The organism is Salmonella sp. SA14318 (assembly GCF_029866905.1).
Classification (GTDB): Bacteria; Pseudomonadota; Gammaproteobacteria; order Enterobacterales; family Enterobacteriaceae; genus Salmonella; species Salmonella enterica.
This window is the reverse complement of the sequence record NZ_CP123282.1, coordinates 3,100,514-3,158,184: the sequence shown is the minus strand read 5'-3', so window position 1 is coordinate 3,158,184 and position 57,671 is coordinate 3,100,514. Positions and strand designations below refer to the sequence as shown.

The following is a 57,671-nucleotide window of genomic DNA, read 5'->3' as shown; positions in this document are numbered from 1 at the left end:
GTCACCGTGGTCTTTCGCGCTAATAATACGCATCCCCATCTTTTGCTCTTCGTTAAGCTTATGCAGCAGAATTTCAGAGGTCGTCCCGGAGGTGACGACGACCGCTTTGCCTTTCAGATCCGGGAAATCTTTAATATCGCCGCCTTTTTTAGTCAGCAGTCGCGTCCCGACGACGAAAATCGTATCGGAGAAGGCGGCCTGTTTCTGGCGCTCAAGGTTGTTAGTCGTTGAACCACATTCAAAATCGAAGGTTCCGTTTTGCAACAGCGGAATACGGTTTTGCGAGGTGATCGGGATCAGCTTCACCTGCAGATCGGGCTTGTTAAGTTTCTTTTTTACCGCTTCCACAATGGCGTTGGAGTAGTCCTGGGAATAGCCGACCACTTTCTGCTGGTTGTCGTAATAAGAAAAGGGCACAGAAGATTCGCGATGCCCGACGACGATCACGCCATTTTTAGCGATCTTGTCCAGGGTGCTACCAGCGGCAGGCGCGCCATCTTCTGCGTGCGCGAGGCCCGCAGACAGTCCCATGACCAGCATTGCTGTGGTTAGCTTACGTAATTGCATATCCAACTCCTTTATCATCTGCGCCGTCGACGCATTGATAGCTATTGTGATGTTGTTATTGCCTGCAACTTGCGCGTGCAGTGTTATGTGTGTTTGTTAACATTTAGTGTGGCTTGTTGTAAATATTTTGCTGCGATATTGTTTATTTTTGCGAAGTGCGCCGCACCGTTTAGAGGCAAAAATCCTACATTGCACCGTTCAGGTGCTACCGATGATCGATTTTGGTGCGACCAGGTTGCACAAGCAGCCAGAACAGGTTTGCCATGTTTAACAAAGCAATAGACGTGCCAGAATGAGGGAAAAAGGAGGATTTTCAGGCCGGATAAATGAAGCGCTATCCGGCCTGGGGAGAGATTATTTCCGTCGTTGTCGCAGACTCATCACTACCGCGCCAAAAGCAAACAGCGCGGTCAGTACCCATAGCGGCCAGTTGCCGGTACGGGCATAGGGAGTTAACCCCGTGGTTGGCGTGACATTGGTGGTCAGTACCTGGCGTGTGAACTGCGGGATCATCGCCTGAATTTCGCCCTGCGGGCCAATCACCGCCGTAATACCGTTATTAGTACTGCGCAGCAACGGACGCGCCAGCTCCAGCGAACGCATCCGCGCCATCTGGAAATGTTGCCACGGGCCAATGGACTTACCAAACCAGGCGTCGTTAGAAATCGTCAGCAGATAGTCGGTGTCCGGGCGGAAGTTATCCCGCACCTGTTCGCCAAGAATAATTTCATAACAGATTGCCGCCGTCAGCTTATAGTCGTGCGCATGTAACTGCGGCTGGATATAAGGGCCGCGGCTAAAGGAGGACATGGGCAGATCGAAGAACGGCGCCAGCGGACGCAGGATAGACTCCAGCGGAACGAACTCGCCAAAGGGTACAAGGTGATTTTTATTGTAGCGATTGGGCGAGTCATAACTGTATGGATTATCCTTGCCCAACGTAATAATCGTATTGTAGGTGTCGTATCGATTCTGTTTATTGAGACGCGCATCGACAATACCGGTGATCAGCGTGCTATTTTTTTCGCGTAACATCTCGTCCAGCGAACGAAGGAAAGGCTGCTGATTGATTTCGAGATCCGGAATCGCCGACTCAGGCCAGATAATAATCTGTGATTTGCCTAACTCTGGGCGGGTTTCGTTGAGATAAATTTTTAGCGTATTCAGTAGCTGGTTTTCGTCCCACTTCAGCGACTGCGGAATATCGCCCTGCACCAGCGATACCTGGGTCGCTTTGGCCGGTTCCAGCGTAAACCACTGGATATAACGTAGCGGAAAGGGCAAAGCAAACAGAATCACGGCGACAGCCAGCGGACGCCAGTTCCGCGTCGCCAGTGCCAGCGCTAACAGGCCGCTGACCATCATCAGCAGGAAGTTGATCGCTTCGACGCCCATTACCGGCGCCAGGCCTTTTAGCGGGCCGTCGACCTGACTATAGCCAAATTGCAGCCAGGGGAAGCCGGTCAGCACCCAGCCGCGTAAAAATTCGGTGATTTGCCATATTGCAGGCGCGGCGATAGCGACGCGCAGCCAGTTGGTTTTTGGCCACAGACGCGACAAAATCCCGGCAAACAGTCCGGTATACAGCGAGAGATAAGCTGCAAGCAGCACCACCAGAAAAACGTTAACCGGGCCCGGCATGCCGCCAAACTGCGCGATACTGACATAAACCCAGTTAATCCCGCTACCGAAAAGTCCGAGTCCCCAGCAATAGCCGATGGCGGCAGACTGGAGCGGGCGGCGATTAAACGTTAAGGCCTGCAGCCCGATAAGCGACACTATCGCTGCGGGCCAGACGTCATACGGAGAGAAAGCCAGTGTTCCGCAGGCGCCGAATAATAACGCCAGCAGCAGGCGAATACGCTGGCGTTCAATTAACGAGGCAAATGCCATTTTTAGTCCACTATTGCTGTTATTCGTCCAGTTTTGGCTGGGGCGAGTCATCCGGGATCCTGACATGCACCTGAATAATACGACGACTATCGGCCATCGCCACTTTGAACTGGTAACCATCAATGTCAATGGTTTCGCCGCGGGCCGGTAAATGGCCGAACGCCTGCATCACCAGCCCGCCGATGGTATCGACTTCTTCATCGCTGAAGTGGGTGCCGAAAGCGTCATTGAAGTCTTCAATCGACGCCAGCGCGCGAATCGTCCAGGTATGGCGGCTAAGCTGACGGAAGTCGATATCGTCTTCTTCGTCATACTCATCTTCAATTTCACCGACAATCAGTTCGAGGATGTCTTCGATAGTCACAAGGCCGGAAACGCCGCCAAACTCATCGATAACGATGGCCATATGGTAACGCTGGGAGCGGAACTCCTTGAGCATACGGTCAACCCGTTTGCTTTCCGGTACGACAACCGCGGTGCGTAACACTTTGTCCATGCTGAAGGCTTCGGCATCGCTGCGCATAAACGGCAGCAAATCTTTGGCCATCAGAATCCCTTCAATGTGATCTTTATCTTCGCTGATCACCGGAAAACGCGAGTGGGCGGACTCGATGATAACATCGAGACATTCGTCCAGCGTCTGGTTGCGTTTCAGGGTAATCATCTGGGAGCGCGGGATCATAATATCGCGAACGCGCTGGTCGGCGATGTCCATTACGCCTTCGAGCATATCGCGCGTATCTTCATCGATAAGCTCGTTCTGCCCGGAATCACGGATCAGCGCCAGCAACTCATCACGGTTTTTAGGTTCACCGTGGAAAAGCTGGCTGAGTAGCAGGGAAAAAAATCCCTTTTTACTGTTTACTGTGTCACTACTGTGTGAATTGTCGTCGCTCATGGCGTCGTATGGGTTCTCATGTTAGTTAATACAAAGCTCGTCATGCGTATACTCAGCTGTGACGGCATGTTTTGCCTGATGGCGCTACGCTTATCAGGCCTACAAAAGGCATGAATGTAGGCCGGATAAGGCGCAAGCGCCGCCATCCGGCAAGCTACTATTCTGCAATCTTCTCGGCAATGTACGGATCCTCATAGCCCATAGCAAGCATAATCTCCGTTTCGAGAGACTCCATCTCTTCCGCTTCGTCATCGTCGATATGGTCGTAACCCAGCAAATGCAGGCTACCGTGCACGACCATGTGCGCCCAGTGCGCCTCCAGCGGCTTGCTCTGTTCCTGCGCTTCCTGCTCCACGACCTGACGGCAAATAATCAGATCGCCCAGTAGCGGCATTTCAATGCCGGGGGGCGCTTCAAACGGGAAGGAGAGAACATTAGTGGGTTTATCTTTCCCGCGGTACGTCAAATTAAGGTTGTGGCTTTCGGCCTCATCCACCAGACGGATTGTGACTTCCGCCTCTTCCTGAAACTGCGGAATAACGCCGTCCAGCCAGCGTTGAAACTGAGCTTCATCCGGCAGGCCCGCGTGGTTTTCACAGGCCAACTGTAAATCGAGGATCACCTGGCTCATTTCTGTTCCTGCTCCTGGGCTTCACGCTTACGCTCTGCCGCCAACGCCGCTTTGCGTTTTTGTTCGGCCTCTTCCCAGGCTTCATAGGCGTTCACAATGCGGGCAACGACCGGATGGCGCACCACGTCTTCGCTGTGGAAGAAGTTAAAGCTGATTTCATCGACTTCCGCCAGCACTTCAATGGCATGACGCAAGCCGGATTTGGTGTTGCGTGGCAGGTCAATCTGCGTCACGTCGCCGGTGATCACCGCTTTCGAGTTAAAGCCGATACGCGTCAGGAACATCTTCATCTGTTCGATAGTGGTGTTCTGGCTTTCATCCAGAATGATAAAGGCGTCGTTTAACGTGCGTCCGCGCATATAGGCCAGCGGCGCGACTTCAATCACATTGCGTTCAATCAGCTTCTCGACTTTTTCAAAGCCGAGCATTTCGAACAGCGCGTCATACAGCGGACGCAGGTATGGGTCCACCTTCTGACTTAAATCGCCTGGCAGAAAGCCGAGTTTTTCGCCCGCTTCCACCGCCGGACGGGTCAGTAGAATACGGCGAATCTCCTGGCGCTCCAGGGCGTCTACCGCAGCGGCGACCGCAAGATAAGTTTTACCGGTACCCGCCGGGCCGACGCCAAAGGTAATATCGTGATCGAGAATATTGGCGATGTACTGCGCCTGGTTCGGGGTACGCGGTTTAATCACGCCGCGCTTGGTTTTGATATTAATAGCTTTGCCATAGTCAGGCACGCTTTCCGCGCTCTGTTCCAGCACCCGCGCTTCTTTGATCGCCAGATGAATTTGTTCCGGTTCGATATCCTGAGTCTGGCCGCGCATCGGTGCGGTATCGACATACAGACTTCGCAAAATATCTGTCGCCGCGGTCACGCAAATCGGACGACCGGTCAGTTTAAAGTGATTGTCACGGCGGTTGATTTCAATACCGAGACGACGTTCGAGCTGTTTAATATTGTCATCAAACGGCCCGCAAAGGCTCAACAGACGGGCGTTGTCTGCGGGCTCAAGGGTAATTTCGCGAGTGTCTATATTCAAACTGTTCCTCTTGTATCTGTATCGCCGGACGCTGAACATTTACCGGCATCTAAGGAAATTATTCACGCCATAGGGAAAAGGCGCAAGCATTGCAATGAAGATGGGGATGAAGAGAGAAAATTGCAAGGCCCGTCGGGCGACAGGCCATGAACAGGAGGCCCGACAGGCGCAGCGCCATCGGGCATTATTGCCTTTCCTGCAGGATTAAGGCTGGTAGAATCCTACGCCCAGCTCATTTTCTTTACGGGTACGGGCAATGACGGACTCCGGCGTTTCGGCGACGCGCAGACCCATTTTATCTTCGGTACGCACCACTTTTCCGCGCAGGGAGTTCGGATAGACGTCAGTAATTTCCACATCGACAAACTTACCAATCATCTCCGGCGTGCCTTCAAAGTTCACCACCCGATTGTTTTCGGTACGGCCAGACAGTTCCATAATGTTTTTACGTGACGTGCCTTCCACCAGAATGCGCTGTGTCGTGCCGAGCATACGGCGGCTCCATGCCATCGCCTGCTGATTGATACGCTCTTGCAGAATATACAGACGCTGCTTCTTCTCTTCTTCCGGTACGTCATCAACCATATCGGCAGCCGGCGTTCCCGGACGCGCAGAGAAGATAAAGCTGTAGCTCATATCAAAGTTGACGTCAGCGATAAGCTTCATGGTTTTTTCGAAATCATCGGTAGTTTCGCCAGGGAAACCGACGATAAAGTCAGAGCTTATCTGAATGTCCGGCCGCGCCGCGCGCAGTTTACGGATGATTGCTTTATATTCCAGCGCAGTGTGGGTGCGCCCCATCAGATTCAACACGCGATCGGAACCGCTCTGTACCGGCAGATGCAGGAAACTGACCAGTTCCGGCGTATCGCGGTACACCTCGATAATATCGTCGGTGAACTCAATCGGATGGCTGGTGGTAAAGCGAATACGGTCAATGCCGTCGATGGCGGCAACCAGACGCAGCAGATCGGCAAAGGTGCCGGTGGTGCCGTCGTAGTTTTCTCCGCGCCAGGCGTTAACGTTCTGGCCCAGCAGGTTGACCTCACGCACGCCCTGCGCCGCTAACTGGGCGATTTCGAACAGGATATCGTCTGAGGGACGGCTGACTTCTTCACCGCGGGTATACGGTACCACGCAGTAAGTACAATATTTATTGCAGCCTTCCATGATAGAAACGAAAGCGGTCGGGCCTTCGGCGCGCGGTTCCGGCAAACGATCGAACTTCTCGATTTCCGGGAAGCTGATATCGACCACCGGGCTGCGGTCGCCACGCACGGAGTTAATCATCTCCGGCAGGCGGTGTAAGGTTTGCGGACCAAAAATAATGTCGACGTAATGGGCGCGTTGACGAATGTGCTCGCCTTCCTGGGAAGCCACGCAGCCGCCGACGCCGATAATCAGATCGGGATTTTTCTCTTTTAACAGTCTCCAGCGACCTAATTGATGGAAGACTTTTTCCTGAGCCTTCTCGCGGATTGAGCAGGTATTCAACAGCAGCACATCCGCCTCTTCCGCCACGTCGGTCAGTTGATAGCCGTGGGTGGCGTCCAGCAGATCGGCCATCTTCGATGAATCGTACTCGTTCATCTGACAGCCCCAGGTTTTAATATGGAGTTTTTTAGTCATCGACTTGCTCTTGCGAAATAGTGGCTGAAAAGCAGGGCGCATAGTGTAATGCTTTGGCGCGGTTGTGACCAGTATGACTGACGTCAGCCCTAATGGGTAAAAAATCCTGTAAACTTGTCTAAAACGTAACAGGATGAATGACCATGACAAATCAACCAACGGAAATTGCCATTGTCGGCGGGGGAATGGTCGGCGGCGCGCTGGCGCTGGGTCTGGCGCAGCAAGGGTTTACGGTGATGGTAATAGAACATGCCGCGCCTGCGCCGTTTGTGGCTGACAGCCAGCCTGACGTGCGGATTTCGGCCATTAGCGCGGCATCCGTGGCGCTGCTCAAGGGACTGGGCGTTTGGGAGGCGGTGCAGGGGATGCGTAGCCATCCTTATCGGCGACTGGAGACCTGGGAGTGGGAAAACGCCCATGTGGTGTTCGACGCCGCTGAACTCAAGCTGCCGCTGTTAGGCTATATGGTAGAGAACAACGTCCTGCAACAGGCGCTGTGGCAGGCGCTGGAAGCGCACCCCGGCGTGACGCTGCGCGTTCCGGCTTCACTGGCGGCATTGCACCGCCGCCACGATGGTTATGCGCTGGAACTGGCCGACGGCGAATGGGTAACGCCGAAGTTAGTGATTGGCGCCGACGGCGCGAATTCGCAGGTTCGGCAAATGGCGGGAATTGGCATTCATGCCTGGCAATATGCGCAGTCGTGTATGCTTATCACCGTCAAGTGTGAAAATGCGCCAGGCGACAGCACCTGGCAGCAGTTTACGCCAACGGGGCCGCGCGCCTTTTTGCCGCTGTTCGACGATTGGGCGTCGCTGGTGTGGTATGACGCTCCGGCACGTATTCGCCAGCTACAGAGTTTATCGATGACGCAATTGCAGGTGGAAATTAACCAGCACTTTCCGGCGCGTCTGGGGGCGGTGATGCCTGTCGCGGCGGGCGCGTTTCCGCTAACCCGTCGTCACGCGTTGCAGTATGCGCAACCGGGGCTGGCGCTGGTAGGCGACGCGGCGCATACCATTCATCCGCTGGCCGGGCAGGGCGTCAACCTGGGGTATCGGGATGTTGATGCGTTGATTGATGTGCTGGCGAGTGCCCGTAGCTATGGCGAGTCCTGGGCCAGCCATTCGGTGTTGAAACGCTATCAGACGCGGCGCATGGCAGATAATTTTATGATGCAAAGTGGAATGGATCTGTTTTATGCCGGGTTCAGCAATGAATTGCCGCCGCTGCGTATTTTACGCAATATGGGGCTGATGGCGGCGCAGCGCGCAGGCGTGCTAAAACGTCAGGCGCTGAAATATGCGTTGGGGTTGTAACCCGTTGAATGCCTTACCCGGCTTGTAAAAACGCTCAATTGCAGGTCGGGTAAGCGTATTGACATCTTACTTTACTGCAAATAAAGCACATAAACCTAATTTCCCTTTGAAATCAAACTCATACCAAGGTGATGCCATTTCAATTGTGCATACGTTGTATTGGCAACGTACTACTTTATGTAGCATCAGTAATGTGGAACTCATTGATTTTACAAGAATCGCCAGGGTGATTAATGCGGCGATAATCCGATACCACGTCAGTGTTGCATGTTGGACATCAAACCACAGAATATAAAAAGTGATGATGTGAAGAATGACTTTGCTGGACAGGGCGCGAATATAGAATCCACGCAGCGCCGTTTTCGAGGAAAACGCGACATTAATCAGCGCGCTTTGTTTTTCTTGCACAGGGATCCCTGGCAGATACACTATCCATTCCGCACTATTCTGGCGCAACATGACGGCCTTTTTCTGGTGCAGTATATGTAGCCTCATTGACACTGCCACGGGGTAAACCAGACCCAAAATAATCAACCAGGCGGCGCTGGCCGTGATATCAATGAAGGTGAAAGCGCAGAGCAAGACGACCATAAAAAATGTTAATGGCTGCAAAAAGAGATACCAACAAAACTGGTAATTCATTGTGAGGTTACCGAACGATCCCTGTAAGGCTTTATCATAGCGTTTTACTGATAGCAGGGCATTGAGGGGGAAACCTCTTTCGGAATTTATAAACGCAGAAAAGCAAAAAGCTCGCCGAAGCGAGCTTTTTAAAAGTGGCTGGGGTACGAGGATTCGAACCTCGGAATGCCGGAATCAGAATCCGGTGCCTTACCGCTTGGCGATACCCCAATTGTCGTACTTCTTGCGCTCATTAGCAGAGCGTCTTTAAAACTGGCTGGGGTACGAGGATTCGAACCTCGGAATGCCGGAATCAGAATCCGGTGCCTTACCGCTTGGCGATACCCCAACAAATTATTTTCGAACCGGTCGAATACCTCGACGCGTTCTGAATATGGTGGCTACGACGGGATTCGAACCTGTGACCCCATCATTATGAGTGATGTGCTCTAACCAACTGAGCTACGTAGCCAGATGATTTCTTCGATGGCTGGGGTACCTGGATTCGAACCAGGGAATGCCGGTATCAAAAACCGGTGCCTTACCGCTTGGCGATACCCCAATACCGTCGCGGTGAACCGCAAACTCGAAGAAATATGGCTGGGGTACCTGGATTCGAACCAGGGAATGCCGGTATCAAAAACCGGTGCCTTACCGCTTGGCGATACCCCATCCGTACAACGCTTATCGGTGAATGGTGCGGGAGGCGAGACTTGAACTCGCACACCTTGCGGCGCCAGAACCTAAATCTGGTGCGTCTACCAATTTCGCCACTCCCGCAAAAAAGATGGTGGCTACGACGGGATTCGAACCTGTGACCCCATCATTATGAGTGATGTGCTCTAACCAACTGAGCTACGTAGCCATCTTTTTTCGCGTTACCTTATCGGCGTTGCGGGGCGCATTATGCGTATTGAGCCTTGAAGCGTCAACCTCTTTTTCATCGAAAAACGTCGGAAAGTGTCTGTTTGGTTAGGTTGCGAACAGCGTGGCGCAATATTCGGCAATTATTGGTTATTAATCGTTTTTCCGAAAGTGGTTTGCTATAAAAAAAGAGCCCCTAAGGACTCTTTCGTCATCGTTAATTTACTGGTACGCCGACTGATGCACGCCGACCGCGCGGCCTGACGGGTCATCCATCGTTTTGAATGCTTCATCCCACTCAATGGCTTTGGCGGAAGAACAGGCCACGGACGGGCCGCCGGGTACGCATTCCGCCGCGCTCGGCACCGGGAACAGCTCTTCAAAAATTTCCCGGTACAAGTACGCCTCTTTAGACGACGGCGTGTTGTATGGAAAGCGGAAGCGGGCGGTTTCCAGTTGTTGATCGGAAATCTGTTTCGCCGCCACCTCTTTTAGCGTATCGATCCAGCTGTAGCCTACGCCGTCAGAGAACTGCTCTTTCTGACGCCACGCGACGCTTGCTGGCAGATAAGACTCGAAGCACTCGCGCAGCACGTGTTTTTCCATCTTGCCGTTGCCGCACATTTTATCCTGTGGGTTGATACGCATCGCCACGTCGAGGAATTTTTTATCCAGGAACGGTACGCGCGCTTCCACGCCCCAGGCGGACATCGCTTTGTTGGCGCGGGCGCAGTCATACATATGCAGCGCCTGTAGCTTACGGACCGTCTCTTCATGTAACTCTTTGGCGTTCGGCGCTTTATGGAAGTACAGGTAGCCGCCAAACACCTCATCGGAACCTTCGCCGGAGAGCACCATTTTGATGCCCATCGCTTTGATCTTACGCGACATCAGATACATCGGCGTTGAGGCGCGGATAGTGGTCACGTCATAGGTTTCAATGTGATAGATAACATCACGAATGGCATCAAGGCCTTCCTGCACGGTGAAGTGAATTTCATGGTGCACGGTGCCGAGGTGGTTAGCCACTTCCTGGGCCGCCTTCAGGTCAGGCGAACCTTCCAGACCGACCGCAAAAGAGTGCAACTGTGGCCACCAGGCTTCGGAGCGCTCCTGATCTTCGACGCGACGGGCGGCGAATTTTTTGGTGATTGCCGAAATAATCGACGAGTCCAGACCGCCGGAGAGCAGCACGCCATAGGGCACGTCGGACATCAGGTGGCTTTTCACGGATTCTTCCAGCGCCTGACGCAGCGCGTTTTTGTCGGTGACGTTGTCTTTTACCGCATCGTAATCGAACCAGTCGCGCTGATAGTACTGACGAATTTCGCCGTCTTTGCTCCACAGGTAGCTGCCCGCCGGGAACTCTTTAATGGTGCGGCAGACCGGGGTCAGCGCTTTCATTTCTGACGCTACGTAGAAGTTGCCGAATTCGTCATAGCCCATATAGAGCGGAATAATACCGATATGGTCACGACCAATCAGATAAGCGTCTTTTTCGCTGTCATACAGGGCGAAGGCGAACATCCCCTGTAAATCGTCAAGGAAATCCGGCCCTTTTTCCTGATATAGCGCGAGGATAACTTCGCAGTCGGAGCCTGTCTGGAACGCGTAACGATCGCCATACTCCGCGCGTAACGTTTGATGGTTATAAATTTCACCGTTCACCGCCAGCACGTGGGTTTTTCTGGCGTTATACAGGGGCTGGGCGCCGGCGTTAACATCAACAATCGACAAACGTTCATGTGCGAGAATCGCGTTATCGCAAGCGTAGATGCCGGACCAGTCCGGGCCGCGATGGCGCATCAGGCGTGACAGTTCAAGGGCCTTTTTACGCAGTTCCGCTGCATCTGTTTTGATATCGAATACGCCGAAAATAGAACACATAGCCTTCTCCGTTAATCTGTTGCGTCGTACTTTTTGTGTTTGCTTGACTAAAAAATGCCGCAAAGGCGTGGAAGGCGCAAGGGGATTACGGTCTGAAAAATGAAAAATGCAATCGTCATTGTTGATTAGTGAAAAATGATTACATATTGCGCGGATTTATTGATGAATCTTCAGTTTTATCGTGGATTAATTGAATTATGTTTTTCCTGATGGCGTTTCGCTTATCAGACCTACAATGTTGTTCGAACCGTAGGCCTGAAAGCTATGCGTCATCAGGCAGGGGACAGGTTTAGATAACGTCGATCTCGGCGACGGAAGGGTAAATCCAGCTTGGGCGGAACGGCATACTGTCAATATCATTGATTGTTGATACGCCTGAAAGCACCAGAATGGTCTCCAGACCGGCCTGGAATCCTGCCAGAATGTCGGTGCGCAGGTTGTCGCCGACGATAACGGTCTCTTCCGAGTGCGCCTGCATTTTGTTTAATGCCGCGCGGATGATCCACGGGCTGGGTTTGCCGACATAAAACGGCTTCCGGCCGGAAATTTTTTCAATGCCTGCGCACAGCGCGCCGCAGGCCGGATAAAAGCCGCGACCGTGGGTATCCGGGTTGGTGGCGATAAAGCGCGCGCCATTGGCGACGAAAAATGCCGCTTTATGCATCATGTCCCAGTTGTAGGAGCGGGTCTCTCCAACGATGACAAAATCAGGGTTCACATCGGTAATGGTAAAACCCGCTTTATAGAGCTCGTGAATAAGCGCGCCTTCGCCCACGACATACGCTTTCTTACCTTCCTGACGGCGCAGAAAATCGGCTGTCGCCATTGCTGACGTATAAAACACGCTGTCCGGCACGTTAACGCCAGCGGTAGCAAAACGGTTCGCCAGATCCTGGCCGGTTTGCGACGGGTAATTGGTCAGCAGCACCAGCGGCAGACCTTTTTCCAGAATCCCCGTCAGAAATTCCGCCGCACCGGGTACGGCTACGTTGTCGTGCATCAGCACGCCGTCGATATCGCAGATTACATTCTTGATGGTCATGAACTACCCAGGGAATTTGTGAATAATCCGATACTATAAGAGCACATCAACTTTCCAGCAAACGTTGCAGCAATGTTCCGTTGAGCATGGCGCGTTTAACTAAGGCAAATGCGCCGATAGCAGAACGGTGATCCAGCGTGGAGCGTACCACCGGCAAATTTTTGCGAAAGGCCTTTAACGCCTGCGTATTGATACAGCTTTCGATAGCGGGCAACAGGACTTTATCGGCTTCAATGATCTCGCCGGCAATGACGATTTTTTGCGGATTAAACAGGTTGATAGCAATGGCGATCGTTTTGCCCAAATGGCGACCAACATGCTCAATGACTTCCGAGGCCAGGCTGTCGCCCCGGTTTGCCGCCTTACAGATGGTTTTAATCGTGCAGTCGTCAAGCGGAACACGGCTTTGATACCCTTGTTTAAGCAAATTCAGCACCCGTTGTTCAATCGCCGCATTGGCGGCAATGGTTTCCAGACAGCCGAAATTACCGCAGTGGCAGCGCTCGCCCAACGGCTCCACCTGAATATGCCCAATTTCGCCGACGTTGCCGTTACGGCCAATGAAGATGCGTCCGTTGGAGATAATCCCGGCGCCTGTACCACGATGAACGCGCACCAGAATCGAGTCCTCGCAATCCTGACTGGCGCCGAAGTAGTGTTCCGCCAGCGCCAGGCTACGGATATCGTGTCCCACGAAACAGGTAACGTGAAACCGTTTTTCCAGCGCTTCGACCAGTCCCCAGTTTTCAACCTGAATGTGCGGCATGTAACGAATCACGCCGCTTTCCGGATCGACAAGCCCTGGCAGGATCACCGAGATAGCGATCAATTCACGAATTTTACGCTGACAGCTATCAATAAAGACGGCGATGGTGTTGAGCAGCGCATGTTCCAGCGTCTCCTGGGTGCGCTCCGGTAGCGGATAATGCTCCTCAGCGACCACTTTACTGCTCAGATCGTAGAGCGTTAAAGTGGTGTCATGACGGCCCAGGCGAACGCCAATGGCGTGGAAGTTACGGGTTTCCGTGACGATAGAGATAGCGCGGCGGCCTCCGGTAGAGGCCTGCTGATCGACTTCTTTGATCAGCCCGCGTTCAATGAGTTGACGCGTAATTTTCGTTACGCTGGCGGGAGCAAGCTGGCTTTGCTCGGCAATTTGTATGCGCGAGATAGGACCATGCTGGTCAATCAGGCGGTAAACGGCCGCGCTGTTAAGCTGTTTTACGAGATCAACGTTACCTATCTGAGCTTGTCCGCCTGGTGTCATATTCTCACTTACTCAAGTCAACGACCTCGTCACCATTAACGATGGTCTTGATAATTTTAAAATCGTGGGTGAACGCGGTCAGGTTGGCGACTTTACCCGGCGCAATGCTACCGAGATGTTTATCAACGCCGATAGCGCGAGCTGGATAGAGCGTTGCCATGCGCAGCACTTCATCCAGCGCGATGCCGCAATGCGCGACCAGGTTGCGTACGCCTTCAATCATGGTTAAGGACGAACCGCTCAACGTACCGTTTTCATCCACACACAGTCCATTGCGGTAGTATATTGTTTTACCTGCGAAAATGAACTGCTCAATATTGGCCCCCGCCGGTGCGGTGGCGTCTGTCACCAGACAAAGTTTGTCGCCTTTAAGGCGTTTGGCATTGCGAATGTTGGCGTAGTCGACATGCAGACCATCGGCGATAACGCCGCAATAAATATCCGCTTCGTCCAGAACAGCGCCAGCAAGGCCCGGCTCACGCCCTGTAATGTACGGCATCGCATTAAACAGGTGAGTCGCAAAGGTAATCCCGGCGCGGAAGCCCGCTTTTGCCTCTTTTAACGTCGCGTTGGAGTGACCTGCGGAAACCACAATGCCCGCATTCGCCAGTTTAGCGATTACGTCGGCAGGCACCATTTCCGGCGCGAGTGTAACTTTGGTGATGACGTCGGCATTATCGCACAAGAAATCGACCAGCGCAGCGTCTGGTTTACGCACGAAATCAGGATTATGGGTGCCTTTTTTTACCAGATTAAGCCAGGGGCCTTCCAGGTGGAGACCCAGCGCCTGGTGCGGATGTTTTTCCAGGTATTCGCGCATGACGCGAATGCCCTGTTTCATCAATTCGTCGCTGGTAGTGATAAGCGTTGGCAGAAAGTTAGTACAGCCCGATTTTTCATTGGCTTTCTGCATAATTTCCAGCGTTTCAACGCTGACGGCTTCTGCGGTATCGTTAAACTGCACGCCGCCGCAGCCGTTTAGCTGCACATCAATAAAACCGGGGGAGAGAATGGCCCCATTCAATGAGCGTTGTTCTATTCCCGGCGGCAGTTCGGCCATCGGACAAACGCGGTCAATCAGGCCATTAGCGACAACAAGCGCATGGTCATCAAGAATTTCGTGACCGGTAAAGATCCGGCCCTGGGTTAAAGCATACATTCCGACCCCCGATATCAAAAATTTACCGCCCCGCATTGACTGGCGGGGCGGAGACAACATTACAGACCTTTAATATTCTCTGCTTCTAATTCATTGAAATATTTCAATGTTTTAACTTTAAGTTCCATTGTGGACGGCTCATCGCATACCACAACCGCTTTCGGATGGAGTTGCAGGCAGCTAATGGTCCACATGTGGTTGACGTTGCCTTCAACCGCCGCCTGCAGCGCCTGGGCTTTCTGATGGCCCAGCACCAGAATCATCACTTCTTCCGCATCCAGCAGGGTGCCTACGCCTACCGTCAGCGCGTATTTCGGCACCTGGTTTACGTCGCCGTCAAAGAAGCGGGAGTTCGCTACGCGAGTATCATGGGTTAACGTTTTGATACGGGTACGGGAAGCCAGGGAAGAAGCCGGTTCGTTAAAGGCGATGTGACCGTCATTGCCGACGCCGCCCATAAACAGATGGATTTTACCGTAAGAACGAATTTTTTCTTCATATTGACGGCATTCTGCATCGATATCCGGTGCGTTACCGTTGAGAAGATTGATGTTTTCTGCTGGAATATCAACGTGATCGAAAAAGTTACGATGCATAAAGCTGTGGTAGCTTTCCGGGTGCTCTTTCGGCAGGCCAACATATTCGTCCATATTAAAGGTGACCACATGCTTAAAGCTGACCTCGCCCGCTTTGTGCATCTCAACCAGCGCTTTGTACGCCGTTAGCGGCGTGCCGCCGGTAGGCAGCCCAAGGACAAACGGACGATCGGCGGTCGGTTTGAACGCATTAATACGGTTAACGATATGGCGAGCGGCCCATTTGCCAACCTGTTCTGCGGTACTCAGGGGGATCAGTCTCATTCTTCACCTCAATAATCAATGTCAAAATTTGGCGGATCGTATTAAGCGTAACCTGGATATCCAGGGTTCGTGTTCAATCCGTCCTGATTTTTTGAATCATAAAATAAGTTTTCCGTGTTAGCCAGTGGATGGTGGGGGTGATTACGATATTTAGTGATTATAATCACAAAAAACACCCGTTTAATTTGCGAGGCGAATTAATTTTCCACACACTCTGCAGAAGATGATCTCACCGTTCGATTACAGAACATCACGTTTTTAACGTTTGCAGCACAATAAAAAACGGCTTCAAAGAAGCCATATCGGCGTCTCGTAGGGGGAATAAGATGAATATTTTAGGTTTTTTCCAGCGGCTGGGTAGGGCGTTGCAGCTCCCTATCGCCGTGTTGCCGGTGGCAGCGTTGTTGCTGCGATTCGGCCAACCAGATTTGCTGAATATGCCGTTTATCGCGCAAGCGGGCGGGTCTATTTTCGATAACCTGGCGCTGGTTTTCGCTATCGGCGTGGCCTCCAGTTGGTCTAAAGATAGCGCGGGCGCGGCAGCGCTGGCGGGAGCCGTGGGTTACTTCGTCATGACCAAAGCGATGGTGACGATTAACCCGGAAATCAACATGGGCGTGCTGGCGGGGATTATTACCGGTCTGGTCGGCGGCGCGGTTTATAATCGCTGGTCTGGTATCAAACTGCCTGATTTTCTCAGTTTCTTCGGTGGAAAACGTTTTGTGCCGATCGCAACGGGCTTTTTCTGTCTGGTGCTGGCCGCTATTTTCGGTTACGTCTGGCCGCCGGTACAGCATGGCATCCATGCGGGCGGTGAATGGATCGTTTCCGCAGGCGCGCTGGGTTCCGGTATCTTTGGCTTCATCAACCGTCTGCTGATCCCCACCGGCCTGCATCAGGTACTGAACACCATCGCCTGGTTCCAGATTGGTGAATTCACCAATGCCGCAGGCACTGTATTCCACGGCGACATCAACCGCTTCTATGCTGGCGACGGCACGGCGGGGATGTTTATGTCCGGCTTCTTCCCGATCATGATGTTTGGTCTGCCGGGCGCCGCTCTGGCGATGTATTTCGCCGCGCCGAAAGAACGTCGTCCGATGGTGGGCGGTATGCTGCTGTCTGTCGCGATCACCGCGTTTCTGACCGGCGTAACCGAGCCGCTGGAATTCCTGTTTATGTTCCTGGCGCCGCTGCTGTACCTCCTGCACGCCATTTTGACCGGTATCAGCCTGTTTGTCGCGACGTTGCTGGGTATCCATGCGGGCTTCTCTTTCTCGGCAGGCGCGATCGACTATGTTCTGATGTATAACCTGCCAGCGGCCAGCAATAACGTCTGGATGTTGCTGGTGATGGGCGTTGTATTCTTTATCATCTACTTCCTGCTGTTCAGCGCGGTTATTCGTATGTTTAACCTGAAAACGCCGGGCCGCGAAGATAAAGTTGATGAGATGGTAACGGAAGAAGCCAACAGCAACACCGAAGAAGGGTTAACGCAACTGGCGACCAGCTATATTGCTGCGGTTGGCGGTACGGACAACCTGAAAGCGATCGATGCGTGTATTACCCGTCTGCGCCTGACCGTAAACGACTCTGCTCGCGTCAACGATGCGGCCTGCAAACGCCTCGGCGCTTCCGGCGTGGTGAAACTGAACAAACAGACCATTCAGGTTATTGTCGGCGCGAAAGCGGAATCGATTGGCGATGAAATGAAGAAAGTGGTGGCGCGGGGGCCGGTCGCGGCAGCGTCTGCTGATGCGGCTCACGTTGCGACACCTGCTCCGGCGGCCAAACCCCAGGCGGTGCCGAATGCGGTGACTATCGCTGAACTGGTCTCTCCGATTACCGGTGAGGTAGTGGCGCTGGATCAGGTACCGGATGAAGCGTTCGCCAGCAAAGCGGTCGGCGACGGCGTGGCGGTGAAACCCACCGATAAAACCGTGGTTTCTCCGGCGGCGGGTACTATCGTGAAAATCTTCAACACTAACCACGCGTTCTGTCTGGAAACCGAAAAAGGCGCGGAGATCGTTGTCCATATGGGTATCGATACCGTCGCGCTGAACGGTCAGGGCTTCAAGCGTCTGGTTGAAGAGGGTGCGGAAGTCACGGCGGGTCAGCCGGTTCTGGAACTGGATCTGGACTTCCTGAATGCCAATGCGCGTTCGATGATAAGCCCGGTTGTTTGCAGCAACAGCGATGACTTCAGCGCTCTGGTCATCAAAGCGGATGGTCACGTGGTAGCGGGTCAAACGCCACTGTACGAGATCAAGAGCAAATAATCGCTTCCTGGCCGGATAAGGCGTAAGACGTCATCCGGCGATATCACAGAAAACATAAGCGGCAGAGGGAAACCTTCGCCGCTTTTTTTTACCGCAATTAGCCCCAATATTTTCTGCAAAGCCACTTTTTAAGTAACTAAAGGTTGTCAGTCTGTCCGGCTTATAAGATCATATGCCGTTATACGTTGTTTACGCTTTGAGGAATCCACGATGAGTGAGGCTGAAGCCCGCCCGACTAACTTTATTCGTCAGATTATTGATGAAGATCTGGCGAGTGGTAAACATACCACTGTCCATACCCGTTTTCCGCCGGAGCCGAATGGCTATCTGCACATCGGCCACGCGAAATCTATCTGCCTGAACTTTGGCATCGCGCAAGATTATCAGGGCCAGTGCAACCTGCGTTTCGATGACACCAACCCGGTAAAAGAAGATATCGAGTACGTTGATTCGATCAAAAACGACGTCGAGTGGTTAGGCTTTCACTGGTCTGGCGATATTCGCTACTCCTCCGATTACTTTGACCAACTGCACGCCTATGCGGTCGAGCTGATCAATAAAGGCCTGGCCTACGTTGATGAGCTGACGCCGGAGCAGATCCGCGAATACCGCGGTACGCTGACCGCGCCGGGTAAAAACAGCCCGTTCCGCGATCGCAGCGTCGAAGAAAACCTCGCGCTATTTGAAAAAATGCGTACCGGCGGTTTTGAAGAGGGTAAAGCCTGTCTGCGCGCCAAAATCGACATGGCGTCGCCGTTTATCGTGATGCGCGATCCGGTGCTGTATCGCATTAAATTCGCCGAGCATCATCAGACCGGCAACAAGTGGTGCATCTACCCGATGTACGACTTTACTCACTGCATCAGCGATGCGCTGGAAGGTATTACTCATTCTCTGTGTACGCTGGAGTTCCAGGACAACCGTCGTCTGTACGACTGGGTACTGGACAACATCACCATTCCGGTTCACCCGCGCCAGTACGAATTCTCGCGCCTGAATCTGGAATACACCGTGATGTCCAAGCGTAAGCTGAATCTGCTGGTGACCGACAAACACGTCGAAGGCTGGGATGATCCGCGTATGCCGACTATTTCCGGTCTGCGCCGTCGCGGCTATACCGCGGCCTCCATTCGGGAGTTCTGCAAACGCATCGGCGTCACCAAGCAGGACAACACCATTGAGATGGCGTCGCTGGAATCCTGCATTCGCGAAGATCTGAACGAAAACGCGCCGCGCGCAATGGCGGTAATCGATCCGGTAAAACTGGTTATCGAAAACTACCCGCAGGGTGAGAGCGAAATGGTTACCATGCCTAACCATCCGAATAAACCGGAGATGGGCAGCCGTGAAGTGCCGTTTAGCGGTGAGATCTGGATCGATCGCGCAGATTTCCGCGAAGAAGCGAACAAGCAGTACAAGCGTCTGGTGATGGGCAAAGAAGTGCGTCTGCGTAATGCCTACGTCATTAAAGCGGAGCGCGTAGAGAAGGATGCCGAAGGGAATATCACCACCATCTTCTGTACCTATGATGCCGATACGCTGAGTAAAGATCCGGCTGACGGGCGTAAAGTGAAAGGCGTAATCCACTGGGTTAGCGCAGCACATGCGCTGCCGATTGAAATTCGTCTCTACGACCGTCTGTTCAGCGTGCCGAATCCGGGCGCCGCGGAGGACTTCCTGTCCGTTATCAACCCCGAATCATTAGTGATTAAGCAGGGGTATGGCGAGCCGTCGCTGAAAGCGGCGGTAGCAGGGAAAGCTTTCCAGTTTGAACGTGAAGGCTACTTCTGCCTCGACAGCCGCTATGCAACGGCCGATAAGCTGGTCTTTAACCGCACCGTGGGCCTGCGTGATACCTGGGCGAAAGCGGGCGAATAAGCACTGCGCCAACAGGCGAATGCTGTAAAAATACCTTGTCAACGCCGCGTTTTGCGGCGTTTTTTCTCTGCATTTCCAAGAGCCTATCCCATTAGGGCTATTTTACTTGCCATTTTGGACCTGGGCAGTGCTCGCCAAAACGCGTTAGCGTTTTGAACGCCGCTAGCGGCGGCCCGAAGGGCGAGCGTAGCGAGTCAAACCTCACGTACTACGTGTACGCTCCGGTTTTTGCGCGCTGTCCGTGTCCAAACTGGCTGCGCCAATAACGCCTGGTGGGATAGGCTCTAAGTCGATTCTCTTTTTTGCGAGGCGAATTAATTATTTTCTGAAAATTATTGATCTGATAAATGATTATTAATCTAAATGTTATAAGCGTCAGGTCAACAGGAGACAATTATTTTCATGCCTATGGAAAACAAGTCAATTTTCTTTCTGGCGGTCTGCTTCCCTCACCAGCAGTTGAATGTAACAGAAAGCAATTAAATATGTGCGGTTGCTCATATTATTACATACTGGTTACAGAAAGAGATTGATAATTCGCATCGCGAAAAATAGTCTATTTAACGTAGTAAATGAGGTTTCTCAGCGCTACTTTTTATTTTTATTTTTTCGCTGTTCGCTTTTGTCGGCAGCAATTTATACGTCAAAGAGGATTAACTTATGCGTACGTTTAGTGGCAAACGTAGTACGCTGGCTCTGGCTATCGCCGGTATCACAGCAATGTCGGGGTGGATCGTTGTTCCGCAGGCGCAAGCCTCCGGCTTTTTCGACGACTCCACGTTAACGGGCGGCATCTATTATTGGCAGCGTGAACGCGATCGCAAAGATGTGACCGACGGCGACAAATATAAAACTAACCTTTCTCATGCGACCTGGAACGCTAACCTGGATTTTCAGTCTGGTTACGCTGCGGATATGTTCGGTCTGGATATCGCGGCGTTTACCGCGATTGAAATGGCAGAAAACGGCGACAGCGGTCATCCAAACGAAATTGCTTTCTCGAAAAAGAATAAAGGCTACGACGAAGACTATTCCGGCGATAAGAGCGGTATCAGTCTTTATAAAGCCGCAGCGAAATTTAAATATGGCCCGGTCTGGGCGCGCGCCGGTTATATTCAGCCTACCGGTCAGACGCTGTTAGCGCCGCACTGGAGTTTTATGCCGGGTACCTATCAGGGTGCGGAAGCTGGCGCCAGTTTTGACTATGGCGATGCGGGCGCGTTAAGTTTTTCCTACATGTGGACTAACGAATATAAAGCGCCGTGGCATACCGAAATGGATAAGTTTTATCAGGCGGATAAAAAAACCAATGTGGACTACCTCCACTCCATCGGCGCGAAGTACGACTTCAAAAATGATCTGGTGCTGGAAGCGGCGTTTGGTCAGTCCGAAGGCTATGTCGATCAATATTTCGCGAAGGCCAGCTATAAATTTGATTTAGGCGGCAATCCGTTCACCACCAGTTACCAGTTCTACGGCGCGCGCGACAAAGTAGACGATCGCAGCGTGAATGATATTTACGACGGTACGGCCTGGCTGCAGGCGTTGACCTTCGGCTACAAAGTCGCGGAAGTGGTTGACCTGCGTCTGGAAGGCACCTGGGTGAAAGCGGACGGTCAGCAGGGCTATTTTCTGCAACGTATGACGCCAACCTACGCCTCTTCAAACGGTCGTCTGGATATCTGGTGGGATAACCGCTCCGACTTTAACGCTAACGGTGAAAAGGCGGTTTTCTTCGGCGCGATGTATGACCTGAAAAACTGGAATCTGCCGGGCTGGGCTGTGGGCGCGTCTTACGTTTACGCCTGGGATGCTAAACCGGCAACCTGGCAAAGTAACCCGGATGCTTACTACGACAAAAACCGCACTATCGAAGAGTCCTCATACAGTCTGGATGCGGTCTATACCCTGCAGGAGGGGCGTGCCAAAGGCACCATGTTCAAACTGCACTTCACCGAATATGACAACCACTCCAATATTCCAAGCTGGGGCGGTGGTTACGGCAACATCTTCCAGGATGAACGTGACGTGAAATTTATCGTTATTGCGCCATTCACTATTTTCTGATGTCAGATGCGGCAGGCTGCCGGTCTGCCGCGCTGTTGAGGAACGACCTATGAAAAAAATTTTACTCATCGCCAGCATGACCGCCGGTTTGACGGCCTGCGCGTCATCACCCGCGCCGGAAGAAGATAGCCGGCTGAAAGAGGCGTACAGCGCCTGTATCAATACCGCACAGGGCTCGCCTGAGAAGATAGAGGCCTGCCAAAGCGTACTGAATGTCCTTAAAAAAGAGCGCAAACATCAGCAATTTGCTAACGAAGAAAGCGTGCGGGTACTGGACTATCAGCAGTGCATTCAGGCGACGCGCACGGGTAACGATCAGGCGGTCAAGGCTGACTGCGATAAGGTCTGGCAGGAGATTCGCAGTCATAATAACGTGCAATAAAACCCTGCCTTGCCACCCACGGGCGAATGTTTTCCGCCCGTGGTTTTTTCAGGCTTTATTTTCTGCTGCGATATAGCCGCGACTCAGACGTACAAACAGCATCGCCGTCGCGGCAAGTCCACATAACGCCGCGCACATCAGCCACCAGCCGGGCGAGCTTTTATCGCCGGTTAACTTTACCAGCGCGGTAGAGATGGCCGGCGTCAGGCCGCCAAAAATCGCCGTCGCCAGGCTAAAGGCCAGCGAGAAACCAACGGTACGCACATAGACTGGCATCACTTCGGTTAACGCCGCGACCATTGCGCCGTTATACATGCCAAAAAAGAAAGAGAACCACAGCAGTACCAGCGTCATGCGGGTAAAGTCGGGCGCGGCGGTCAGCCACTGCATGACGGGCCAGGTGGTGATTAGCGCCAGCAACGTAATGCCCATTAACACGGCGCGACGGCCAATCCGGTCGGAAATCGCGCCGCCAATGGGTAACCAGATAAAATTGGACACCCCCACTAACATGGTGACGATCAAACTGTCCCGCGCGCTGAGATTAAGCACGGTTCTGCCATAGGTCGGCGTATAAACGGTGATAAAATAAAACGTTGTGGTGGTCATCGCCACCAGCAGCGTTCCGGCCGTAATAATGCGCCAGTTTTTGGCGATAGTTGCAAAAATTTCCCTGGTGTCGGGGCGATGCTTGCGTTGTAAAAACGCTTCTGTTTCTTGTAATGAACGACGTAAAACAAAAATCAGCGGAATGATCATACAGCCGATAAAGAACGGAATTCGCCAGCCCCACTCCGATATCGCGTCGTGTCCCAGCGTGATATTCAGGCTATAACCAATCAACGCGGCGACAACGATCGCGACCTGCTGACTGGCAGATTGCCAGCTGGTATAAAACCCTTTATTGCCTGGCGTTGCGATTTCGGACAGATAGACTGAGACGCCGCCTAACTCAACGCCCGCAGAAAATCCTTGTAATAACCGGCCCAACAGCACCAACGCAGGCGCTGCCAGGCCGATCGTTTGGTAGCCGGGGACGAGGGCGATGAGCAACGTACCGCAGCCCATAATCGCCAGCGTCACCATCAGCCCTTTACGGCGTCCGATTCTGTCAATATAGGCGCCAAGCACAATCGCGCCGACGGGGCGCATTAAAAAACCGGAGCCAAAGACGGCAAAGGTCAACATTAATGAGGCAAATTCGCTTTCCGCCGGAAAAAACGTTCTGGCGATATAGGTGGCGTAAAATCCGAACAAGAAAAAATCAAACTGTTCAAGAAAATTGCCGCTTGTCACGCGCAGTATTGCGCCGAACGTGCCGGCGCGCGATGTTGCAGGTGTGTGTTGTGCCATAGGGTTTGCTCTCCACTGTCTTTATTGTTTTATGGGTAAGATGTTGCGGGTCAGTTGCCTGTATCCCCCGCATGTTTTCCGCGTCGCTTCTCAACTGCCCATTTGAGTAAGGCCGCGCAGCGGAAAAATCCGTGGGCGAATTTTCCGTAGGGAAGGGTAAGAAAGAGCGCCATCACCACGCCTAAATGGAGCGCCAGCAGTATGCCCATTCCGCTGGTGTCTCTGCCTGCCAGCAGCGCCAGCCCGGTAAGGCTGGTTAAGAACAGCAGCAGAATAAAGCCGCGATCCATGGGTTTCTGGCGCGCATCGCCATGTAACGGCGACCGCCGCAGATTGAGCCACAGTAGCCCGGCCGGGCCGATAAGCAGACCGATACCGCCCAGCGTGCCGAGCATGACCGGCAGGCTAAAGAACGGGTAGGGCGCTTCCCAACCGGCGACGTAGTGATAGCCCGTCGCCACGACCGTGGCGGCAAAACAGAGCATAAAACCGTAGAAGGTAAAGTGATGAAAGCGACGGCGCAGCAGCGTGAATGCATCGTCCGCTTCGTTACAGCCTTTGCCGTGACCGCCGTCGAGATATTTCAGCGTTAACGCATTGTGCGACGCTTCGGCAATCTCCACCGAACGCGGTACGCCCGGCGAGATCTCACGCCAGAAGCGGATTACGCCCGCCATAAGCAAACCGATTGCCAGCACAAAAACTGAGCCAAACATCCATGCCAGCAGGCTATGCGGAAAAATTTGATAGAAGTCACCGGCCAGCGGCGGATGAATCAGCGACCCTTTCAGCGCCATCGCCAGTAATAAAAAGAGCGTCAGACCGACTATCAGCGCCAGCGCGACGGTGATCCCCGCCCGGCGGTATAACGCGCCAAAAGCGGCGGGCTGGGCATACTGTTGATACGTCTCCAGGCGGGCTTGCGCCATCGCTTTCGGCACGTTAATGGCAAATTCATGGGGCGGCGCGTACTGGCACGCGTGCAGGCAGGCGCCACAGTTATGACATAAATTCGCCAGATAATGAATATCGGCTTTACCGAATTCGAGCCGCTGGGTCATCGCCGGAAATACCGCGCAAAAACCTTCGCAGTAGCGACACGCGTTACACACTTGCATAACGCGTTCGACCTCGGCTTCCGGTTCGGTAAGCACGGTGGCCTCAATGATTAATTTTTCAAGCTGTTTCATGCTGCGCCTCCTTGTGCGCCGCGCGGGCGGCTTCTATTCCCGCAATGCGGCCAAAGGTTGTGCCGATAGACATGCCTACGCCTGCGGTATACCCCTTGCCCAGAACATTTCCTGCCATCATCTCGCCAGCAACAAATAGGTTGCGGCTTGGATGACCGGCAAAATGCACCGCGGCACGTTCATTGACTTTCAGACCCAGGTAGGTAAACGTGATGCCGGGTCGCAGCGCATAACCGTAGTAGGGCGGCGCATCAAGCGGGCGCGCCCAGTGGGTTTTCGTCGGCGTCAGGTTTTTGGTGGCGCAGTCATCAAGCAAGGTATGATCAAAATGACCGGGTTGGCAGGCCTGGTTATACTGCGTGACGGTATGGGTAAATTTTTCCGCGTCCAGCCCCAACTGGCAGGCCAGTTCAGCCAGCGTATTGGCCTGCGCGCCAGGAAAAACCGGCGGCATAAAGTGGCCGATGGCTTTACTGTCAATAATCGAATAGCCAATTTGTCCTGGCTGTTGAGCCACCAGCCGCCCCCAAATGGCGTAACGCTTCGGCCAGAAATCTTCGCCTTCATCATAAAAACGTTCGGCGTCGCGATTCACGACAATACCCAGCGATACGCAATCCACGCGAGTACAAATACCGCCGTCGTACAGCGGCGCCCTGGCATCAATCGCTACGCAGTGCGACTGGGACGGATCGCCAATGATATCCGCGCCGGCATCCATCATAAATTTGAGTAATACGCCCTGGTTAAAACGCGTGCCGCGAATCAGAAAATTATCCGCGGGCCATTCGCCGCGGGCGTTTTCTCCCCAGGCCTCCCGCAGCCATTCACGGTTTGATTCGAAACCGCCAGCCGCTAATACGCAGGCTTTGGCGGTAATACGTTCGCTACCTGCCAGCGCTGCCACGAATTCGCCGTCATGAAGTTCAAGCGCGTGAACCGGCGTGTTATAGCGAATCTGTACGCCCAGCCGTTCGGCGCTACGGTAATAGGCATTGACGAGCGCTTTCCCGCCGCCCATAAAAAACGCATTGGTGCGCGCAACGTGGAGCGCCCCAGATAGCGGCGGTTGAAAGTTAACGCCATGTTTGCGCATCCAGTCGCGGCATTGCGAAGAGGTGCGAATGACCAGCCGCGCCAGCGCCTCGTTGGTGTTGCCGTCGGTGACTCGCCACAGATCCTGCCAGAATTCCTCTTCAGGATAGCTTTCTACCAGCACATCCTGCGGCGCATCATGCATACAGCGCAGGTTTCGTGTGTGCTGAGAATTTCCGCCGCGCCATTCTCGCGGGGCAGCCTCCAGCAGCAGAACCGATGCGCCCGCTTCCCGTGCGGTCAGGGCGGCGCATAATGCGGCATTGCCTCCGCCTATCACCAGTACATCAACCATCTTATACTCCCGTACCATTTAACTATTTGTTAAATTTGTAATTGAAATGTATACGGATAAATAAGCGGCGCGCTATCAGGTAGCGCTAAACAGGGGTTTAGTAAGCGTAAAGGGTTGCGCCTGGCCATTCACCGGCGTCGACTAACTGACGCATAATTTTGGTAAGGACTACTCTGGCGGCAAGGCCGGCGGGCGTCAGTTCATCATCCGACAGGCTGACTAAAAAATTGGGGCGGCTGAGTACCGGATTATGGACGCCGATCACGCGTAGCGCGTCGTTATCCAGATGAGAAATCGCCGCGCCGGGCTGCAACGTGGCGCCAAGACCGTCGCGCACGGCGCGCATCAACAACGCCAGGCCGTCAATTTCCGCGACGATTTCAACGTTAAGCGCATGTTCCTGGCAGACAGCGTCCAGCCTGCCGCGCAGCCCATGTCCCTGGCTTGGCATAATGAGCGGAATGCCTGCCAGTTGTTCAGGTGTGATCGGGTTATCAGGAAGCGCCGCCAGCAGGGCATGGGAGCCAATCAGAAAAAGCTGTTCTTCAAGGATCGGTCTGGCGCTCCAGCGCAGGATTTTATCTTTTTGAAAGACAACGGCTAAATCAATCTGGCGGGTATTGATCATTCTTTCCAGATTACCGGACAAGCTTTCCACCACATGCAGTCGGACATCGGCATAGTTTTCCTGCATGGCATGGATAAACGGTATACCCAGTATGGAGGCGGTACTGGGAGCCATTCCTACGCTCACATGACCGGAAAGGCGCGCTTCTCTGGCGGCGAGAATTGCGTCGTCGGCATGACGCAGGGCGAGTTGCGCCTGTGAATAAAAGGCCAGCCCGGCGTTGGTTGGCGTTACGCCGCGCGAAGTGCGCTGCAGCAGACGGATGGCAAGCTCGTTTTCCAGACGGGACATCTGTTGACTTAATGCTGAAACGCCAATATCAAGATCCTGTGCGGCGCTGCCCATACTGCCGGTTTCAATAATACGCACGAAATAGCGTAACTGGCGAAGCTCCATTCCTGCTCTCCTGAGATGCGATAGCGTTTTTTACATTAAATCAACATCAAGCGGCAGGAAAGGGGAGGATATAAAAAAGCCAACCGGGCGGTTGGCTCTTCGAAAGATTTACACTTATTTAGTCGCGTCATCGTGCGCGTGCTCGTCTTCGCGGCAGTCGCCTTCAGCGCAGTGGCCGTAAAGATAGAGGCTGTGATTAGTTAAACGAATACCGTGTTTCGCCGCAATTTCACGCTGGCGCGCTTCAATAGAGTCATCACTAAATTCAATCACTTTTCCGCAGTCAAGGCAGATAAGATGGTCGTGATGATGCTGTTGCGTCAGTTCAAAAACGGATTTACCGCCTTCAAAATTATGGCGGGTCACGATACCGGCATCGTCAAACTGGTTCAGCACACGGTATACGGTTGCCAGACCGATTTCTTCACCCATGTCGATCAGGCGTTTGTATAAATCTTCCGCACTGACGTGATGGTTATCTGGTTCCTGAAGAACTTCCAGAATTTTTAAACGAGGAAGCGTTACTTTCAGGCCAGCCTTCTTTAATGCGGTATTGTTGTCAGTCATGCGGAATCTGTCCTGTTGCTAAACGATTCACTTCATTAGAGAAGTGACAGAAATTGCACTCAAGATAATGCGTATCATTATAGGACTGCCATGCCGAAATGAAAACCGCAAGTCTCTCGCAGATATTAATAAAACTGTGGTTTTGCCTGCAAATTTTGGCGCCACCTGATTACACCCGGACATTGTACAGGGATGGGTGCGAAAGTTACAAATTTGTAGCAATTATTTTGATTGGTCTTGTCTATTGATGCGGCGCAGATATAACGCTGCGCCGCATAAGATTAGGCGTTGAGGATGTCGTCGAGGTGCAATTCAGCCGAAACTTGCTTAACCCATTTTTCAACACGCTCGGCGGTCAGTTCAGGCTGACGGTCTTCGTCAATCGCCAGACCGACAAAATGATCGTCGTCAGCCAGACCTTTAGAGGCTTCAAAATGATAGCCTGCAGTTGGCCAGTGACCCACAATCGTGGCGCCGCGCGGCTCAATAATGTCGCGAATCGTGCCCAGCGCATCACAGAAGTATTCCGCGTAGTCTTCCTGATCGCCACAGCCAAATAGCGCCACCAGCTTACCGTTAAAGTCAATCTCTTCGAGAGTCGGGAAGAAGTCATCCCAGTCACATTGCGCTTCGCCATAGTACCAGGTTGGGATGCCCAGCAGCAGAATGTCATACCCTTCCAGGTCTTCTTTACTGCTTTTTGCAATGTCATGCACATCGGCAACGTCTTTACCAAGCTGTTTTTGAATCATTTTTGCGATATTTTCGGTATTACCGGTGTCGCTGCCGAAAAAGATGCCAGTGATTGCCATGAGTAAAATAACCTCTTGAAACTTATTGAAATGGTGGTGGCGAATTGCCCACGGATAAGGGCAATCATAGCAGAACAGGCAGATATGCGGAAACAGCAATCACGCGGGACTGCACGCTCTGCTACACGAAATATGAAACAAAACTTATTTTCAGACTAAACCCTGGCCGCGCAGCGCCATAAGCTGCTTCATTAATATTTCTTCAATGAGCTCGCTGCGGCTAATGTTGCGCGCTTCGGCCAGCTCATTCAGCGCGTCAACCGCTTGTGCGTTGAGTTTTAATTCGACACGCTTGAGGCCACGAACTTTGTCGCGTTTTAACTGGTTGCGCTTGTTGATGCGTAACTGTTCATCGCGCGAAAGCGGATTCGTTTTAGGTCGTCCCGGGCGACGCTCGTGCGCGAACAGATCTAATGTCGTACGGTCCGTTTGTTCTTTGGCCATGATTTTGGTGACTTCGGGGGAAACAATCAGCCAGGCTTATGCCCGGATGGATAGCGCGCCATCATACATCAGCGAGGAAGCGACGCCAACGCCCGCGCGCGTAATCGCGCACAGGCGATGAGTTTTTAATCAGTTAGCGTTTATCGTGCAGATAACGGCGGATGGCGCGCAGAACCGCCTCTGGTTTTTCGGCATGTACCCAGTGGCCCGCGCCGGCGATCACATGCGCGCGCGCCAAAGGGAATTGCGCCAGCAGCGCGTCGCGGTACGCTTCGGTCACGTACGGCGAGTTACCGCCTGGAATAAACAGCGCCGGATGTTCCCAGGGCGGAATGGTTTCCCAGCCGACGATATGCGGATACTGCTCCCATAATACCGGAACATTAAAACGCCATTCGCCTTCAGCCCAGGATTTTAACAGAAACTGGATCACGCCTTCTTCGTTGAGGTGTTGGCGCATAATCCCTGCCGCCTGTTGGCGGGATGTCGCGTCGGATTCGCTGACGGCGTTAATGGCCGCGAAAATGCGATCGTGGCGGCGAACATGATAATCCACGGGGGCGATATCAATCGCGACCAGACGATCGATGCGATCGGGCGCCAGCGCCGTCAGCGCCATTACCGCTTTTCCGCCCATGGAATGACCAATAAACGTCGCTTTTTCAATCTGCTGCGCGTCAAGCGTATCCAGAAGATCCTGGGCCATTGCCGGATAATCCATGACCGGATCGCGCGGCGATAAACCATGATTGCGCATATCGACCTGAATAATGTCGTGATCGGTCACCAGATCGCGCGCCAGTACGCCGAGGTTGTCCAGGCTGCCAAACAGACCATGAACGAGAACGATGGGGGAATTATTGTGCAGGTTTTGTGCAGATTGCGCTCGGATGTTTAATTTCATGGCAAAGTTCTTTTTTTCGCTCTGTCGGGTTAGGGTATTATGTTGACCATTCTGCCACTGGGCTGCAACCTCTAAGGTTTACTCCGAGTTTTTTTGTCAGCCGGGCTTAACGCTATCCGCTGTTGGGATTTGTTCCTATAATCCCAATGACTTGTATTCAGCAAAGACATCGCACTGGATTAAGATGAAAACGATTGAAGTTGATGATGAACTCTATAGCTATATTGCCAGCCACACCAAGCATATCGGCGAGAGCGCATCCGACATTTTACGGCGTATGTTGAAGTTTTCCGCCACGACACAGCCAACGGCTTCAGCGGTGAAGGGGACGCCTGCGGCGCAACCCGTTGCCGAAGCGAAACCGGTTAACCCGGTAAAAGACAAAGTTCGCGCGATGCGTGAGCTGTTGTTGTCTGACGAATATGCCGAGCAGAAAAAAGCGGTTAACCGCTTTATGCTGATTCTGACTACACTCTATTCACTGGATCACCACGCGTTTGCGGAGGCGACGGAGTCGTTGCATGGCCGCACGCGCGTCTATTTTGCGGCGGATGAACAAACGCTGCTGAAAAATGGGAATCAAACTAAACCTAAGCACGTTCCCGGCACGCCGTACTGGGTGATCACCAACACCAACACCGGCCGTAAATGCAGCATGATCGAACACATCATGCAGTCAATGCAATTCCCGGCGGAATTGATTGAAAAGGTTTGCGGAACAATTTAATCCTTGCATTAGAAGGACCAGGCAATGGCAATCCACAACCGCGCAGGACAACCCGCGCAACAGAGTGATTTGATTAACGTCGCCCAACTGACGGCGCAGTATTATGTACTGAAACCGGAGGCAGGGAATGCAGAACATGCCGTGAAATTTGGCACTTCCGGCCATCGCGGCAGCGCAGGTCGTCACAGTTTCAACGAACCGCATATTCTGGCGATCGCCCAGGCGATTGCTGAAGAGCGGGCGAAAAATGGCATTACCGGCCCCTGCTATGTGGGGAAAGACACCCATGCGCTCTCGGAACCGGCCTTCATTTCCGTGCTGGAAGTGCTGGCGGCAAACGGCGTAGACGTTATCGTGCAGGAAAATAATGGCTTCACGCCAACGCCTGCCGTGTCAAATGCTATCCTGGTCCATAACAAAAAAGGCGGCCCGCTGGCAGATGGTATTGTCATTACGCCGTCGCACAACCCGCCGGAAGATGGCGGTATTAAATATAATCCGCCCAATGGCGGCCCGGCGGACACCAACGTCACTAAAGTGGTAGAAGATCGTGCCAATGCGCTGCTGGCGGATGGCCTGCAAGGCGTTAAGCGCATCTCTCTGGATGCGGCAATGGCCTCGGGCCACGTTAAAGCGGTAGATCTGGTACAGCCGTTTGTCGAAGGGCTGGCGGATATCGTTGATATGGCGGCGATTCAGAAAGCCGGTCTGACGCTGGGTGTCGATCCGCTGGGCGGCTCCGGTATTGAATACTGGAAACGTATCGCTGAGCATTACAAGCTTAACCTGACGTTAGTTAACGATCAGGTTGATCAAACCTTCCGCTTTATGCACCTTGATAAAGACGGCGCGATCCGTATGGATTGTTCCTCCGAATGTGCGATGGCGGGTTTACTGGCGCTGCGTGACAAGTTTGACCTGGCCTTCGCTAACGACCCGGACTACGACCGTCATGGCATCGTGACGCCTGCAGGGCTGATGAACCCGAACCATTATCTGGCGGTCGCCATTAACTATCTGTTCCAGCATCGTCCGCTGTGGGGCAAAGACGTGGCTGTCGGTAAAACGCTGGTCTCTTCCGCGATGATTGACCGCGTGGTGAATGACTTGGGACGCAAGCTGGTGGAAGTGCCGGTAGGCTTCAAATGGTTTGTTGACGGTTTGTTCGACGGCAGCTTTGGTTTCGGCGGGGAAGAGAGCGCGGGCGCTTCGTTCCTGCGTTTCGACGGTACGCCGTGGTCTACCGATAAAGACGGGATCATCATGTGCCTGCTGGCGGCGGAAATCACCGCCGTTACCGGGAAAAACCCGCAAGAGCATTACAATGAACTGGCAGCGCGTTTTGGCGCCCCGAGCTATAACCGTCTGCAGGCGGCAGCGACCTCGGCCCAGAAAGCGGCATTGTCTAAACTGTCTCCGGAAATGGTCAGCGCCAGCACGCTGGCAGGCGACCCGATCACCGCGCGTCTTACCGCAGCGCCGGGTAATGGCGCATCGATTGGCGGCCTGAAGGTAATGACCGACAACGGCTGGTTCGCCGCGCGTCCATCCGGTACGGAAGACGCTTACAAGATCTATTGCGAAAGCTTCCTGGGGGAAGAGCATCGCAAGCAGATTGAGAAAGAAGCCGTTGAAATCGTTAGCGAAGTATTGAAAAACGCCTGATGGGCGATATGGAAGAAAAAGGAGCCTTACGGCTCCTTTTTTGTATTAACGGCGCTGCGCTTATCAGGCCTGTAAACCGCCTCCAGGCCGGATAAGGCGCTTGTGATATCTGACTTATTCGCTCTGAGTCGCCAGATGTCGGCGGCAGGTGAGGGCGTCGCATTCAATACGCACCACGCAAACCGCTTTCATCATATCTTCCCGATAACTGAAGGTTTTTCCCGGATCGGTCTGGCGCATAATGACGTCCAGGCCGTGGCGCATCTCCTCGCGCGTTTGCAATATCGATGCCAGTCCGGTGGCGAAAACGCTGGTGTAGGCGTAGCTATAATCACAGGGGTCATCGGCACGTAGTAATGCATGGTCGCCGTCCATTTCAATGCATACTGCCGGGTTCTTACGTAACAGACGCATCTTTTTCCCGGTGCGTGCGCCGTGAAAATAAAATATCCAGCGTCCGTTCTGATACTCGTAGCCAAAATTTACGGGGACAACATACGGACAGAGATTGTCGTTAAACCCTATCCGACACACTTCGTGTTTACTGAGAATAGCCAGTATTTCTGCTATATCAGTGACTTCCCGTTCTGGATTACTCATTTCTATTATCTTATTCAAAGAGTGAAAATGCCCGGACTACCGTTACCGCAGCCCGGGCGCGCCATCAGCCGTGTTTATTTTTCAATTCAAAACGCGGTGAGACCAGGCCGTATAACGTCCAGCCGAGGAAGGTCACAATTGAGCCGTACAGCATGGCTTCTTCACCGGAGGAATATAGCGCGTAGAAGCTATACATGGCGCCAACGAAGGCCACGAAGTTAGCGACTTTCGCTTTTGATGACGGCACATTCGCCATTTTCTGAATGATAACCAGCGCGGCCATCGACAGAATATACGGAATAATGTTCGTCACCACCGCCAGGTTAACCAGGACGTTAAACTGACTATTCAGCGACGGGCTAATGGTCATCAGCGACAGGCCAGTCTGAATAATCACAATAATCAACATCCCCTGAACCGGCGCGTCGACTTTCGTTACACGAGAGAAGACTTTCGGGAAATAGCCTTCGTCAGCGGAGGATTTAAAGACCTGAGCGATAGTGAACTGCCAGCCCAGCAGCGAGCCGCAGCAGGACATTACCATCAGCGCCATGATCACTTTACCTACCGCAGGCGTGAACATCTGTGCAAACGCCAGACCAAACGGCGCCGTGGAGTTCGCCAGATCCATGTTCGGCACAATCCCGGCAATCACGTTAGTCGAAACGATATAGATGACCGCCGCGCCCAGCGTACCGCCCAGTACCGCGATGGGGACGTTCTTTTCCGGATTCTCGACCACGTCTGCGTTGGCGCAGGCGGATTCCAGTCCAAGAAATGCCCACAACGTCATGGCGATGGAAGAACCGACCGCGCTAAAGAACGGAACATGGTGCGGGTTCCATGACGCTACGTACATGCTGGGGCTAAACCAGAACCAGCCAATGATGCACAGGCCGACAACCGGAATGATGACGCCCCAAACGGTAACGCTACTGATCTGTCCGGTAATACGCGCGCCGCCAAAGTTTGCGATGGTACAAACCCACAATACGGCGATAGTCGCCAGGCCGATCTGGAGCGGCGTCAGCGCGGCGCCGAACAGCTCTGTGCCATAGCCGACAGCGGAGATGGCGATAGCCACGTTGGCGATCAGCAGCGAGACGCCGTAGGTATAGTTCGCCATAAAGTTGCCGGATTTACCGAAGGCATATTCGGCGTAACCGCCCATGCCGCCGGATTTACGGCTAAACATACCGCATTTCGCAAACGCCCAGGCCAGCGCCATCGAGCCGACGGCGGTCACCAGCCAGGAGATAATGGATATCGTGCCGACTTCAGACAGTTTGGTCGGTAGCATGATGATCCCGGAGCCCATCATGTTGACCATAGTCAGAATTGTGAGCTGCACGACACCCATTTTATTGGATTTAGGTTTACTCATAATTTTTCCTCCTTCAGCAGGGAGCGCTGTGCGTCACGAGGTTTAATGACGTAGCACCAGACCTGCTTACGGCCGTCGTGTTCTTCGATATAAACGCCCTGCAGTTCAGGCGCAAAGCCCGGCAGCAGGTTGATCCCTTCTTCCAGGGCGCTGAAGTAACGCAGGACAGAACCGCCCCAGATTTCACCCGGAACTACACACAGCACTCCCGGCGGGTAAGGCAGAGCGCCTTCAGCCGCGATACGACCTTCCGCTTCCGGCAGGCGAACCAGTTCGACCTCGCCGCGCAGATAGGCATAGTTGGCCTCTTGCGGATTCATACTGACTTTCGGGAAATGCGATTTACGGAACATCTCTTTTTGCAGCTGTTTCACGTTGTGCCGCGCATAGAGATCGTGCATCTCCTGGCAAAGCTGACGCAGGGTGTAGCCGGCATAACGCGCTTCATGCTGTTTGTAGATGGACGGTAATACTTCCGCTAACGGCGCATCAGCTTCCAGCAGTTTTTCGAAACGAGCCAGCAGGGCGACAAGCTGTTGTAACTTCGCCATGTCTTCTGCCGGCGTCAGCAGGAACAGAATGGAGTTGAGGTCACATTTTTCCGGCACAACGCCGTTCTCGCGCAGGAAGTTGGCGAGGATCGTGGCAGGAACGCCAAAGTCTTCATATTCGCCGCTCGCTGCATTAATGCCCGGTGTGGTGAGCAGCAGTTTGCAAGGGTCGACAAAGTACTGATGTTCGGCATAGCCTTCAAACGCATGCCAGTGTTCTCCCGGAACGAAGTGGAAGAAGCGCAGATCGCTGGCGATCTCTGACGTCGGGTATGACTGCCACGGCTTACCATCAATCAGTTCCGGTACGAACGGACGGATGTGATGACAGTTTTCGAGGATCAATTTACGGGCATCGATGCCGTTAACCACGCAATCCATCCACATATTGCGACCGCTGACGCCTTCGTGCATTTTGGCGTTAACGTCCAGCGCGGCGAACAGCGGATAGAACGGGCTGGTGGAGGCGTGCATCATAAAGGCGTTGTTCATGCGCTTATGCGGAACGTAGCGCGATTGCCCTTTGATATGGCTATCTTTTTTATGGATCTGCGAGGTCTGGGAGAAACCGGCTTGTTGTTTATGAACGGACTGCGTCACCAGAATACCCGGATCGTTTTCGTTCAGTTCCAGCAGCAGCGGCGAACAATCGGCCATCATCGGAATAAATTGTTCATAGCCGACCCAGGCGGAGTCAAACAGGATGTAGTCGCACAGATGACCAATTTTATCGACGACCTGACGGGCGTTATAAATGGTACCGTCGTAGGTGCCTAACTGGATGACGGCCAGACGGAATGGACGTGCTTCGCGGGCGCGCTGCGGCGCGACTTCGCTAATCAGCTCGCGCAGGTAATCTTCTTCGAAGCAGTGAGCGTCGATCCCGCCGATAAAACCATACGGGTTACGCGCGGTTTCCAGATAAACTGGCGTTGCGCCCGCCTGCAATAATGCGCCGTGGTGGTTAGATTTGTGGTTGTTACGGTCAAACAGTACCAGATCGCCCGGCGTTAACAGCGCGTTGAGTACGACTTTGTTAGAGGAGGAGGTCCCGTTCAGCACAAAGTAGGTCTTATCGGCGTTAAAGACTTTCGCCGCATGTTGCTGCGCAATGCAAGGCGCGCCTTCGTGAATCAGCAGATCGCCCATCGCCACGTCCGCGTTGCATAGGTCGGAGCGGAAGAGCGTTTCGCCAAAGTATTCCACGAACTGATTACCGGCAGGATGACGGCGGAAGAATTCGCCGCCCTGATGCCCCGGGCAGTCAAATGCGCTGTTGCCCTGGTTGACATAATCCACCAGCGCGCGGAAAAACGGCGGACGTAACTGCGTTTCGTAGTGGCTTGCCGCGGTTTCCAACTGGCGACCATAGAAGGCAGTACGGGATTCATTATATTCGAATACACCAGAGATACGCGGCAAATACTCAGGCGGTACGCGCCCTTCGTCATGAGTCGCGACAAACACGGGAATACCGTAACCCGTTGCGTCGATTTCATCGAGTTTTCCGTGTTCAATGTCGTCGATGGATAACACGATGGCAGCCACGTCGATGAAACGACTCTCATCAACATTTACAATATTACGGTGTGTAGAAAAACAATCCGGGCAATGACGGCTAACGGCAATTTTTAATTCTGACATTTTTCATCTCTTTATTTCAGGTAATAGCAGGCCCTCAATTTCTCGCATGAGAAACTGATTCTTCCGGAAAAAATCAAAGCTATCCCGCTGATAAAAAAATCAGTAAATTAGCTTTATTTTAGATGTAATAAATCCCAACCCGTCCGGTTGCAGGAAATTCAGGATTTAAGGAGTTGAGTACTACGATATACAGGCAGAAACCGCGATAACTAAAATTGCGCTGAGTCGGAATTTCTTCTGTCAAACCACATAGTTAGCTGGCTGGGCGTAAAGGAATTACCGTACTGTCGCTTTTAACAATTCGAGTTATTTAGGCAATAGACCTGAATGACATAAGGGTCGGAAAGACCTGTATGCTGAAGTACCCGTAGCAGAAAAACTACCGGGCATTAAAGAAATGAAAGTCGAAACTATTACGGTGGGCAAACATCATAATATGCGTTGTCCGCCTTATATGGGGCATAAAACGATTATTATTTTCCATTTTGAGGTCCTTTCATTGATTTATTGAAAGCATGGATATTTTATCCAGGAAGCGCCAGCAATCTGTGAACCAGATCAACAAAAAACGATCATTTGAAAAATAATTAGTCGGCGATTATGCATATCGTGCTGTGAAATAACGGATTGTTTCTTAAATGTTAATTATATGTTTTTTATATTCTCCATAAAATATAATATCGCCGCGAAAATAATTATTAGCGACGCCGAAAATAAATGACATAAAAATTAGAAGTTATTTAAAAATAATGAATAGCTATTCACGGCATAAAGCGATAGCCAATTCCGGTTTCGGTAATAAAATGGCGTGGGCGGGTGGGATCTTGTTCCAGTTTCTGGCGTAAATGTCCCATATAGATGCGCAAATAGTGGCTATGCTCCACGGCGTTAGGGCCCCAGACCTGGTTTAATAACTGCCGTTGGGTTAATACCTTGCCGGCATTATTGAGTAATACCGCCAGCAGGCGGAACTCAATCGGCGTCAGATGGATTTCTTCGTCGCCACGGTGGATTAACCGTGCGGCGAGATCGACCGTCACGCCGGAAAAGCGGACGATCGGATCGGCGCAAGGGCTGGCGGCGTGCCGTCGCAGCGCGACACGCAAACGCGCCTGCAGCTCGCCAATGCCGAATGGCTTGCTCAGGTAATCATCAGCTCCGGCGTCAAGCGCGGTAATCTTATCGCTTTCTTCGCTGCGGGCGGAAAGGACAATCACCGGTATTGCGCTCCACTGACGCAGGTCGCGAATAAAATCGATTCCGTCGCCGTCCGGCAGGCCGAGATCGAGAATAATCAGATCGGGCTTTCGCGTGGCGGCTTCCAGTAAACCACGTTGTAATGTTTCAGCTTCATACACGCGCAGGCCGTCGCCTTCCAGCGCGGCGCGCAGAAAGCGGCGGATGGCCTGTTCATCTTCAACAATCAGAACGTTTGTCACATATCCTCATGAAAATCATCAAGTTCAGGTGGCTTTCCTTGCGGCAGCGTCACACGGAAACAGGCGCCGCCCTGCGGTCGATTATAGGCGGTAAGCGTGCCGCCGTGTACCTCTACGATAGCATGGCAAATCGCCAGCCCCAGCCCCACGCCGGGGACGGCGGACTCTTTGTTGCCGCGGGCGAACTTATCGAAAATCTTCTGTTCTTGCCCCGCAGGAATACCCGGCCCGTTATCCCAGACATCCAGTTGTAAACGATCGTCCTTAACCGCAGCATCAATGCCGATACTGGCCTGCGGCCCGGCGTACTTAACGGCGTTTTCCAGCAAGTTGATCAGGACGCGCTCAAATAAGGGGCCATCGACATGGATAAGCGTTAACTGTTGCGGCAGCGACAATGTAATCGGATGCAATAAACCCGGCTCTAACATCTGTAACGCGCTACCGACGACCTCTTCCAGCGTCAGCCACTCTTTTTTAAGATTAAACCCGCCGGACTGAATACGCGCCATATCCAGCAAATTATTCACCAGCCGGGTGGTGTTGAGAATATGCTGGCGGATTTCACTGGCCTGACGCGCGTGGGGCGATCCTGCGCTGGCTAAATCCAGCGTCAAAATTTCCGCCTGGCCGAACAATACCGTCAGCGGCGTGCGTAAATCATGCGACAGCGCCGCCAGCAGAGCGTTGCGAATACTTTCGCGCTCGCTGGCGAGACGCGCCTGTTCTTCGCTGGCGGTCAGCGTCAGTCGTTCCAGCGCGTTGGCGACAAGCAGAGTAAATGTTTCCAGCAGGCGTTGCTGTTCCGGCACCATTAACTGACGCAAATTACCCGGTTCGACGATAGCCAGACCGTATGTTTTATCGGCGCTTTTCAGCGGCAGGATTTGATAAGGTACGCCAGGGAGGGTATCGGTGCCTGCGCCGGCAGGCTGGCCTTTATCAAAACTCCAGCGCGCAATTGCGTCGTCCCACGGCGTCATGCCTTGCTGGTGGGTGAGAGGCAGCAACTTACCGTTAGCATCAGGTAATAAAATTTGGCTGCGCGCCTGGAACGTCGAGGCGATAAACCGCTCGCTGGTCGCGGCGATATCATGTTCGCTACGCCCGACGGCCAGCGCTTTAGACATTTCATATAAATGGCGGGTACGCTGTTCCCGATAACGGGCGACGCGCGCCTGATAGCGCACCCCGGCAGTAAGATTGCCAATCACCAGACCTACCGTCAGCATCACGGCAAAGGTCAGCAAATATTGCACGTCCGAAACGGCGAGCGTACCGCGTGGCGCGATAAAAAAGAGATCGAAACTCGCCACGTTAATCACCGTCGCCACCACCGACGGCCAGCGTCCGTAAAGCAGCGCAATCACCACTACGCCCAGCAAATAGAGCATCACCAGATTGGCGGCGTCGAAGGTGACAAGCCACTGCATAGCGATAAGCGTGGTGATGGCGCAAAGCGCCACGGCGACCAGACAGCCCTGAATCTGCCCACGCCATTTCTCTTTAAAAGGTCGGTTATCAGGCGTTTGCGCCAACGCGCGCGCTGGTGGCTCTTCCAGCGCGACGATCACCTGATCGAGATCCGGCGCGCGCCTGGCAAGACGGTCGGCGAAAGCGTCACGTCGCCACCAGCGTCGCGACGCCGGGCGGCCCATGACGATTTTCCCCAGATTATGTTCGCGGGCATAGCGCACGACCGCTTTCTCTTCGGCGGGATCGGACAGGGTGGCGGTTTCCGCGCCAAGCTCCTGCGCCAGGCGCAGCGCGCTTAAAATGGCCCGCCGTTGTTTTTCCGGTAAGCGGTGTAACGTTGGCGTTTCGACATAGACGGCGTGCCAGACGCTGCCGAGCCGGGAGGCCAGACGCGCCGCGGTACGCACCAGTTTTTCGCTGCCGGTGTTATGCCCGATACACAGTAAAATCGCATCGCGGGTATGCCATACTTTTTCTTCGCCCGGATGCGCGCGCCAGGCGCGCATCTGATCGTCCACGCGATCGGCTGTCCGGCGTAGCGCCAGCTCGCGGAGGGCGATCAGATTGCCCTTGCGGAAAAAATGTTCAATAGCGCGTTCCGCCTGACCGGCGATATACACTTTACCTTCGTTGAGCCGTTGGCGCAGATCGTCGGGCGGCAGATCGACCAGTACGACTTCATCGGCGGCATCAAAAAAGGGATCGGGGACGGTTTCGCGCACCTGAATCCCCGTGACGCCGCTCACCACATCATTCAGACTTTCCAGATGTTGCACGTTCACGGTGGTGAAAACGTCGATTCCCGCTTCCAGCAGCTCTTCAATATCCTGCCAGCGCTTAGGATGGCGTGAGCCAGGCGCGTTACTGTGCGCCAGCTCATCCATTAAAATCAGCGCCGGACGCCGGGCGAGGGCGGCATCCAGGTCAAATTCGCGAATTTGCCGCCCCCGGTGCGAGTGACGTTTTGGCGGCAGAATGGTCAGCCCGTCAAGTAGCGCGGCGGTCTCTTTACGGCCATGCGTTTCTACCACGCCGATCACCACATCCAGCCCCTGCGCTCGCAGCCGCTGCGCTTGCGCCAGCATCGCCCAGGTTTTTCCGACGCCTGCGCAGGCGCCGAAGAAAATTTTCAACTTCCCCCGGTGGGGCGGGGGCGTTTGTTCCAACAAGCGATCCGGATCAGGACGCAAGGGTTCGTCGTTCATTTCGCTCTGTGTCCCTGTAGCGCATCCAGCGCCAGATTAAGCTCAACAATATTCACCACCGGTTGCCCAAGAAAGCGCGCCAGCGGCCTGTGCGTATATTCTGCAACCAGTTGCGCGACCTGTTCAACGGGAAGCTGGCGAGCCGCCGCCACGCGGGGGATTTGCCATGCCGCGGCGCCGGGCGTCAGATTATTATCCAGCCCGCTTGCCGAGGCCGTCGCCAGCTCAACCGGAACCGCGGAACTCGCCTGGGGGTTAGCGGCGCGTAGCGCGGCGACGCGGGCCTGTATTTGCGCATCCAGTTCGGGATTGCTGGCGGCCAGGTTGCTTCCGCCCGACGCCAGTGGATTATAAGGCGTATCGGCGGTGGCGGAGGGCCGGCCATGAAAATAACCCGCGGCGGTAAACGATTGTCCGATAAGCGCTGAGCCGCGTATCACATTGTCTTTATGAATCAGCGAGCCATTAGCCTGCCAGGGAAACCACCACTGCCCCAACGCCGTGGTCAGAAGCGGATACACGCCGCCGGTCAATAACAGCAGAAATAACATTGTCGAAAAAGCAGGACGTAAACCGATCATCATACACCTCATGCCAGACCCAGCAGGGTCAGCAGCACATCAATCACTTTGATGCCAATAAACGGCACCACCAGACCACCCAGACCATAGATCCATAAATTACGGCGCAGCATGGCCGATGCGGAAAGCGGCTTATAACTCACGCCTTTTAATGCCAGCGGGATCAGAAAAATAATAATCAGGGCGTTAAAGATCACCGCGCTCAGAATGGCGGAGTTCGGCGAATGTAGCCCCATCACGTTGAGCGCGTTTAGCTGCGGATAGGTAGCGGCAAACGCGGCGGGAATAATGGCGAAATATTTCGCTACATCATTCGCGATACTGAAGGTGGTGAGCGAGCCGCGCGTCATCAGCATCTGCTTACCGATATGCACCACTTCAATCAATTTGGTCGGGTTAGAGTCCAGATCCACCATATTACCGGCTTCTTTTGCCGCCTGGGTGCCGGAGTTCATCGCCACCGCGACGTCAGCCTGCGCCAGCGCCGGGGCATCGTTAGTGCCGTCGCCGGTCATGGCGACCAGCCGTCCTTCCGCCTGATATTGACGGATCAACGCCAGCTTGGCTTCCGGCGTGGCTTCGGCAAGAAAATCGTCCACACCGGCTTCGGCGGCAATCGCTGCCGCCGTCAGGCGGTTATCGCCAGTGATCATCACCGTTTTAATGCCCATCTTTCGTAGCTGGGCGAAACGTTCTTTAATGCCGCCTTTAACGATATCCTTGAGGGCGATAACACCCAGTACGCGCGCGCCTTCCACGACCACCAGCGGCGTCGCGCCCAGACGCGCCACGTTCTCGACGTTTTGCTCGACATCGGCGGGAAAATGGCCGCCATTGCTCTCGACATGACGCCGAATCGCGTCCACCGAGCCTTTACGGATCATCCGGTTATCGATATTAATCCCGCTCATGCGGCTTTGTGCGGTAAACGGAACAAAGGTGGCATGAAGCGACTGCACATCGCGTTCACGCAGGTTAAAGCGCTGTTTGGCGAGGATCACAATGCTGCGACCTTCCGGCGTTTCGTCGGCCAGCGAAGCGAGCTGCGCGGCGTCAGCCAGCGTGCGTTCGTCCACCCCTCGGGCGGGTATAAAATCGGACGCCTGGCGGTTGCCGAGCGTGATAGTGCCGGTTTTATCCAGCAGCAGCACGTCGACATCGCCCGCGGCTTCTACGGCGCGGCCGCTGGTGGCGATGACGTTCGCGCCCAACATTCGGCTCATTCCGGCTACGCCAATGGCGGAGAGTAGCCCGCCGATGGTGGTGGGGATCAGGCACACCAGCAACGCCACCAACACGGTGACGCTGACCGCGTTACCGCCCCAGGCGGAGAAGGGCCACAGGGTGGCGGTCGCCAGTAAAAAGACAATGGTCAGGGCGATGAGCAAAATCGTCAGGGCAATCTCGTTAGGCGTTTTCCGCCGCTGCGCGCCTTCCACCATCGCGATCATCCGGTCAAGAAAGGTTTCGCCAGGATTGACGCTACAGGCAATCACCAGCCAGTCGGAAAGAATTCGCGTGCCACCGGTGACAGAAGCGAAATCGCCGCCGGACTCACGGATCACGGGCGCAGATTCGCCGGTAATCGCACTTTCATCCACCGAGGCGCCGCCTTCGATGACCTCGCCGTCGCAGGGAATAATATCGCCCGCTTTGACCAGGACAATGTCGCCTTTCCGCAGTTCAGCTGCGGGCACGTTATCGGCCTGCGCATCATGACGCGGGGCGCGCAGGCGGCGAGCGAACGCGGTCTTTTTCACTCCTTTCAGACTGTTTGCCTGGGCTTTGCTGCGGCCTTCCGCCAGCGCTTCGGCAAAATTGGCGAACAGTACGGTGAACCATAACCACAGGCTGATCACCCCTGTAAACAGGGCGCTTCCCGCTATTTGTCCTGTTACCATAGCGAGCGTTAACAGAGTGGTTAGCACGCTGCCGGCCCAGACCACAAACATTACCGGGTTACGCCACTGGGCGCGTGGGCTTAATTTTTTTACGGCATCCGTTAGCGCCTGTACGAGTAAAACAGGTTCAAACAGCGCCAGTTGCTTGCGACTCATATCAATGTACTCCACATCGCTCAAGGTAAAGAGAAATGTTCCGCTACCGGGCCAAGCGCCAGGGCAGGAATAAACGTCAGCGCGCCGACCAGCAGTACCGTGCCGATGAGCAGTCCAATAAATAGCGCGCCGTGGGTCGCCAGCGTTCCCTGACTGGCCGGCTGTACTTTTTTACTGACCAGCGATCCGGCGATGGCCATGACAGGAATAATCACGCCGAAACGGCCGACGAACATGCAGAACGCCAGCAAACAGTTCCAGAAAGGCGAGTTAGCGCTCAGACCCGCAAAGGCGCTACCGTTGTTGTTGGCGGCAGAGGAGACGGCATATAGCACTTCGCTAAAACCGTGCGGGCCAGGGTTCAGCATTGCGCTGCGTCCGGCATCCGTCATCATCGCCAGCGCCGAACCCAACAAGACCAGCATCGGCGTGACCAGGATCGCCAGCGCGGTCATTTTCATTTCGCGCACGTCGATTTTTTTCCCCAGATATTCCGGCGTGCGACCGATCATCAGCCCCGCGATAAACACCGCCAGCAGGACAAACAGCAACATGCCGTACAGCCCTGAACCGACGCCGCCAAAGACCACTTCGCCAATTTGCATCAGCCACATCGGCACCATACCGCCCAGAGCGGTAAACGAGTCGTGCATGGCATTTACCGCCCCGCAGGACGCCGCGGTCGTGACGACGGCAAACAGGCTACTGGCCAGCACGCCAAAGCGTGTTTCTTTACCCTCCATGTTGACGCTACTGTCCGCGCCTGCCGCCAACAGATGTGGATTTCCCTGAACTTCCGCCCACATCACTACCGCTACGCAGACCACAAAAATGAATGACATTGCCCACAGTAGCGCGCGTCCCTGACGGCGATCGCCCGCCGCTTCGCCAAAGGCGAAACAGAGCGCGGCTGGAATCAAAAATATCGCCAGCATCTGCGCCAGATTAGTGAGCGCGGTGGGGTTTTCGAACGGATGCGAAGAGTTGGCGTTAAAGAAACCGCCGCCGTTGGTGCCAAGCATTTTGATCGCCTCCTGCGAAGCAACCGGACCCATCGGCAAGAGTTGTTTAGCGCCTTCAAGGGTGGTGATGGGCTGATAAGCCGACAGGTTTTGCGGTACGCCTTGTTGGATAAAAAACAGCGCGATAATTAACGCGACAGGAAATAATATCCATAGCGTAATGCGTACCAGATCCTGCCAGGCATTACCCAGCGTGTGCACATTCTGGCGCGTAAAGGCGCGGATAAGCGCAAAAACCACCGCAATCCCGGTCGCCGCCGACAGGAAATTTTGCACCGTCAGCCCCGCCATCTGGCTAAAGTAGCTCAGCGTGCTTTCGCCGCTGTATGCTTGCCAGTTGGTATTGGTGACGAAGCTGACGGCGGTATTCAACGCCAGATCCCAGGACAGCCCCGGTAGCCGCTGCGGATTTAAGGGCAGCCACTCCTGCCAGAACAGCAGGCAAAACAGGATGCCCAGTCCCAGCAGATTGAGCGTCAGTAGCGCCAGTAAATACTGACGCCAGTTCATTTCGTGGTCGGTAATGCCAAGAGTCCGCCAGAGGATACGCTCAATGCCAGCCACGCCCGGCAACGGAACGGCGGCGATGAGCCTTGCCAGGCCCGAACCCAATGGTTTCGCCAGTACCAATAAAATCAGTAAAAAACTGGCGATCAGTAAAAATCCTTGCGCGGCCATCAGAACGCCTCCGCATTAATCAGGGCATAGACCAGATAACCTAAAAGTAAGAAAACCAGCACGATGCCGGTTATCACGCCTGCACTCACAGAGCACCTCCAGTGGCATTGTTTTACTCCTGAGCAAGGTAATTTTTTGGCTGCAAAGATTTCGCAAAAATTGGCGGGCGGAGTGTAAAAAAAGTATAAAAATGGCAAAGACCATTATTTAACTAATGATTAGTATTAATTTAACCTTTTTGTAACTAATTTACGCTTTGAATGTAAATCTGCTGGAAAAGCGTGAAAATAAGTGGTCGGATGAGTAGTAAAATTACACCGAAAGCGGTACTATTTTAATCAGGTAACGAGGTTCAATTTTTCGGTGCTATTCACCGATTCAATCTATACCGGGGCGGGTAGCGTCGGTATAAAAGGGGGAAACGTATGGAACACTATAAAGACTATCCGGCGCATGTCATTTTTGCCCGTCGTGCTTTCGCGGTGATCGCAGGCGTGCTGGCGCTGCCGGTGATGCTCTTCTGGAAAGACCGCGCGCGTTTTTATAGTTATCTGCACCGTGTCTGGTCGAAAACCAGTGATAAACCGGTATGGATGGCGCAGGCTGAAAAAGCCACCTGCGACTTTTATTAATCGCGACCAGCCTGAAAAACCGTCAGCCGCCACGCTGGCGGTTTTTTTATGCGCCAGGGTCTACACTGTTTAACGCTATTCGCCGTGACGTTTCATCTTTCAGGAGTTGTATGCCCACCCATTTAGTCTGGTTCAGGCGCGATCTGCGTTTACAGGATAACCTTGCGCTGGCCGCCGCCTGCCGCGATGCATCCGCGCGGGTGCTGGCGCTTTATATTTCCACCCCCGCGCAGTGGCAGGCCCATGATATGGCGCCGCGGCAGGCGGCATTCATCAGCGCGCAGCTCAATGCGCTACAGGCGGCCCTTGCAGAGAAAGGCATTCCGCTGCTGTTTCATGAAGTGGCGGATTTTAACGCCAGTATTGAAACGGTCAAAAACGTTTGCCGACAGCATGACGTCAGCCATCTGTTTTATAACTATCAGTATGAGTTTAACGAGCGTCAGCGTGATGCGGCGGTGGAAAAAACGCTGCCCTCTGTCATCTGCGAAGGCTTTGACGATAGCGTGATTCTGGCGCCCGGCGCGGTGATGACCGGCAATCATGAAATGTATAAAGTTTTTACGCCGTTTAAAAACGCCTGGTTGAAACGGCTAAAAGAGGATATCCCGCCGTGCGTTCCGGCCCCGAAGATCCGGGTGAGCGGCGCGCTTTCTACACCCTTAACGCCAGTCTCGCTTAACTACCCGCAACAGGCGTTTGACGCCGCGCTTTTCCCGGTGGAAGAAAACGCGGTCATCGCGCAGCTACGTCAGTTTTGCGCGCAGGGCGCAGACGGGTATGAGTCACGGCGGGATTTCCCTGCGGTCGACGGCACCAGTCGGCTTTCCGCCAGCCTGGCGACGGGTGGCCTGTCGCCGCGACAGTGCCTGCACCGATTACTGGCGGAGCAGCCGCAGGCGCTGGACGGCGGGCCGGGAAGCGTCTGGTTGAATGAACTCATCTGGCGGGAATTTTACCGTCATTTAATGACCTGGTATCCGGCATTATGCAAACACCAGCCGTTTATCCGCTGGACAAAACGCGTCGCGTGGCAGGAGAACCCGCACTATTTTCAGGCATGGCAGAAAGGCGAAACCGGTTATCCCATTGTCGATGCGGCGATGCGCCAGCTCAACGCGACGGGCTGGATGCATAACCGTTTACGCATGATTACCGCCAGCTTTCTGGTAAAAGATCTGCTGATTGACTGGCGGTTGGGGGAGCGCTATTTCATGTCGCAGCTTATTGACGGCGATCTTGCCGCCAATAATGGCGGCTGGCAGTGGGCCGCTTCAACCGGTACCGATGCCGCGCCTTATTTTCGTATTTTTAATCCCACGACTCAGGGAGAGAGGTTCGATCGCGACGGCGAATTTATCCGCCAGTGGCTACCGGCATTACGCGATATCCCTGGAAAAGCGATTCACGAGCCGTGGCGGTGGGCGGAAAAAGCGGGAGTCGTGCTTGATTATCCTCGGCCTATTGTGGAGCACAAACAGGCGAGAATCGCGACGCTTTCCGCCTATGAGGCGGCGAGAAAAGGGACGTGATACAGGCCCGGTAGCGCAAACTACCGGGCATTCTGCTATCAGGATTCGACGGCCAGCGCGCGGCTTTTGAATTTGAAGGACTGATACAGCCAAATCAGCAGGACAACCCCTACGCAGGCTAACGCGCCCCAGGTGATCTGTTCAAAAACATCCACATAGGCGTTGATGGCGTAATTAACCGCGCCGCTGGCGTCGAAGGCGCTTTGCGAAGTCTGGTCAGCGATGACGCCTGCCAGATAGTTAGCTATCGCGCCGGACAGCAGCATATAAATTCCGGTTAATACGCCGGTGACGCCGGGGATATCAATGCGCGTAATTTGCGACATGGCGACCGGGTCGATAAACAGCTCGGCAAAGCCCATCACCGCCAGTCCCAGCACCATTAGCGGCATTGAAGAGTGTCCGTAAGCGGCGGACCAGCGTGCGCTCAGGGTCAAAATACAGAATCCGGCGCTCATCAGACCGAGACCCAGCGCGAATTTGCCCCAGATACGCACGGTGCGATTACCGCTTACGCTCTCTTTAACCAGCCAGGCCAGGACGACCCCACACAGCATCACGGCAAAGGCGTTCACCGACTGGAACATGGCGGTAGGAACGGAATAGCCCAGAATATCGCGGTTCACAAAGCGGTCGATATACAGGCTGATAGAACTGCCGCCCTGCTGGGCAAACGCCCAGAACAGCATACTGAACAGGGTCAGGGTGACAATCAGCCCCAGTTCTTTGCGTTGTTTTGTCGTTTGCGCCTGACGATAAATTTTTGCCAGCACGACCAGGCCGATCGCGGTCGCCACGATTAAGGCATAGACTGACCATTCTTTCCAGAACAGAACGGTAATCAGCAACGGCGCCGCTACCAGCAAAATTAACAGCCAGCCCCAGTTCGGCAGCAGGTAGTTTCTGGCGCACAACACGGCTTTATTCACGCCGGTGGTGTGGGTGAAATGACGATTTCCACACAGGAAGATTACCAGCCCCGCCAGCATACCAATAGCGGCGAGCGCAAAGCCCATCGCCCAACTGTACTCCTCTTGCACATAGCCGCAGGCGATAGGCGCCACGATCGAACCAATATTACCCGCTGCGTAAAGCAGCGAGAACCCGCCGTCGCGGCGCGGATCTTCCGGCTGGTACAGTTCGCCCAGCAGGCAGCTAATATTCGATTTAAACAGGCCGTAGCCGCAGACAATGATCGCCAGCGACAGATAAAGGAATGTCGGCGCGATCTCACTGGCGCCCAGCACTAAATGACCTATAGCCATTAAAAATGCGCCCAGCATGACTGCCATTCGGTTGCCAAGCACCTTATCCGCCAGATAGCCGCCGAGAATTGGCGTTACGTAGACCAGCGAACAATAAGCGCTGAATAACTCATAGGCGTGGTTATCGTCGTATTTTAGCTGATTGGTGAGATAAAGAATCAGTAGGGCGCGCATACCATAAAAGCTGAAGTACTCCCAAATTTGCAGGGCGACAACGTAGTAAATAGCGCGGGGTTGAGATGCTTGTTTATTCATCGTATTTCCGGGATAGAGGCGCTGCGGCAAGAACGCGGCATTCTCAGATAATGCCTTTCTTTGTGGGCTTATTAAGCCTGCCGTATCGCCGTGTTTCCTTAAAGTTACCAACATGATACAGAACTGATTTTTTCTGCAATATGCGTTCTGATTGCATAAATATACATGAAACCGATCGTGTTTTGCTAAGTAATTTGCGCCAAACCCGGGGGTGATTGTTTCTTGATGTGTCAAACAAATGTTTATCGACGAACGGCTAACGGAAGGCTATGTTAACGGAGACTGAACCCGTAACGGGAAAGTAGAACGTGGGTTAAAGGGAGCGATGATGAAAAACACCGAGCTGGAACAACTGATTAACGACAAGCTGAACAGTGCGGCAATAAGCGATTATGCGCCGAATGGTTTACAGGTCGAAGGAAAAGAGACGGTACAGAAAATCGTTACCGGCGTGACCGCAAGTCAGGCGCTGCTCGATGAGGCGGTGCGTTTACAGGCCGATGCGGTCATTGTTCATCATGGTTACTTCTGGAAAGGCGAGTCTCCGGTTATTCGCGGGATGAAACGCCGTCGCTTAAAAACGTTACTGGCAAATGATATTAACCTTTACGGTTGGCATCTGCCGCTGGATGCGCACCCTGAGCTGGGCAACAATGCGCAGTTGGCGGCGCTATTGGGCATTACCGTGAAAGGAGAAATTGAGCCGCTGGTGCCGTGGGGAGAACTCTCAATGCCGGTGCCAGGGCTGGAACTGGCCTCATGGATTGAAGCGCGTCTGGGGCGTAAACCGCTATGGTGCGGCGATACCGGGCCAGAGAATGTGCAGCGTGTCGCCTGGTGTACCGGCGGCGGACAAAGTTTCATTGATAGCGCCGCCCGCTTCGGCGTGGATGCTTTTATTACCGGCGAGGTGTCTGAACAGACCATTCATTCCGCGCGCGAACAGGGGCTGCATTTTTATGCCGCCGGGCACCATGCCACTGAACGCGGCGGTATTCGCGCCCTGAGCGAATGGTTGAACGAAAACACGGCGTTGGATGTGACGTTTATTGATATCCCTAACCCGGCATAACTGAGAGGTAATAAAGTGCAGCGAGCGCGTTGTTATCTGTTAGGCGAAACGGCGGTCGTCCTGGAACTTGAACCGCCGATTACGCTGGCGAGCCAGAAACGCATCTGGCGTCTGACGCAGCGTCTGGTCGATATGCCGAACGTGGTGGAAGCCATTCCCGGGATGAACAATATCACCGTGATCTTGCGGGAACCGCAAACCCTGGCGCTGGATGCGATTGAGCGTCTGCAGCGCTGGTGGGAAGAGAGCGAGGCGCTGGAGCCGGACTCGCGTTCGGTTGAGATCCCGGTGATCTATGGCGGCGCAGGCGGGCCGGATCTGGCGGCGGTGGCACGGCACAGCGGTTTGAGTGAAAAGCAGGTCGTGGAGCTACATGCCTCCGTTGAATATGTCGTCTGGTTTTTAGGCTTTCAGCCTGGCTTTCCCTATCTTGGGAATTTACCAGAACCGCTCCATATGCCCAGACGCGCGGAGCCGCGCCTGCAGGTTCCGGCCGGTTCTGTCGGCATCGGCGGCGCGCAGACGGGTATTTATCCATTATCCACGCCGGGCGGCTGGCAGCTGATCGGCCTCACGCCGTTGAAGTTATTCGATCCGATGCGGGAGCCTCCGGTTCTGCTACGCCCTGGCGATAGCGTACGCTTTGTGCCGCAAAAGGAGGGAATATGCTGAATATTATTCGCGCGGGGATTTACACCTCCGTGCAGGATAGCGGGCGTCACGGCTTTCGTCAGTCGGGGCTGAGTCACTGCGGTGCGCTGGATAAACCCGCCTTTCAGACCGCTAATCTCCTGGTCGGGAACGATGCGAATGCCCCGGCGCTGGAAATCACTCTCGGTCAACTGGTTGTCGAATTTGAAAATGAGACCTGGTTCGCTCTTACCGGCGCAGGCTGCGAAGCGCAGTTGGATGATCAACCGGTCTGGACAGGCTGGCGATTGCCGGTAAAAGCGGGTCAACGTCTTACGCTGCATCGACCGCTTCACGGGATGCGTAGCTATCTGGCGGTGGCGGGCGGTATTGCTGTGCCGGAGGTGATGGGATCGTGTAGTACCGATCTGAAGTCCGGTATCGGTGGGCTGGAAGGACGGCTGCTAAAAGATGGCGATCGGTTGGCGACGGGTAAACCATCGCGACAGTTTAGCGGGCCGCAGGGCGTGAAGCAGTTACTGTGGGGGAATCGCATCCGTGCGCTGCCGGGGCCGGAATACCGTGAATTCGATCGCGCCTCGCAAGAAGCGTTCTGGCGTTCGCCATGGCAGCTCAGTCCGCAAAGTAATCGCATGGGCTATCGTTTGCAGGGGCAATCGTTAACGCGGACAACGGATCGCGAACTGCTGTCGCACGGTTTGCTGCCCGGTGTCGTACAGGTGCCTTACAACGGTCAACCTATTGTGCTAATGAATGATGCCCAGACAACTGGCGGCTATCCGCGCATTGCCTGCATCATCGAGGCAGATATGTACCATCTGGCGCAGATCCCGCTAGGACAACCGATCCATTTTGTGCAATGTTCGCTGGAAGAGGCGCTCAACGCGCGCCGTGAGCGTCAGCGCTATCTGGAACAGCTTACCTGGCGACTTCAGCATGAACATTGATTTAAATGCGGATTTGGGCGAAGGTTGCGCCAGCGACAGCGAATTATTAACGCTGGTCTCCTCCGCCAATATCGCCTGTGGTTTTCACGCCGGTGATGCGCAAACCATGCTGACCTGTGTGCGCGAGGCGCTGAAAAACGGCGTGGCGATCGGCGCGCATCCCAGCTTTCCGGATCGGGATAATTTTGGGCGGACGGCGATGGTTTTGCCGCCGGAAACGGTATACGCCCAGACGCTGTACCAAATCGGCGCGCTGGGGGCGATTGTCCAGGCGCAAGGCGGCGTGATGCGCCATGTCAAACCGCACGGTATGCTCTATAACCAGGCGGCGAAAGATCCTCATCTGGCACAGGCGATTGCGAAAGCGGTACACGACTATGATCCGTCACTGATACTGGTTGGACTGGCGGGAAGTGAGCTGATCCGGGCCGGTGAGCGCCATCGCCTGGTGACGCGGCAGGAGGTGTTTGCCGATCGCGGCTATCAGGCCGACGGTAGCCTGGTGCCGCGCATGCAACCTGGCGCGCTGATTCACGACGAAGAGCAGGCGCTGGCGCAAACGCTGGATATGGTACAAGCCGGGAGAGTGAAAAGCGTTACTGGCGTGTGGACGACTGTCACGGCGCAAACGGTGTGCATTCATGGCGACGGCGAGTATGCGCTTGCATTCGCTCGCAGGTTACGCGCCGCGTTCAATGCGCGTAATATACACGTTATTGCCTGAGAGCCCGACGATTGAAGCTATTATATTACGGCTGTGGATGTTCATTATGGCGTTCGATGTGCATTCCAGACAGTCAGAGGCGGTGTAGTCCATTAATCAACTGTTAACAAAGGATATTATCATGCCTGAAGGCCCGGAAATTCGTCGTGCGGCGGATAACCTGGAGGCGGCAATCAAAGGCAAACCCTTAACCGATGTCTGGTTTGCCTTTGCACAGTTAAAACCGTATGAATCGCAACTTACCGGTCAAATTGTTACCCGGATAGAGACGCGGGGAAAAGCGTTATTGACCCACTTTTCAAATGGCCTGACGCTCTACAGCCACAACCAACTCTATGGCGTATGGCGGGTGATCGACACCGGTGAAATACCGCAGACCACGCGTATATTGCGCGTCAGGCTACAAACGGCGGATAAAACTATTCTGCTTTATAGCGCGTCTGATATCGAAATGCTGAGAGCAGAGCAGCTCACGACGCACCCCTTTTTACAGCGAGTCGGTCCGGATGTGCTGGACGCGCGTCTCACTCCGGAAGAGGTTAAAGCTCGATTGCTGTCGCCGCGTTTTCGCAACCGACAATTTTCCGGACTGTTGCTGGATCAGGCCTTTCTGGCGGGATTGGGGAATTATCTGCGCGTTGAAATCCTCTGGCAGGTAGGGTTAACCGGACAGCATAAAGCGAAAGATCTCAACGAGGCGCAACTGAATGCGCTTTCTCACGCGCTGTTGGATATTCCGCGCCTGTCCTACACGACTCGCGGTCAGGCGGATGAAAACAAGCATCATGGCGCACTGTTTCGCTTTAAGGTTTTCCACCGTGACGGCGAAGCGTGCGAGCGGTGCGGCGGCATTATTGAAAAGACAACACTTTCTTCACGCCCGTTTTACTGGTGCCCGCATTGCCAGAAATAGCCGGAACCGCCATCGGCGAGCGGCTATTGCCTGATGGCGCGACGCTTATCAGTCCTACAAAGGTTGTCTGGGCGCATAGGTTGATATAAAACGGGCCACTGCTGGCCCAGTTAACAGAATGCTGAACAGCCGTAGGGTTTGCATTGCCATGATGAGCGCCATATCGGCACTGCTTCCTGCCGCGATCGCGGCAACCGTATCCAGACCACCGGGACTGGTGGCGAGATAAGCCGTCATAAAATCAATCTGCATGTAGTAAGCCATTCCCCACGCCATCGCGGCGCAAATCGCCATCAGCGCGAAAATTGACAATAAGATTTGCGGCAATGGCCGCAGCGCCATAAAAAACACCTGTCTGTCAAAACCCAGCCCAATACGCCAGCCTATCGCCATATACGCCACGGCCAGCAGCCATTCGGGTAATTCAATCTCAATGATGCCTTGCGAATGGAGAAGCGCGCCTGCCAACATGGGGAGCAGCATCGTGCCGGAAGGGATACGCATCAGGCGACCGGCAATGCCCGCCACGATCGCTAATAACAGCGTCGTCAATAAATTACCGCTAAGCGGCGGAAACCAGACCACCTGTTGGCTGACCGTTGCCGCGCTGTCGCCGAGTATCAGGCGTGTCACCAGCACCGCCGCGCCAGCCACAAACAGTACCCGTAGATACTGCATAAACGCCACCAGGCGGATATCCGCCCCGTAATCTTGCGCCATCGCTACCATTGCCGCCGCGCCGCCCGGCGAAGACCCCCATGCGCCGGTGTTGCCGGGCAGCGAGCTGTAACGTACCAGCAGCCAGCCGACTACCGCGCTGGAAAGCAGCGTCACCAGCAATACTAAAAGCACGACCGGCCAGTAGAGGGCGAGGGTGGTCAATATCGAACCGGTTAGATTTTGGGCGATCATACAGCCGAGAATTGCCTGCGCGGCGAGAAAAATACCGCGCGGAAGTTGTAGCGTACTACCTCGCAAACTCAACACGATACCCGCAATCATTGGACCGAGCAGCATTGCCGCCGGAAGGTGCAGATAGAGAAAAATAAGGGAAATGAGCAGCGATAACAGGAACAACAAAAACCACTGCAGAATCGGCATTCCATGCTCCCTGAATGATATTTAGCGAAACCTTAATTAATCATAGAGAGTAACGGGGTAAGAATAAAATAATGAGGATAAGAAAAAAGGGAAAATGTACCGGATGGCGAGGGTTGTGTCGCCATCCGGTTGTCAATTAACGCTTCAGCGCCGATTTAAAATCGCGTTTATCGTAGCCGGTATACAGCTGACGAGGACGGGCGATTTTCATGCCGTCAGTGTGCATTTCATTCCAGTGTGCAATCCAGCCAACGGTACGCGCCATGGCGAAGATCACGGTGAACATGGAGGACGGAATGCCCATCGCTTTCAGAATGATGCCGGAGTAGAAGTCTACGTTCGGGTACAGTTTCTTCTCGATGAAGTACGGGTCGTTGAGCGCAATGTGCTCAAGCTCCATCGCCACTTCCAGCAGATCGTCTTTGGTGCCCAGCTCTTTCAGCACTTCATGGCAGGTTTCACGCATCACGGTGGCGCGCGGATCGTAGTTTTTGTAAACACGGTGACCGAAGCCCATCAGGCGGAAAGAATCATTCTTGTCTTTCGCACGGCGAACAAATTCCGGAATGTGTTTAACAGAGCTGATTTCTTCCAGCATTTTCAGCGCGGCTTCGTTGGCGCCGCCGTGCGCGGGTCCCCACAGGGAGGCGATCCCGGCGGCAATGCAGGCGAACGGGTTGGCGCCGCTTGAACCTGCGGTACGTACCGTTGACGTAGAGGCGTTCTGCTCATGGTCAGCGTGCAGGATCAGAATACGGTCCATCGCGCGCTCCAGTACCGGATTCACTTCATAGGTTTCACACGGCGTGGAGAACATCATGTTCAGGAAGTTACCGGCGTAGGAAAGGTCGTTGCGCGGATAAACAAACGGCTGACCGATGGAATATTTGTAACACATCGCCGCCATGGTCGGCATTTTGGACAGCAGGCGGAACGCCGCGATTTCACGGTGGCGCGGATTGTTCACATCCAGCGAGTCGTGGTAGAACGCTGCCAGCGCGCCAGTGATCCCGCACATTACCGCCATCGGATGTGAGTCGCGACGGAAAGCATGGAACAGGCGAGTGATTTGCTCATGGATCATCGTATGGCGGGTGACTGTCGTTCTGAACTCGTCATACTCTTCCTGCGTCGGTTTTTCGCCGTACAGCAGGATGTAACAGACTTCCAGATAGTTGGAATCGGTAGCAAGCTGGTCAATCGGGAAACCGCGATGCAACAAAATGCCTTCGTCGCCGTCGATGAAGGTGATTTTAGATTCGCAGGATGCGGTAGAGGTGAAACCAGGGTCAAAAGTAAAAATTCCTTTTGAACCGAGACTACGAATATCAATAACATCTTGACCGAGTGTACCTTTTAGCACATCCAGTTCAATAGCAGTATCACCAGTAAGGGTGATTTTTGCCTTTGTATCAGCCATTTACGGTCTCCTTAGCGCCTTATTGCTTAAGACTGCCGGAACTCAGACTTGCCTTCTCCACGTCATCTTCCTCGTCGTTAGTGCAGGGAAGATTCTGTGTATGCATCAATCAACCGTTACCAGTTTGTTATTTGGCTCGCCGCTCTGTGAAAGAGGGGATGACCTGGGTACAGAGCAATGGGCGCTTGCAGGTAACGGCTTGATTAATTTCGAATTAGCAGCAAATCAGGAACGTAGCAATCCGAGTAATGTAACCTGTCTATCACTAATAACTGTCCTGAAAGAATGGGTCAATATCATTGTACTGTTACATAACTTATTAACAGGTGAAAGAGTGACCCCATAACTTTTACGCATTATATGCTTTTTCTGGTGTCGTTTGTAACAATTTTGTTTAATGTTTGTCAAATCAGATGATTGAAAATTAAAAAAATGTTGTTATCGTGACCTGTGTCACTGTTCAGGATAAAACCCGACAAACTATATGTAGGTTAATTGTAATGATTTTGTGAACGTCCTATACTGCCGCCAGGTCTCCGGAATACCCTGCAATCCCGAGCCACCCAGCGTTGTAACGTGTCGTTTTAGCTACTGGAAGCAGTGTTTTACATGACGCGCAGTTATAGAAAGGACGCTGTCTGACCCGCACGCAGACCGGAGGAAGGAAATCCCGTCGTCTTTCTGGCTACAGGTAGATTCACCTCTGTAACCGAAGTCTTAAGGGAATAATAAGAACAGCATGTGGGCGTTATTCATGATAAGAAATGTGAAAAAACAAAGACCTGTCAATCTGGATCTACAAACGATTCGGTTCCCCATCACAGCGATAGCGTCCATTCTCCATCGCGTATCCGGTGTGATTACTTTCATCGCCGTCGGCATACTACTGTGGCTACTGGGCACCAGCCTCTCTTCTCCGGAAGGATTCCAGCAGGCCGCCGATATCATGGACGGCTTCATCGTTAAATTTATCATGTGGGGCATCCTTACCGCGCTGGCGTATCACGTCATCGTGGGAATTCGTCACATGTTAATGGATTTTGGCTATCTGGAAGAAACATTCGAAGCGGGTCAACGCTCTGCCAAAATCTCTTTTGTTATCACTGTCGTGCTTTCACTTCTCGCAGGAGTCCTCGTATGGTAAGCAACGCCTCCGCATTAGGACGCAATGGCGTACATGACTTCATCCTGGTCCGTGCTACCGCTATCGTTCTGACGTTATACATCATCTACATGGTGGGTTTTTTCGCCACGAGCGGCGAACTGACCTTTGAAGCCTGGACCGGTTTCTTCTCATCGGCCTTCACCAAAGTCTTCACCCTGCTGGCGCTTTTTTCCATCTTGATTCATGCCTGGATCGGCATGTGGCAGGTGTTAACCGACTACGTTAAACCACTGGCAGTGCGTCTGATACTGCAACTCGTTATTGTTGTTGCGCTGGTGGTTTACGTCATCTATGGATTTGTTGTGGTGTGGGGTGTGTAATGAAACTGCCAGTCAGAGAATTTGATGCTGTTGTGATTGGTGCCGGTGGCGCAGGTATGCGCGCGGCGCTGCAAATTTCCCAGAGCGGCCAAACCTGTGCGCTGCTCTCGAAAGTCTTCCCGACCCGTTCCCATACCGTTTCCGCGCAGGGCGGTATCACCGTGGCGCTCGGCAATACCCATGAAGATAACTGGGAATGGCACATGTACGACACCGTTAAGGGGTCGGACTACATTGGTGACCAGGATGCCATCGAATATATGTGTAAGACCGGACCGGAAGCGATTCTGGAACTGGAGCACATGGGGCTACCGTTCTCCCGTCTTGATGATGGACGTATCTATCAGCGCCCGTTCGGCGGCCAGTCGAAAAACTTTGGCGGCGAGCAGGCGGCACGTACCGCGGCGGCGGCTGACCGTACCGGTCACGCCTTGCTACACACGCTGTATCAACAGAATTTGAAAAACCACACCACGATTTTCTCCGAATGGTATGCGCTGGATCTGGTGAAAAACCAGGATGGCGCGGTGGTGGGGTGTACTGCACTGTGCATCGAAACCGGTGAAGTGGTGTACTTCAAAGCCCGCGCAACGGTGCTGGCGACCGGCGGCGCAGGCCGTATCTACCAGTCCACCACCAACGCTCACATCAACACCGGTGACGGTGTCGGTATGG

51 protein-coding genes, 7 tRNA genes and 1 pseudogene (2 of these 59 running past the window's edge) are annotated in these 57,671 nt (G+C 53.7%); 18 read left to right on the top strand and 41 right to left on the bottom strand.

Features of this window, described 5'->3' with window-relative positions; genetic code table 11:
- From QEN32_RS15215 to miaB, 6 genes are all read right to left on the bottom strand, one after another.
- Window positions 1-567 carry the 5' portion of an amino acid ABC transporter substrate-binding protein gene (locus tag QEN32_RS15215; protein ID WP_001518176.1) on the bottom strand. 342 nt of this gene lie to the left of the window's left edge, so only the first 567 of its 909 coding nucleotides appear in the window; it begins with the start codon at window positions 565-567; its stop codon lies beyond the left edge, outside the window.
- Window positions 568-921: 354 nt separating this feature from the next.
- The gene (lnt, locus tag QEN32_RS15210) at window positions 922-2,460 is read right to left on the bottom strand and encodes an apolipoprotein N-acyltransferase (protein WP_001575804.1); all 1,539 of its coding nucleotides are present in this window, start codon (window positions 2,458-2,460) and stop codon (window positions 922-924) included.
- A 19-nt stretch (window positions 2,461-2,479) separates the two neighbouring features.
- A complete protein-coding gene (gene corC, locus QEN32_RS15205) occupies window positions 2,480-3,358 on the bottom strand; it encodes a CNNM family magnesium/cobalt transport protein CorC (RefSeq protein ID WP_001278615.1) in 879 nt (292 codons plus the stop codon).
- 157 nt (window positions 3,359-3,515) lie between these two features.
- Window positions 3,516-3,989, bottom strand: coding sequence for an rRNA maturation RNase YbeY (gene ybeY / locus QEN32_RS15200; protein WP_000084479.1), 474 nt, complete (start codon window positions 3,987-3,989; stop codon window positions 3,516-3,518).
- Window positions 3,986-5,032, bottom strand: a complete 1,047-nt coding sequence (locus QEN32_RS15195; protein ID WP_001018045.1) for a PhoH family protein — start codon at window positions 5,030-5,032, stop codon at window positions 3,986-3,988. Before QEN32_RS15195 ends, ybeY begins: the two co-directional genes overlap by 4 nt.
- Before the next feature lie 204 nt (window positions 5,033-5,236).
- A complete protein-coding gene (gene miaB / locus QEN32_RS15190; RefSeq protein WP_265321911.1) occupies window positions 5,237-6,661 on the bottom strand; it encodes a tRNA (N6-isopentenyl adenosine(37)-C2)-methylthiotransferase MiaB in 1,425 nt (474 codons plus the stop codon).
- 143 nt (window positions 6,662-6,804) lie between these two features.
- Here miaB and ubiF point away from each other — a divergent pair, with 143 nt between their 5' ends.
- Window positions 6,805-7,980: a 3-demethoxyubiquinol 3-hydroxylase gene (gene ubiF, locus QEN32_RS15185; protein WP_000184625.1), complete on the top strand. Its 1,176-nt coding sequence runs from the start codon at window positions 6,805-6,807 to the stop codon at window positions 7,978-7,980.
- Window positions 7,981-8,046: 66 nt separating this feature from the next.
- Here ubiF and QEN32_RS15180 read toward each other — a convergent pair whose 3' ends face one another.
- From QEN32_RS15180 to nagB, 13 genes are all read right to left on the bottom strand, one after another.
- A complete protein-coding gene (locus QEN32_RS15180) occupies window positions 8,047-8,622 on the bottom strand; it encodes a hypothetical protein (RefSeq protein WP_001109070.1) in 576 nt (191 codons plus the stop codon).
- 135 nt (window positions 8,623-8,757) lie between these two features.
- Window positions 8,758-8,832: transfer RNA gene (locus tag QEN32_RS15175), tRNA-Gln, on the bottom strand.
- Between the two features lie 43 nt (window positions 8,833-8,875).
- Window positions 8,876-8,950, bottom strand: a tRNA-Gln gene (locus QEN32_RS15170).
- Window positions 8,951-8,996: 46 nt separating this feature from the next.
- Window positions 8,997-9,073: transfer RNA gene (locus tag QEN32_RS15165), tRNA-Met, on the bottom strand.
- A gap of 15 nt (window positions 9,074-9,088) precedes the next feature.
- Window positions 9,089-9,163: transfer RNA gene (locus QEN32_RS15160), tRNA-Gln, on the bottom strand.
- Window positions 9,164-9,198: 35 nt separating this feature from the next.
- Window positions 9,199-9,273: transfer RNA gene (locus QEN32_RS15155), tRNA-Gln, on the bottom strand.
- A gap of 23 nt (window positions 9,274-9,296) precedes the next feature.
- A tRNA-Leu gene (locus tag QEN32_RS15150) sits at window positions 9,297-9,381 on the bottom strand.
- Window positions 9,382-9,389: 8 nt separating this feature from the next.
- Window positions 9,390-9,466, bottom strand: a tRNA-Met gene (locus tag QEN32_RS15145).
- Window positions 9,467-9,687: 221 nt separating this feature from the next.
- Window positions 9,688-11,352, bottom strand: coding sequence for an asparagine synthase B (gene asnB / locus QEN32_RS15140; protein ID WP_000337032.1), 1,665 nt, complete (start codon window positions 11,350-11,352; stop codon window positions 9,688-9,690).
- Between the two features lie 289 nt (window positions 11,353-11,641).
- The gene (gene nagD / locus QEN32_RS15135) at window positions 11,642-12,394 is read right to left on the bottom strand and encodes a ribonucleotide monophosphatase NagD (RefSeq protein WP_000153143.1); all 753 of its coding nucleotides are present in this window, start codon (window positions 12,392-12,394) and stop codon (window positions 11,642-11,644) included.
- A gap of 46 nt (window positions 12,395-12,440) precedes the next feature.
- Entirely contained in the window at window positions 12,441-13,661 is a 1,221-nt protein-coding gene (nagC, locus tag QEN32_RS15130) for a DNA-binding transcriptional regulator NagC (protein WP_000187578.1), read from the bottom strand.
- Window positions 13,662-13,665: 4 nt separating this feature from the next.
- On the bottom strand, window positions 13,666-14,820 hold the full coding sequence (gene nagA, locus QEN32_RS15125) for an N-acetylglucosamine-6-phosphate deacetylase (RefSeq protein ID WP_000271186.1): 1,155 nt from the start codon (window positions 14,818-14,820) through the stop codon (window positions 13,666-13,668).
- A 59-nt stretch (window positions 14,821-14,879) separates the two neighbouring features.
- A complete protein-coding gene (gene nagB, locus QEN32_RS15120; protein ID WP_001237059.1) occupies window positions 14,880-15,680 on the bottom strand; it encodes a glucosamine-6-phosphate deaminase in 801 nt (266 codons plus the stop codon).
- 326 nt (window positions 15,681-16,006) lie between these two features.
- Here nagB and nagE point away from each other — a divergent pair, with 326 nt between their 5' ends.
- From nagE to chiQ, 4 genes are all read left to right on the top strand, one after another.
- Window positions 16,007-17,959, top strand: coding sequence for a PTS N-acetyl glucosamine transporter subunit IIABC (gene nagE / locus QEN32_RS15115; protein ID WP_001023069.1), 1,953 nt, complete (start codon window positions 16,007-16,009; stop codon window positions 17,957-17,959).
- Window positions 17,960-18,169: 210 nt separating this feature from the next.
- Window positions 18,170-19,837, top strand: coding sequence for a glutamine--tRNA ligase (gene glnS / locus QEN32_RS15110; protein WP_001287181.1), 1,668 nt, complete (start codon window positions 18,170-18,172; stop codon window positions 19,835-19,837).
- A gap of 660 nt (window positions 19,838-20,497) precedes the next feature.
- On the top strand, window positions 20,498-21,904 hold the full coding sequence (gene chiP / locus QEN32_RS15105; RefSeq protein WP_001258803.1) for a chitoporin: 1,407 nt from the start codon (window positions 20,498-20,500) through the stop codon (window positions 21,902-21,904).
- Between the two features lie 49 nt (window positions 21,905-21,953).
- Window positions 21,954-22,286, top strand: a complete 333-nt coding sequence (gene chiQ, locus QEN32_RS15100) for a ChiQ/YbfN family lipoprotein (RefSeq protein ID WP_000722260.1) — start codon at window positions 21,954-21,956, stop codon at window positions 22,284-22,286.
- Between the two features lie 48 nt (window positions 22,287-22,334).
- On the opposite strand, the gene tcuC is transcribed toward chiQ, so the two are convergent.
- The 9 genes and pseudogenes from tcuC to ybfF form a co-directional block, all read right to left on the bottom strand.
- On the bottom strand, window positions 22,335-23,639 hold the full coding sequence (gene tcuC / locus QEN32_RS15095; protein WP_000057014.1) for a tricarballylate/proton symporter TcuC: 1,305 nt from the start codon (window positions 23,637-23,639) through the stop codon (window positions 22,335-22,337).
- A 50-nt stretch (window positions 23,640-23,689) separates the two neighbouring features.
- Complete coding sequence (gene tcuB, locus QEN32_RS15090; protein WP_001525430.1) at window positions 23,690-24,829, bottom strand: tricarballylate utilization protein TcuB; 1,140 nt, start codon at window positions 24,827-24,829, stop codon at window positions 23,690-23,692.
- Window positions 24,816-26,219 (bottom strand): FAD-dependent tricarballylate dehydrogenase TcuA, encoded by a 1,404-nt coding sequence (gene tcuA, locus QEN32_RS15085; RefSeq protein ID WP_265321913.1) that lies wholly within the window; start codon window positions 26,217-26,219, stop codon window positions 24,816-24,818. Before tcuA ends, tcuB begins: the two co-directional genes overlap by 14 nt.
- A gap of 97 nt (window positions 26,220-26,316) precedes the next feature.
- Window positions 26,317-27,243 (bottom strand): tricarballylate utilization LysR family transcriptional regulator TcuR, encoded by a 927-nt coding sequence (tcuR, locus tag QEN32_RS15080; RefSeq protein WP_042948010.1) that lies wholly within the window; start codon window positions 27,241-27,243, stop codon window positions 26,317-26,319.
- Window positions 27,244-27,357: 114 nt separating this feature from the next.
- Entirely contained in the window at window positions 27,358-27,810 is a 453-nt protein-coding gene (gene fur, locus QEN32_RS15075; RefSeq protein WP_000131699.1) for a ferric iron uptake transcriptional regulator, read from the bottom strand.
- Window positions 27,803-27,888 (bottom strand): annotated as a pseudogene (locus QEN32_RS15070) (ryhB-regulated fur leader peptide). Before QEN32_RS15070 ends, fur begins: the two are co-directional and overlap by 8 nt.
- A gap of 203 nt (window positions 27,889-28,091) precedes the next feature.
- Window positions 28,092-28,622: a flavodoxin FldA gene (fldA, locus tag QEN32_RS15065; RefSeq protein ID WP_001018621.1), complete on the bottom strand. Its 531-nt coding sequence runs from the start codon at window positions 28,620-28,622 to the stop codon at window positions 28,092-28,094.
- Between the two features lie 150 nt (window positions 28,623-28,772).
- Complete coding sequence (ybfE, locus tag QEN32_RS15060; protein ID WP_001040939.1) at window positions 28,773-29,066, bottom strand: LexA regulated protein; 294 nt, start codon at window positions 29,064-29,066, stop codon at window positions 28,773-28,775.
- 133 nt (window positions 29,067-29,199) lie between these two features.
- Window positions 29,200-29,970, bottom strand: a complete 771-nt coding sequence (gene ybfF / locus QEN32_RS15055; RefSeq protein ID WP_000773245.1) for an esterase — start codon at window positions 29,968-29,970, stop codon at window positions 29,200-29,202.
- Window positions 29,971-30,154: 184 nt separating this feature from the next.
- Between ybfF and seqA the strand changes: the two genes are divergently transcribed.
- A complete protein-coding gene (gene seqA / locus QEN32_RS15050) occupies window positions 30,155-30,697 on the top strand; it encodes a replication initiation negative regulator SeqA (protein ID WP_000848395.1) in 543 nt (180 codons plus the stop codon).
- Between the two features lie 24 nt (window positions 30,698-30,721).
- On the top strand, window positions 30,722-32,362 hold the full coding sequence (pgm, locus tag QEN32_RS15045) for a phosphoglucomutase (alpha-D-glucose-1,6-bisphosphate-dependent) (protein ID WP_000974372.1): 1,641 nt from the start codon (window positions 30,722-30,724) through the stop codon (window positions 32,360-32,362).
- Window positions 32,363-32,476: 114 nt separating this feature from the next.
- On the opposite strand, the gene QEN32_RS15040 is transcribed toward pgm, so the two are convergent.
- The 10 genes from QEN32_RS15040 to kdpF form a co-directional block, all read right to left on the bottom strand.
- Window positions 32,477-32,962 carry a pyridoxamine 5'-phosphate oxidase family protein gene (locus tag QEN32_RS15040; RefSeq protein WP_000070053.1) on the bottom strand — a complete coding sequence of 162 codons (486 nt, stop codon included), beginning with the start codon at window positions 32,960-32,962 and terminating at the stop codon, window positions 32,477-32,479.
- A gap of 64 nt (window positions 32,963-33,026) precedes the next feature.
- Window positions 33,027-34,346, bottom strand: a complete 1,320-nt coding sequence (gene potE / locus QEN32_RS15035) for a putrescine-ornithine antiporter (protein WP_000042658.1) — start codon at window positions 34,344-34,346, stop codon at window positions 33,027-33,029.
- A complete protein-coding gene (gene speF / locus QEN32_RS15030) occupies window positions 34,343-36,541 on the bottom strand; it encodes an ornithine decarboxylase SpeF (protein ID WP_001292402.1) in 2,199 nt (732 codons plus the stop codon). Before speF ends, potE begins: the two co-directional genes overlap by 4 nt.
- Before the next feature lie 379 nt (window positions 36,542-36,920).
- Entirely contained in the window at window positions 36,921-37,025 is a 105-nt protein-coding gene (speFL, locus tag QEN32_RS15025) for a leader peptide SpeFL (RefSeq protein WP_015632840.1), read from the bottom strand.
- Window positions 37,026-37,302: 277 nt separating this feature from the next.
- On the bottom strand, window positions 37,303-37,980 hold the full coding sequence (kdpE, locus tag QEN32_RS15020; protein ID WP_265321914.1) for a two-component system response regulator KdpE: 678 nt from the start codon (window positions 37,978-37,980) through the stop codon (window positions 37,303-37,305).
- Complete coding sequence (gene kdpD, locus QEN32_RS15015) at window positions 37,977-40,661, bottom strand: two-component system sensor histidine kinase KdpD (protein WP_000997487.1); 2,685 nt, start codon at window positions 40,659-40,661, stop codon at window positions 37,977-37,979. The genes kdpE and kdpD overlap by 4 nt, the downstream gene beginning before the upstream one ends.
- Window positions 40,658-41,242: a potassium-transporting ATPase subunit KdpC gene (gene kdpC, locus QEN32_RS15010; protein ID WP_000579804.1), complete on the bottom strand. Its 585-nt coding sequence runs from the start codon at window positions 41,240-41,242 to the stop codon at window positions 40,658-40,660. The genes kdpD and kdpC overlap by 4 nt, the downstream gene beginning before the upstream one ends.
- Before the next feature lie 8 nt (window positions 41,243-41,250).
- Entirely contained in the window at window positions 41,251-43,299 is a 2,049-nt protein-coding gene (gene kdpB, locus QEN32_RS15005; RefSeq protein ID WP_000088034.1) for a potassium-transporting ATPase subunit KdpB, read from the bottom strand.
- A 20-nt stretch (window positions 43,300-43,319) separates the two neighbouring features.
- Window positions 43,320-44,999, bottom strand: coding sequence for a potassium-transporting ATPase subunit KdpA (kdpA, locus tag QEN32_RS15000; protein ID WP_000730068.1), 1,680 nt, complete (start codon window positions 44,997-44,999; stop codon window positions 43,320-43,322).
- Complete coding sequence (gene kdpF / locus QEN32_RS14995; RefSeq protein ID WP_001670793.1) at window positions 44,999-45,088, bottom strand: K(+)-transporting ATPase subunit F; 90 nt, start codon at window positions 45,086-45,088, stop codon at window positions 44,999-45,001. Before kdpF ends, kdpA begins: the two co-directional genes overlap by 1 nt.
- Before the next feature lie 336 nt (window positions 45,089-45,424).
- Here kdpF and QEN32_RS14990 point away from each other — a divergent pair, with 336 nt between their 5' ends.
- A complete protein-coding gene (locus QEN32_RS14990) occupies window positions 45,425-45,631 on the top strand; it encodes a YbfA family protein (RefSeq protein WP_000401433.1) in 207 nt (68 codons plus the stop codon).
- 110 nt (window positions 45,632-45,741) lie between these two features.
- Window positions 45,742-47,163, top strand: coding sequence for a deoxyribodipyrimidine photo-lyase (gene phrB, locus QEN32_RS14985; protein ID WP_265321915.1), 1,422 nt, complete (start codon window positions 45,742-45,744; stop codon window positions 47,161-47,163).
- 38 nt (window positions 47,164-47,201) lie between these two features.
- On the opposite strand, the gene QEN32_RS14980 is transcribed toward phrB, so the two are convergent.
- Window positions 47,202-48,683, bottom strand: coding sequence for an MFS transporter (locus tag QEN32_RS14980; RefSeq protein WP_001041128.1), 1,482 nt, complete (start codon window positions 48,681-48,683; stop codon window positions 47,202-47,204).
- Window positions 48,684-49,011: 328 nt separating this feature from the next.
- Here QEN32_RS14980 and ybgI point away from each other — a divergent pair, with 328 nt between their 5' ends.
- From ybgI to nei, 5 genes are all read left to right on the top strand, one after another.
- The gene (ybgI, locus tag QEN32_RS14975) at window positions 49,012-49,755 is read left to right on the top strand and encodes a radiation resistance protein YbgI (RefSeq protein ID WP_000798844.1); all 744 of its coding nucleotides are present in this window, start codon (window positions 49,012-49,014) and stop codon (window positions 49,753-49,755) included.
- A 15-nt stretch (window positions 49,756-49,770) separates the two neighbouring features.
- Complete coding sequence (gene pxpB, locus QEN32_RS14970; RefSeq protein ID WP_001188371.1) at window positions 49,771-50,427, top strand: 5-oxoprolinase subunit PxpB; 657 nt, start codon at window positions 49,771-49,773, stop codon at window positions 50,425-50,427.
- Complete coding sequence (pxpC, locus tag QEN32_RS14965; protein ID WP_000932044.1) at window positions 50,421-51,353, top strand: 5-oxoprolinase subunit PxpC; 933 nt, start codon at window positions 50,421-50,423, stop codon at window positions 51,351-51,353. The genes pxpB and pxpC overlap by 7 nt, the downstream gene beginning before the upstream one ends.
- Window positions 51,343-52,077: a 5-oxoprolinase subunit PxpA gene (gene pxpA, locus QEN32_RS14960; protein ID WP_001017909.1), complete on the top strand. Its 735-nt coding sequence runs from the start codon at window positions 51,343-51,345 to the stop codon at window positions 52,075-52,077. The genes pxpC and pxpA overlap by 11 nt, the downstream gene beginning before the upstream one ends.
- Before the next feature lie 121 nt (window positions 52,078-52,198).
- Window positions 52,199-52,990, top strand: a complete 792-nt coding sequence (gene nei / locus QEN32_RS14955; protein ID WP_265321916.1) for an endonuclease VIII — start codon at window positions 52,199-52,201, stop codon at window positions 52,988-52,990.
- A gap of 54 nt (window positions 52,991-53,044) precedes the next feature.
- On the opposite strand, the gene QEN32_RS14950 is transcribed toward nei, so the two are convergent.
- Together QEN32_RS14950 and QEN32_RS14945 are read right to left on the bottom strand one after the other, a co-directional pair.
- Window positions 53,045-54,091, bottom strand: coding sequence for an AbrB family transcriptional regulator (locus tag QEN32_RS14950; RefSeq protein WP_023182236.1), 1,047 nt, complete (start codon window positions 54,089-54,091; stop codon window positions 53,045-53,047).
- 136 nt (window positions 54,092-54,227) lie between these two features.
- Window positions 54,228-55,511, bottom strand: a complete 1,284-nt coding sequence (locus QEN32_RS14945) for a citrate synthase (protein ID WP_000785808.1) — start codon at window positions 55,509-55,511, stop codon at window positions 54,228-54,230.
- Between the two features lie 100 nt (window positions 55,512-55,611).
- Here QEN32_RS14945 and QEN32_RS14940 point away from each other — a divergent pair, with 100 nt between their 5' ends.
- From QEN32_RS14940 to sdhA, 4 genes are all read left to right on the top strand, one after another.
- Window positions 55,612-55,857: a hypothetical protein gene (locus QEN32_RS14940; protein ID WP_001539488.1), complete on the top strand. Its 246-nt coding sequence runs from the start codon at window positions 55,612-55,614 to the stop codon at window positions 55,855-55,857.
- A gap of 393 nt (window positions 55,858-56,250) precedes the next feature.
- A complete protein-coding gene (gene sdhC / locus QEN32_RS14935; protein WP_000263340.1) occupies window positions 56,251-56,655 on the top strand; it encodes a succinate dehydrogenase cytochrome b556 subunit in 405 nt (134 codons plus the stop codon).
- Complete coding sequence (gene sdhD / locus QEN32_RS14930; protein WP_000254356.1) at window positions 56,649-56,996, top strand: succinate dehydrogenase membrane anchor subunit; 348 nt, start codon at window positions 56,649-56,651, stop codon at window positions 56,994-56,996. The genes sdhC and sdhD overlap by 7 nt, the downstream gene beginning before the upstream one ends.
- Window positions 56,996-57,671, top strand: partial view of a succinate dehydrogenase flavoprotein subunit gene (gene sdhA / locus QEN32_RS14925; RefSeq protein ID WP_000775561.1) — the 5' portion only. It continues 1,091 nt past the right edge of the window; only the first 676 of its 1,767 coding nucleotides appear in the window; its start codon is at window positions 56,996-56,998; the stop codon falls past the right edge of the window. The genes sdhD and sdhA overlap by 1 nt, the downstream gene beginning before the upstream one ends.

What these genes read in the sequence shown, in the direction of transcription:
- QEN32_RS14945 (WP_000785808.1), bottom strand. Translation starts at nt 55,511, where the DNA reads ATGGCTGATACAAAGGCAAAAATCACCCTTACTGGTGATACTGCTATT.
- chiQ (WP_000722260.1), top strand. Translation starts at nt 21,954, where the DNA reads ATGAAAAAAATTTTACTCATCGCCAGCATGACCGCCGGTTTGACGGCC.
- nagE (WP_001023069.1), top strand. Translation starts at nt 16,007, where the DNA reads ATGAATATTTTAGGTTTTTTCCAGCGGCTGGGTAGGGCGTTGCAGCTC.
- tcuB (WP_001525430.1), bottom strand. Translation starts at nt 24,829, where the DNA reads ATGAAACAGCTTGAAAAATTAATCATTGAGGCCACCGTGCTTACCGAA.
- ubiF (WP_000184625.1), top strand. Translation starts at nt 6,805, where the DNA reads ATGACAAATCAACCAACGGAAATTGCCATTGTCGGCGGGGGAATGGTC.
- pxpC (WP_000932044.1), top strand. Translation starts at nt 50,421, where the DNA reads ATGCTGAATATTATTCGCGCGGGGATTTACACCTCCGTGCAGGATAGC.
- nagB (WP_001237059.1), bottom strand. Translation starts at nt 15,680, where the DNA reads ATGAGACTGATCCCCCTGAGTACCGCAGAACAGGTTGGCAAATGGGCC.
- nei (WP_265321916.1), top strand. Translation starts at nt 52,199, where the DNA reads ATGCCTGAAGGCCCGGAAATTCGTCGTGCGGCGGATAACCTGGAGGCG.
- kdpC (WP_000579804.1), bottom strand. Translation starts at nt 41,242, where the DNA reads ATGATCGGTTTACGTCCTGCTTTTTCGACAATGTTATTTCTGCTGTTA.
- nagD (WP_000153143.1), bottom strand. Translation starts at nt 12,394, where the DNA reads ATGACCATCAAGAATGTAATCTGCGATATCGACGGCGTGCTGATGCAC.
- pgm (WP_000974372.1), top strand. Translation starts at nt 30,722, where the DNA reads ATGGCAATCCACAACCGCGCAGGACAACCCGCGCAACAGAGTGATTTG.
- miaB (WP_265321911.1), bottom strand. Translation starts at nt 6,661, where the DNA reads ATGACTAAAAAACTCCATATTAAAACCTGGGGCTGTCAGATGAACGAG.
- sdhD (WP_000254356.1), top strand. Translation starts at nt 56,649, where the DNA reads ATGGTAAGCAACGCCTCCGCATTAGGACGCAATGGCGTACATGACTTC.
- QEN32_RS14950 (WP_023182236.1), bottom strand. Translation starts at nt 54,091, where the DNA reads ATGCCGATTCTGCAGTGGTTTTTGTTGTTCCTGTTATCGCTGCTCATT.
- tcuA (WP_265321913.1), bottom strand. Translation starts at nt 26,219, where the DNA reads ATGGTTGATGTACTGGTGATAGGCGGAGGCAATGCCGCATTATGCGCC.
- lnt (WP_001575804.1), bottom strand. Translation starts at nt 2,460, where the DNA reads ATGGCATTTGCCTCGTTAATTGAACGCCAGCGTATTCGCCTGCTGCTG.
- fur (WP_000131699.1), bottom strand. Translation starts at nt 27,810, where the DNA reads ATGACTGACAACAATACCGCATTAAAGAAGGCTGGCCTGAAAGTAACG.
- speFL (WP_015632840.1), bottom strand. Translation starts at nt 37,025, where the DNA reads ATGGAAAATAATAATCGTTTTATGCCCCATATAAGGCGGACAACGCAT.
- QEN32_RS15040 (WP_000070053.1), bottom strand. Translation starts at nt 32,962, where the DNA reads ATGAGTAATCCAGAACGGGAAGTCACTGATATAGCAGAAATACTGGCT.
- phrB (WP_265321915.1), top strand. Translation starts at nt 45,742, where the DNA reads ATGCCCACCCATTTAGTCTGGTTCAGGCGCGATCTGCGTTTACAGGAT.
- ybgI (WP_000798844.1), top strand. Translation starts at nt 49,012, where the DNA reads ATGAAAAACACCGAGCTGGAACAACTGATTAACGACAAGCTGAACAGT.
- tcuR (WP_042948010.1), bottom strand. Translation starts at nt 27,243, where the DNA reads ATGGAGCTTCGCCAGTTACGCTATTTCGTGCGTATTATTGAAACCGGC.
- QEN32_RS15180 (WP_001109070.1), bottom strand. Translation starts at nt 8,622, where the DNA reads ATGAATTACCAGTTTTGTTGGTATCTCTTTTTGCAGCCATTAACATTT.
- ybfE (WP_001040939.1), bottom strand. Translation starts at nt 29,066, where the DNA reads ATGGCCAAAGAACAAACGGACCGTACGACATTAGATCTGTTCGCGCAC.
- seqA (WP_000848395.1), top strand. Translation starts at nt 30,155, where the DNA reads ATGAAAACGATTGAAGTTGATGATGAACTCTATAGCTATATTGCCAGC.
- glnS (WP_001287181.1), top strand. Translation starts at nt 18,170, where the DNA reads ATGAGTGAGGCTGAAGCCCGCCCGACTAACTTTATTCGTCAGATTATT.
- asnB (WP_000337032.1), bottom strand. Translation starts at nt 11,352, where the DNA reads ATGTGTTCTATTTTCGGCGTATTCGATATCAAAACAGATGCAGCGGAA.
- ybeY (WP_000084479.1), bottom strand. Translation starts at nt 3,989, where the DNA reads ATGAGCCAGGTGATCCTCGATTTACAGTTGGCCTGTGAAAACCACGCG.
- QEN32_RS14990 (WP_000401433.1), top strand. Translation starts at nt 45,425, where the DNA reads ATGGAACACTATAAAGACTATCCGGCGCATGTCATTTTTGCCCGTCGT.
- fldA (WP_001018621.1), bottom strand. Translation starts at nt 28,622, where the DNA reads ATGGCAATCACTGGCATCTTTTTCGGCAGCGACACCGGTAATACCGAA.
- speF (WP_001292402.1), bottom strand. Translation starts at nt 36,541, where the DNA reads ATGTCAGAATTAAAAATTGCCGTTAGCCGTCATTGCCCGGATTGTTTT.
- sdhC (WP_000263340.1), top strand. Translation starts at nt 56,251, where the DNA reads ATGTGGGCGTTATTCATGATAAGAAATGTGAAAAAACAAAGACCTGTC.
- kdpD (WP_000997487.1), bottom strand. Translation starts at nt 40,661, where the DNA reads ATGAACGACGAACCCTTGCGTCCTGATCCGGATCGCTTGTTGGAACAA.
- chiP (WP_001258803.1), top strand. Translation starts at nt 20,498, where the DNA reads ATGCGTACGTTTAGTGGCAAACGTAGTACGCTGGCTCTGGCTATCGCC.
- pxpA (WP_001017909.1), top strand. Translation starts at nt 51,343, where the DNA reads ATGAACATTGATTTAAATGCGGATTTGGGCGAAGGTTGCGCCAGCGAC.
- kdpA (WP_000730068.1), bottom strand. Translation starts at nt 44,999, where the DNA reads ATGGCCGCGCAAGGATTTTTACTGATCGCCAGTTTTTTACTGATTTTA.
- QEN32_RS14980 (WP_001041128.1), bottom strand. Translation starts at nt 48,683, where the DNA reads ATGAATAAACAAGCATCTCAACCCCGCGCTATTTACTACGTTGTCGCC.
- corC (WP_001278615.1), bottom strand. Translation starts at nt 3,358, where the DNA reads ATGAGCGACGACAATTCACACAGTAGTGACACAGTAAACAGTAAAAAG.
- tcuC (WP_000057014.1), bottom strand. Translation starts at nt 23,639, where the DNA reads ATGGCACAACACACACCTGCAACATCGCGCGCCGGCACGTTCGGCGCA.
- QEN32_RS14940 (WP_001539488.1), top strand. Translation starts at nt 55,612, where the DNA reads ATGCATCAATCAACCGTTACCAGTTTGTTATTTGGCTCGCCGCTCTGT.
- kdpB (WP_000088034.1), bottom strand. Translation starts at nt 43,299, where the DNA reads ATGAGTCGCAAGCAACTGGCGCTGTTTGAACCTGTTTTACTCGTACAG.
- potE (WP_000042658.1), bottom strand. Translation starts at nt 34,346, where the DNA reads ATGAGTAAACCTAAATCCAATAAAATGGGTGTCGTGCAGCTCACAATT.
- nagC (WP_000187578.1), bottom strand. Translation starts at nt 13,661, where the DNA reads ATGACACCAGGCGGACAAGCTCAGATAGGTAACGTTGATCTCGTAAAA.
- nagA (WP_000271186.1), bottom strand. Translation starts at nt 14,820, where the DNA reads ATGTATGCTTTAACCCAGGGCCGGATCTTTACCGGTCACGAAATTCTT.
- ybfF (WP_000773245.1), bottom strand. Translation starts at nt 29,970, where the DNA reads ATGAAATTAAACATCCGAGCGCAATCTGCACAAAACCTGCACAATAAT.